Genomic DNA, 56,605 nt, shown 5'->3' on the forward strand with positions numbered 1-56,605 from the left:
CTGATCGCCTTCTTCTTCGAGTCCACCTTCATCGGCCTGTGGATCTTCGGCTGGGACAAGCTGCCGAAGCGGATCCACTGCGCCTGCATGTGGATGGTCGCCCTGGGCACCGTGCTCTCGGCCTACTTCATCCTCGCCGCCAACTCCTGGATGCAGCACCCCGTCGGCTACGCGATCGACCCGGTCAGCGGCAAGGCGCAGCTCACCGACATCGCCAAGGTGCTGTTCCAGAACACCACCCTCGTCGTGGTCTTCCACACCCTGACCGCCGCCTTCCTCACCGGCGCCGCGTTCATGGTCGGGATCTCCTCCTTCCACCTGTGGAAGGCCAAGCGCCGGCCCGAGGGCGCCGACCCGAAGAAGACCGCCGTGATGCGCACCTCGCTGCGCCTGGGCCTGGTGCTCGCCGTGGTCTTCGGCGCCGGTACGGCGCTCAGCGGCGACACCCTCGGCAAGGTCATGTTCGAGCAGCAGCCGATGAAGATGGCCGCCGCCGAGGCGCTCTGGGACACCCGGTCGCCCGCGCCGTTCTCGATCTTCGCGGTCGGCGACGTCAGCAAGGGCCACAACTCGGTGGAGCTGGAGATCCCCGGGATACTGTCCTTCCTCGCCCACAACGACTTCTCCTCCTCCGTCCCCGGGATCAACGACACCGCCGCCGCCGAGGCCGCGCAGCACGGCGGCTCGCCGAAGGACTACATCCCGAGCGTCTTCGTGACGTACTGGGGCTTCCGGTTCATGATCGGCTTCGGGATGACCTCCTTCCTGGCCGGTCTGGTGGGCCTGTGGACCACCCGGCGCAAGCTCCTCCTGAAGCCGGAGTTCCGCACCGGCGACACCGAGGTGCCCCGGCTGATGCTCACGCCCTCGCGGGAGCTGGGCCCGGTGCTCACCAAGTGGAGCTGGCGGATCGGCATCCTCACCATGGGATTCCCGCTGATCGCCAACAGCTTCGGCTGGATCTTCACCGAGATGGGCCGTCAGCCCTGGGCCGTCTTCGGCCTGATGACCACGGCCAGCGCCGTCTCCCCCAACGTGAGCGTCGGCACGCAGATCGGCGCCCTGGTCACCTTCACCACGCTGTACGCGATCCTCGCCGTCATCGAGGTGCGGCTGCTGGTCAAGTACGCCAAGGCCGGGCCGGTGGTCACCGAGAAGCCCCCGGCCAAGGACCCGACCCTGCGCGGCCCCTCCTCGGACGAGGACGCCGACAAGCCGCTCGCCTTCGCGTACTGACGCCACTGGTTCACGGAAAGGAGACCAAGGGTCATGCAACTCCACGACGTCTGGTTCGTGCTGATCGCGGTCCTGTGGATCGGCTACTTCTTCCTGGAGGGCTTCGACTTCGGGATCGGCATCCTCTCCAAGCCGCTCGCCCGCGACACCGCCGAACGCCGGGTGCTGATCAACACCATCGGCCCGGTCTGGGACGGCAACGAGGTCTGGCTGCTGACGGCCGGCGGTGCCACCTTCGCGGCCTTCCCCGACTGGTACGCGACGCTGTTCAGCGGCTTCTACATCCCGCTGCTGGTCATCCTGGTCTGCCTGATCGTGCGCGGCGTGGCGTTCGAGTACCGGGCCAAGCGCGACGGCGCCCGCTGGCAGCGCAACTGGGAGGAGGCCATCTTCTGGACCTCGCTGCTCCCGGCCTTCCTGTGGGGCGTGGCCTTCGCCAACATCGTGCGCGGCGTGGACATCGACGCGCAGAAGAACTTCGTCGGCTCCTTCTGGGACCTGCTCAACCCGTACGCCCTGCTCGGCGGACTGGTGACGCTCGCCCTGTTCACCTTCCACGGCGCGGTGTTCGCCGCGCTCAAGACGGTCGGCGAGATCCGCGACCGGGCCCGCACGGCCGCGCTGGGCGCGGGGCTGGCCACGGCCGCGCTCGCGCTGGTCTTCCAGATCTGGACCCAGGTGGACAGCGGCAACGGGCGCAGCCTGGTGGCCCTGACCGTGGCCGTGGTGGCGCTGCTCGGCGCCCTGGCGGCCAACCAACTGCGGCGCGAGGGCTGGGCGTTCGTCCTGTCCGGGGTGACCATCGTGGCCGCCGTCGCGATGCTCTTCCTGTCGCTCTTCCCGAACGTGATGCCCTCCAGCCTGAACGACGCCTGGAGCCTGACCGTCTCCAACGCGGCCTCCGCGCCGTACACGCTCAAGCTGATGACGATCGTCGCGGCCGTGTTCACCCCGCTGGTGCTGCTCTACCAGGGCTGGACGTACTGGGTGTTCCGCAAGCGGATCGGCGTCCAGCACATCCCCGGCGGCCACCAGAGCGCCGCCGCCACCGAGCAAGGCTGAGGCCGTGAAGCCCGTCGACCCCCGACTCCTCGGGTACGCCCGCACCACCCGCGCCTTCCTCGCCGGCAGCGTGCTGCTCGGCGCGGTGGGTGCGGGACTGGTCGTCGCCCAGGCGAGCCTGATCGCCGAGATCGTCGTCCGGGCCTTCCAACGCGGGGACGGTGTCGGGGAGTTGAGCGGGCCGCTGGTGCTGCTCGCGCTCACCGCCCTCGGGCGGGGGCTGGTCGGCTGGCTCACCGAACTCACCGCGCACCGGTCCGTCGCCCGGGTGAAGTCCACCCTGCGGAGCCGGCTGCTCGACCACGCCACCGCGCTCGGCCCCTCCTACCTGGCGGGCCGGCGCACCGGCGAACTCACCACCCTCGCCACCCGGGGCGTCGACGCCCTCGACGACTACTTCGCCCGGTACCTCCCGCAGTTGGCGCTGGCCGTCGTCGTCCCCGTGGTGGTGCTGCTGCGCATCGTCGGGGCCGACTTCACCTCGGCCGCCGTCATCGCCGGGACGCTGCCGCTGATCCCGCTGTTCATGGCGCTCATCGGCATGGCCACCCAGGCCCGGATGGACCGGCAGTGGGAGACGCTGGCCCGGCTCTCGCACCACTTCCTCGACGTGGTCGCCGGACTGCCCACCCTCAAGGTGTTCAACCGGGCCCGAGCCCAGGCCGCCACCATCGCCCGGATCACCGCCGACTACCGCCGCGCGACCCTGCGCACCCTGCGGATCGCCTTCATCTCCTCCTTCGCGCTGGAACTGCTCTCCACCCTGTCCGTCGCCCTGGTCGCCGTCACCATCGGCTTCCGGCTCGTCGACGGCACGCTGGACCTGGAGACCGGGCTCGTCGTGCTGATCCTCGCCCCCGAGGTGTACTTCCCGATCCGGCAGGTCGGCGCGCTCTACCACTCCAGCGTCGAGGGGCTGACCGCCGCCGACGAGATCTTCCAGGTGCTGGAGACCCCGCTGCCCGCGGCCGGGACGGTGCCGGCGCCCGCGCTGGTCGGGGCCGTCATCGCGGCACAGGGGGTCGTCGTACGGCACCCGGGCCGCGCCGAGCCCGCGCTGGACGAGGTCTCGCTGACGCTGCGTCCGGGCGGGACGACGGCGCTCACCGGGCCGAGCGGCGCCGGGAAGTCCACGCTGCTGGCCGTCCTGCTCGGGCTCACCGGGCCGGACGCGGGCACCGTACGGGTCACCGCGGCGGACGGGCGCGGCTACGACCTCGCCGAGCTGGAGCCGGAGAGCTGGCGGCGGCAGATCGCCTGGGTGCCGCAGCACCCGCACCTGTTCGCCGGGACGATCGCCGACAACCTGCGGCTGCACCGGCCGGAGGCCGAGGAGGCGGAGCTGTGGACGGCCCTGCGCGCCGCGCACGCGCTCGACTTCGTCACCGACCTCGACGCCGTGCTGGGGGAGGACGGCGCCGGGCTCTCCGCCGGGCAGCGCCAGCGCCTGGCCCTCGCCCGGGTGCTGCTCGCCGACGACCGGCCGCTGGTGCTGCTCGACGAGCCCACCGCCAACCTGGACGGCGCCTCGGAGGCGGCCGTGGTCGAGGCCGTACGGGCGCTCGCCGAGGACCCGGCGCGCACGGTGCTGGTGGTCGCGCACCGGCCGGCGCTGCTGGCGGTGGCGCAGGAGCGGGTGCGGTTGGCGGGGCCGTCGTTCGTACCGGCCGCTTCACTCGCTCCGCTCGCGCACAGCGGGCGGCCCACCGCAGCCGTCTCCCCGGAGGCGGAGGCGGAGGCCGAGGAGGCGGCGCCCGCCGCGCCCCGGCTGGCGCTGTCCGTCCTTCTCGGCGCGCTCGCCCTCGGCTGCGCCGTCGCGCTGATGGCGACCTCCGGCTACCTGATCTCCCGGGCCTCCCAGATGCCGCCCGTGCTCTACCTGATGATGGCCGTCACCTCGGTGCGGGCCTTCGGCATCGGCCGCAGCGTCTTCCGCTACGCCGAGCGGCTCGTCTCCCACGACGCCGTGCTGCGCACCCTCGGCACCCTGCGCGCCGCCGTCTACCGGCGTCTGACCGTGCTCGCCCCGGCCGGGCTGCCCGCCTTCCGGCGGGGGGACCTGCTCTCCCGGCTCGTCGCCGACGTCGACGCGATCCAGGACCGCTACCTGCGCTGGCGGCTGCCCGCCGCCGTGGCCGCCGTGGTGGCGCTGGCCTCCGCCGTGGCGATGGGTGCCTTCCTGCCCGCAGCCGGGGTGGTGCTCGGCCTCGGGCTGCTGCTCGCGGGCGTGCTGGTGCCCGCGCTGGCCGCCCGCTGGTCGGCCGGCGCCGAGCGGCGCCAGGCCCCCGCCCGGGGGCGGCTGGCCGCCGGCGTGGTCGACGTGTTCAGCGGCACCGCCGAGCTCACCGTGGCGGGCGCCCTGCCCCGGCGGCTCGCCGCCGTCCGCCGCGCCGACGAAGCGCTGACCCGGCTCGCCGCCCGCTCCGCCGCCACCACGGCGCTGGGCACCGGGCTGATCGCACTGCTCACCGGCCTCACCGTCGCCGCCGCGGCCGCCGTCGGCGTCCAGGGCGTACGGGACGGGGCGCTCGCGCCGGTCTGCCTGGCCGTGGTGGTGCTCACCCCGCTGGCCGCCTTCGAGGCCGTCACCGGGATGCCGCTCGCCGTCCAGGCCCGCCAGCGCGCCCGGGCGGCGCAGGCCCGGCTGGACGAGGTGCTCCTCGCCCCGGCGCCCGTCGCGGAGCCCGCCGCGCCCGCGGCCCTGCCCGAGCAGCCGCTGCCCGTCGCCGTGCGAGGCCTGACCGTGCGCCACCCCGGGCAGGAGCGGGACGCGCTCGCCGGGCTGGACCTCGACCTCGCGCCCGGCCGGCGGATCGCCGTCGTCGGCCCGTCCGGCTCGGGCAAGACCACTCTCGCCCAGGCGCTGCTGCGCCTCCTGGAGCCCGGCGGGGGGACGGTGGCCTTCGCCGCCGGTCGTCCACAGGCTGTGGACAGTCGCGCGCTCGCCGGGGAGGACGTGCGCCGGGTGATCGGCCTCTGCGCCCAGGACGCCCACGTCTTCGACAGCTCGCTGCGGGAGAACCTGCGCCTCGCCCGCCCCGACGCCTCGGCCGAGGACCTGCGCGCGGCGCTGGCCGCCGCCCGGCTGCTGGACTGGACGGACACCCTGCCGGACGGCCTGGACACCATGGTCGGCGAGCACGGCGCCCGGCTCTCCGGCGGGCAGCGCCAGCGGCTCGCCCTGGCCCGGGCGCTGCTCGCCGACTTCCCCGTCCTCGTCCTCGACGAGCCCGCCGAGCACCTCGACCTGCCCACCGCCGACGCCCTCACCGCCGACCTGCTGGCCGCCACCGAGGGCCGCAGCACCGTGCTCATCACCCACCGGCTGGCCGGGCTGGACGACCACACCGTGGACGAGGTGCTGGTGCTGGACGGCGGCCGGGTCGCCGAGCGGGGCGGCTGGTCGGAGCTGCTCGCCGACCCGGACGGGCGGCTGCACGCGATGTGGCGGCGGGAGCGGGAGGCCGACGGCCTGGTCGCGCCTGCCTTCAGCCGCGCCTGCTCCTAGCCGCGCCTGCCTTTAGCTGAAAACCGTACAAACTAGGCTTTCTCCATGGACCCCACGCCAGACCTCCCCGCCGACACCCCGGAGCCGGCACCCCACCGGGTGCCCGAGATCGCCTCGCTCGGGCTGGATACGCTGGTCACCGAGGTCTCCGAACGCCTCCAGTCCGCCGCCGCCGTCACCGACCGGATGCAGCGGCTGCTGGAGGCGGTGGTCTCCATCGGCGCCGGGCTCGACCTGCACGCCACCCTCCACCGCATCGCCACCGGCGCCGCCGAACTCGTCGACGCCCGCTACGCCGCCCTCGGCGTCATCGCCCCCGGCGGCACGGGCCTGGCCGACTTCGTCCACGTCGGCATCGACGACGAGACCGCCGCCGAGATCGGCGACCTGCCCAGCGGACGCGGCATCCTCGGCGCGCTCATCGACCGCCCCGAACCGCTGCGCCTGGCCGACCTCGGCGCCGACCCCCGCTCCTCCGGCTACCCGGCGCACCACCCCTGCATGAAGACCTTCCTCGGCGTGCCCATCCGGGTGCGCGCCGAGGTGTTCGGAAACCTTTACCTGACCGAGAAGAAGGGCGGCGGCGCCTTCACCCCCGAGGACGAACAGGTCGTCCACGCGCTCGCCGCCGCGGCCGGCGTCGCCATCGAGAACTCCCGCCTCTACGAGGAGGGCCGGCGCCGGGAACGCTGGATCGCCGGAGCCAACGCCGTCACCGGTGCGCTGCTCTCCACCGAGCAGGCCGAGGGCGCGCTCACCGTCGCCGCCGAACAGGTACGGGAGCTGGCGGACGCCGCGCTCGGCATGATCCTCCTGCCCACCGGGCCCGAGGGCGGGGGCGACGGGGACGGGCGGATGCGCGTCGCCCACGCCTCGGGGGAGGACGCCGAGTACGTGCGCGGCGAACTGCTGCCCAAGGACAGCTTCGCCAAGCAGCTCTTCGCCGGGGAGAGCGTCCACCTCGACGACATGTCCAGCGACCCGACCGTGGTGATCCGGCGCGCCCGCGCCTTCGGCCCGTCCATGGCCGTCCCGATGGTCGCCGCCGGGCGGGTGCTCGGAGGCCTGTGCGTCTGGCGCCCGCGCGGCGCCGTGCCCTTCACCGACAGCGAGAAGCAGCTCGCCGAGGCCTTCGCCTCGCAGGCCGCCCTCGCCCTGCGGCTCGCCGAGGGCCAGCGCGACCGGCAGCGCCTCGCCGTCTTCCAGGACCGCGACCGGATCGCCCGCGACCTGCACGACCTGGTGATCCAGCGGCTCTTCGCCACCGGGATGATGCTGGAGGGCGCGGCCCGGCAGGCCATGGTGCCGGGCGTGAAGGTCGGCATCGGCAAGGCCGTGGACGAGCTCGACGCCACCATCCAGGAGGTGCGCACCACCATCTACGCCCTGCAGCACGACGACCACGGCGACGCCCCCGACACCCTGCGCACGCGCGTGCTGCGGGAGGCCAGCCAGGCCGCGGCGGCGCTCGGGTTCAAGCCCTCGGTGAGCTTCGTCGGCCCGGTGGAGAGCCTGGTCGGCGAGAAGACCGGGCGTCAACTGCTGGCCGCACTACGGGAGATGCTCTCCAACACGGCGCGTCACGCGCGGGCCTCGCGGGTGGGCGTCGAGATCGACGCGACCGTCCACCTGGACGACGACGGACGGCCGATGGGCGGCGACCCGGAGGATCTGGAACGGGCCGGACGGCCCGGCGTCGCCCTCACCGTCACCGACGACGGGGTGGGCATCCCCGCGGGCGGGCGGCGCAGCGGCCTGCTCAACCTCACCCGGCGGGCTGAGGCCCTCGGCGGGGCCGCCTGGCACGAGCCCGGGCCGCACCGTAAGGGCACCCGGGTGAGGTGGACAGCCCGCCTCTGATGATTTTGGTGAAAGCTGAACAAGAGAGAACTTCGCGACCAACAGCGCAAGTTGTGAAGGCGCTGGGGTTCCAACAGCTCAGTGTGCACACATAGCTTTGCTCCGTCTCGGAGGGGAAACCGGACGGAGGGGCTGTGGACGCTTCCGGCCGCGGGAATGCCGCAGCAGGGGCAAGTCGAGGGGGGTTCCGGACCGAACGAGGCCCGGACGGGCGTTACCGCTGGCAGTTGAAAGCACCGAACGGAAGGGTGGTCGCCATCACGGCCGCCCAGTTCGAGACACCCGGCGAAGCCGAACGCGGCTTCGACGGTTTACGCGTCGCCGCTGCCGAGCTCACCGCGCGGATCACCCATGTGCGGGACGGGATCGGCTGGATCTGGGTCATTCCCGGAACGCGTTCCTTACCCGAAGTGCGGTCCAGCCGTGCGTACGAGAGGTACGCCACCTGTCAGAACGCGTTTCGGCGGTTCGTGGTGCTCCTGGCGAAACAAGCGCCACGGGAGCCGATTCCTCGCGAGGTCCCTCAGGTTCCTCAAGTCCCGCAAGCCCCACAAATCCCGCAAGTCCCGAAGAGAGCCGTGTCCTTGAGACGCCCCGATGGCCGCTGAGCGGCGGGGGCCGCGACTGCTGATCGTCCCCGCGGCCGACCGTTGCGTGAGCTGGGCGCTGCGGGCCGCCAACGGTCGGCCGCTCGGCGTGGGCGTGCGCACGTACCGCAGCGAGGACGAACTCGCGGAAGCTGTCAGGGAATTGATCATCGAACGGGCCGCGCTGCGCTGCTCGCTGGGCCAGTCCGAGGGGCGCCAGTGGGTGTGGGCCGCCTACATGCCCGTGCGGAGCACACGGCGGGGCACCGGGGACGCCGTTCCTGTTGCCCGCAGCGCCCGGGGGTACCTGCGCAGGGACCAGTGCCAGGCGGGGGTGGAGGGGTTCCTGGCCGGACTGCGGTTCGTGGGGCAGGAGTTGCGGCGCGGCGGGAGCTGGCTCCTGTAGTCCCTGTTGCCGAACGTGCAGTTCCGGTGAAGCGCAGGTTTCCGGCAACACCCTGAGCAGCCACCTGGAGAAGAACGTCGACCGCTTTCGGAAGGTCGTCCACGGGTATGTCACGTCCACGCTGACCAGTCGCTAAACCTCGTCGAACCGATGAGTCGACATTCTTCGGTCACACTCCACCACCCTTCCGGCGGAACCCCCGGGCCGGACAGGATCGGCATCGCCGGAGGGGCCGCAGCAGACACGGCCCCCGGCTCGGAGCCCCCAACCCGGGCTTCGGTAACGCGATGTACATCTCTCCCTTCGGAGGAAGAGGAACATGCGTAAGACCGCTGCCAAGCTGCTCACCGTCGCCGCCCTGGCGACCTCCCTCGCCACCGTCGTCAGCGGCACCGCCGTCGCCGACCCGTCGGTGACCCCGGCCTCCGTCGACATCGTGGGCGTCGGCTCGGACACGACCCAGGCGCTGCTGAACCAGCTCGCCACGGACTACAACTCCTCCCTGGGTGCGGGCTCCACCGCCCCGCACCTGTACAGCTGGGACGCGACCGGCACCTCGCCGATCACCCCGAAGACGGGCGCCTCCTCGATCGCCCGCCCGAACGGCTCCGGCGCCGGCATCAGCGCCCTCAACGCCAACACCTCCGCCACGGTCGACTTCGCCCGGTCCTCGCGCCCGGCCGGTGCCTCCGACCCGCACGGCCTGGCCTTCGTCCTGCTCGCCAAGGACGCGATCACCTGGTCCGCCAAGAGCGGTGGCAACGCCCCGGCGTCGCTGACCCAGGACCAGCTGACCAAGATCTACAACTGCACCTACACCAACTGGCAGCAGATCAGCTCCAGCCTGCCGAACGCCACCATCAAGCCGTACCTGCCGCAGGCCAACTCCGGCACGCGCCAGGTCTTCCTCGCCGCGATCAGCACCCCGACCCCGGGCACCTGCGTCACCACCGGCCCGCAGGAGAACGAGGGCACCGACGCGGCGCTGAACGACGCGGACGCGGTCTTCCCGTACTCGATCGGTCACTACATCGGCCAGACCAACGGTCACTCCTCCGGCTCGGACGCGGTCGGTGTCCTGACCCTGCGCAACGTCCAGGTCGGCACCACCGTCTACAACCCGGTCGTCAGCGGCCACATCAACACGAGCCTGGTCAACACGGTCTTCGGCCGCGGTCTGTTCGACGTGTTCCGCAACACCGAGTGGACCGCGACCGACACCCACGGCACTGCCCTCCAGGCGATCTTCGGCCCCGACGGCTGGATCTGCAACGACTCCGTCGCCGGCGCCGACATCACCAGCTACGGCTTCCTGACCTCCGTCGCTTGTGGTGTCTCCACCGTCAGCTGACCCACCCCGCACCATCCGACGGCCACGGGCTCCGCGCCCGTGGCCGTCGGCCCAACTGCCGGAGCGCCGAGGGGAACGGCCCGTGGACGTGCGGTAGCACCGTCATCACCTGAGTCCTTCGGCATCGTGCGAGCTTCGCCGATTCTCCCCTCGGACACCTGTCCTCCACTACGGTGCGGCAAGCTGACGCGAAGTCACGCACGGTCGAGCGGAACGTAGTTCGCATCCCATGCGCGATACCACTTCGCACTTCTGAACTTCGGTTCCCGCCCCCGGCCTGCACCGGGCGGGAACCGTCGGCCGGTCCTACGGGCCGGTGCTCCACCACCGAAGCGAAACCTTCCTCTCCCAAGGAGACTCGCATGTCCCGTATCACCGCCCGGTTCCTCGCCGGCGGCGTCGCGGTCGTTCTCGCCGCGACCGGCTTCAGCAGCGAGGCTGTGGCCGACACCGCTCCCGCCGCCCCCACCGGCAGCGCTGTGGTGACCGAGAACAACGCCTTCCTCCAGTCGGCTGCCGCGAACGGCGTGTTCATCGTTCCGCTGCCGAACGCCTCCGTCTCGTACGATTCCACCGCCGGTCTGGCGACGAGCCTTCCGGTGACCGGTGGCAGCATCAACCTCAAGCAGTACTACGGCAACGCCTCGCTCGACGGCAGCCTGCTCTTCGTCGACCTCCTGACCGGCAAGAGCGTGCTCTTCAAGCAGTTGGCGTTCAGCGCCGACGACTGGCGGGTCACCGGCGTGCCGGCCGGCGGCACCGAGCCGGTCCTGCTGCTCAAGCCGGGTGGCACCGTGGCCGCCTCCCAGAACGGCAACACCCAGAGCCTGACCTCCGACAACCTCACGGTGGACGCGACCGGCGCCAAGTACCTGGACGCCCAGCTCAACACGACCTTCTTCACCGGGGGCCAGAAGGTCGGCTCCTTCACCTTCTCCTTCACCGGCTGATCAGTCGGCTGAGAGGTGAGCGTCGGGCCCGCGCGATCAGGCGCGGGCCCGCAGGTCTGATGGTGCGCCAACTTCGCTACGGAGTCTCCGCGTTGGGGCGTCGTACATACGGGCGACCGGATCCGGCCACCTGCGGCTGGCCGAATGGCTGCGTACTGGAACCGTTGGCCGCTCGCTGCCCGATCCCCTTGCGCCGCGTGTCTCGGCGGCGCTTCGTAGCACGGAGGTACCCACCATGAGAATCCGACTGCCCGACCGGAGATCTCCGGGATGGTGGCGCAAGCGTCTGCCGGCCTTCGCCGTGGTGTGGGCGGTGGTGGTGGCGATCGGCGTGGCGCCGATCGGCCTGGGCGCCGTGACGCCTGCGGTGGCGGCCGGGTCCTCCGTCACTCAGCAGGGGCCCCTCGTCTGGCTCCCTGCGGAGAGCAGGTTCGGGGACACCAACGGGAGCGTCACCGTCGCGCAGACGAAGAACCTGGTCAACCAGATGGTGCACGTCAGCTGGACGGGGTTCACTCCGACCCTGAGCAAGGCCGGAGATTCCTGGACGGCCGGCCCGGACACCGGTTTCAACGCCTTCTACCAGGTGCGCGTGTACCAGTGCCGGGGCACCGACCCCAAGATCACCGACTGCTACGGGAGCACGCTGTACAACGCGGACGCGGCGAAGGGCTTCCAGCAGCCGAGGCCACAGCCCGGGACGACGTTCCCGGACTTCCCGGACAACCACACGCTGTCCGTGACGGGACCGGACGGTTCGGGCTTCGCCGACGTCCAGCTCCTCACCGCGGCGGAGAGCCCCTCGCTGAACTGTGACGACACGCATCCCTGTTCGATCGTCGTGGAGCCCAACTACGGGGGCAACGCGCTGGGCACCAAGACCAAGGGTGTCGTCAAGTGCGGGGACCACCGGTTCGACGCCACCGACTACAACGTGGGTTCCGATGGCGTCCTCCGGGAGGGTGTCAACCAGACGCTGCAGTTCCAGACCAGCGAGCAGTGCGCGTGGGACCTGAGGGTCGTGGTGCCCGTGGCGTTCTCGCCGACCCCGACGAACTGCCCGGCTTCCAAACCGGCGTTCTCGGCGGCGGGTCTGGAGCCCGCCAAGCGGGCGATGGACCAGTGGCAGACGGGCCTGTGCCAGGCCAGCGACCCGATGCTGGTCACCTACGGCTACGCGAACGGTGACCAGGCATCGCGGGCGGAGTTCCTCGCGGGGACGAAGGACCTGGTGCTGACCGCCCGGCCGGACGGGCAGTCGCCACCGTCCAAGCCGTACGTCTACGCTCCGGTCGTCTCGTCGGGCATCTCCGTGGCGTTCGTCGTGGACGCCGACAAGTCCGGACCGCAGATCAGGGACATGAAGCTCAACGCCCGGCTGGTGGCGAAGCTGCTGACCCAGTCCTACAACGCGAGGACCGACGTCCCCTCGGTCAAGGGAAACCCGAGCTGCATCTTCGACGACCCGGAGTTCCAGAAGCTGAACCCCGCGCCCTTCGACGGCAAGGGCGCGTGGCCGGGGGGGTGTGATTCGAGCCAGACCATCCCGACCGTGTACGGCGGGATCTCGGACCTGACGTACCAGCTGACCTCGTGGATCGCGTCCGACCCGGACGCGGTGCGGTTCCTGGACGGGGAGTACGACCCCTGGGGCATGCACGTGGACGGCTACTACCTGCGTCCGGCGTTCTCCGGCTACCCCGTCGACTCGTTCATCCGGCAGGACGGCTCCGGCTTCCCCGACAGTTCCAACCCGGCCTTTCAGACCTACAAGCAGTTCGAGTGGAACCCGCTCTCGACCGGGATCAAGGACGCGGTGCGGAAGATCGTGCAGAACCGGTCGAGTTGCGTGAGCACCGACGACAACGGGAAGGGCGGTCACGACCCGTGCGTGCCCCAGCCGGTCGGGCGCCGGACGCTGTTCGCCGTCATGGACTCGGCCCAGGCGAAGGCGTTCGCGCTGCCCGAGGCGCAGCTGCTGAACGCGGCGGGCGGCTTCGTCTCCCCCGACGTCCCGGGCTTCCAGTCGGCCGTGGCGGACATGACCGTGGACCCGGCGACGGGGATGCAGTCCCTGCCGTACGGCGCCCCGGACACGGCCTACTCGCGTGACCAGAAGGCGTACCCGCTGACCACCGTCGACTACGCGATGCTGCCGACCAAGGGCCTGTCCTCCGACAAGGTGACGGCGATGACGAGGTACATGCGGACGGTCACCACCGGCGGCCAGGTCTACGGCTTCGAGCCGGGTCATCTCCCGCCCGGTTTCCTCGCCCTGACGGGTGCTCAGCACACGCAGGCGAACGACGCCATCGGGCACCTGGAGGCCCAGGACAGCAAGCTGCCCGGCAACCAGGCCGCCCCGCCGAACCCGCCGGCCCCCGGCGACGGCGGTAGCTCGGGCTCGGGCGGCTCGTCCGGGGGCACCCCGGCCACGCAGGCGGGCGACAACACCGGGACCGCCTCCGGCGGGACCAGCGGGGACCTCTCCGCCGCCGGCGTCGCCGGTGGTACGGGCGGCGCGGCCGCTGCCGCCGGTGGCGCGGGCGCCGCGGCCGCGGGTGGCAAGGCGGCTGCCAGTCCGACCTCCTCCGGCAAGGCGATCGCGGCGGCTCCGGTCGCCGCCGGGACGCCTGCGGCGGACCGCTCGGGCTCGGCCCGGCTGCTGCTGCCGGTGGCGCTGATCGGTGGCCTGGTGCTGCTGGTCGGCGGTCCGGCGGCGCTCTTCCTCGGTGGTACGCCGGCCGGGGAGCGGGCGGTCTCCGGGGTGCGTCGGCTCTGGGCGAGGGTGGCCCGACGCCCGTAGCGCAGGACCGCACGCACCGACCCACCACCGCCTGACGACCCGGCGGGGCCGCCGTTCCGGCCCCGCCGGGTCGTCGTCGTGTCGTCGTCGTGTTGGGCAGTCAAGTTCGTTATGAGACAAGGCTGTTGGGTGGTTCGGCGGTGTGTTTGGACATGCCCGAGGCATGTCATGCCTGCTGCTGGAGTTCCCAACTCCGCTACGGAGTTTCCGCGTTGGGTTCTCGTACACACTCGCGACCCGATCCGGCCACCTCCGGCTGGCCGAATGGGTACGCACCCGCATCGCCGCTACGCGCGGAGCTCCACCCGTACGGCACCGAAGCGCACCCCCTGTATCGAACCCCCCGTGCCGCACGCACCCTGCACCCGCCCCCGAGCCCGGAGAGCAGACCATGACAGCCGCCGCGCAGCCAGCGGCACCGTACGGCGGGTCGGCGCCAGGCCGCCCCGGCGACGGGCCGGACCAGGACGTCCCCCGCACGATCATCGTCTCCGCCACGCCCGGGGACCGGGTGTTCCGCGGGGTGCTGCGCCTGGCCGGCCTGTCCGTGTTCGCGATCATGGGCCTGATCGCGTTCTTCCTGCTCCTGCGCGGCGCCGACGCCGTCCGCGCGACCGGCTGGTCGTTCCTGACCGAGCAGCGGTGGCAGGTCGCGGCCCACAACTTCGGCATCGCCGCCATCCTGCCGGACGGCGTGCTGATCGCCGTGATCGCGCTGGTGATCGCCGTCCCGGTGGCGCTCTGCACCGCGGTCTTCATCTCGGAGTACGCGCCCGTGCGGCTGCGGGGCGTGCTGATCTCGCTGGTCGACCTGATGGCGGCGATCCCCAGCATCATCTACGGCCTGTGGGGGCTGTTCTTCCTCCAGCCGCGGATCGTCGGTTTCAGCCGCTGGCTCTCCGATCACCTCGGCGGGGTGCTCCCCTTCCTGAAGGTGCGCACCGGCGGTGTCGCCTCGTCCTACACCTCGTCCACGTTCATCGCCGGCGTGGTCGTCTCGCTGATGATCATCCCGATCATCGCCTCGCTCAGCCGGGAGGTGTTCTCCCAGGCCCCGCAGGGCGAGCGGGAGGGCGCGTACGCGCTGGGCTCGACCCGCTGGGGGATGGTGCGCTCGGTGGTGCTGCCCTTCGGCAAGGGCGGCGTGATCGGCGCGGTGATGCTGGGCTTCGGCCGCGCGATGGGCGAGACCATCGCCGTCGCGCTGATCATCTCGCCGCACTTCGAGGTCATGACGCACGTCCTCGAGAACGGCGCCAACTCGATCTCCTCGCTCATCGCGCTGCGGTTCGGTGAGTCGGACGCGCTCTCGCTCTCCGCGCTGATGGCGGCCGGTCTGGTGCTGTTCGCGCTGACCCTGCTGGTCAACCTGGCGGCCGGATTCGTGATCAACCGGTCGCGGTCCGGGGCCTCCACCGCGGACTGAGCGGAGCACCGACATGACCAACTCTCCGGAAGGGACGACCCGATGACCACGCTCGACCTGCCCCCGGTCGCCGCGGCCGAGCCCCCCGGCCCGGTCGCCGCGGCCGGTGCGGACGCCGCCGAGGCGCCGCCGAGGCCCGAGACCAAGGTGCGGCTCGGCGGTGTCACCCGCGAGGACGTGTTCACCGTGGCCGGCGCGGCGGTCGGCTCGCTGGCACTGGACTGGACGCTCTTCGAGCGGGTACTGCCGTTCAGCGGCGTGTTCGGCTTCCTGGTCTGCTGGTACCTGCTGTTCCTGGCGGGCTACTTCATGCTGGGCCGCCTCCAGTGGGGCCCGCTCATGGTGCGCGACCGGCTGGTGTCGGTGGTGGCGTGGAGCTCCGGCCTCCTGGTGGTCGGGCTGATCGCCGACCAGGTCGGCTACGTGGCGGTCCGCGGCTGGGAGGCCGCCCAGCACCTCAACTTCTTCACGGAGTCGATGGAGCACACCGCCTCGCTCTCCCCGATCACCTCCGGCGGTGCGCTCAACGCCGTCGTCGGGACGCTGGAGCAGATCGGCCTGGCCACCCTGTTCTCCGTCCCGCTGGGCATCGCGGCGGCGGTCTTCATGTCCGAGGTCGGCGGCCGGGCCGCGCGGCCCGTGCGGACCCTGGTCGAGGCGATGACCGCGCTGCCGTCCATCGTGGCCGGCCTGTTCGTCCTCGGTGTCTTCATCCTCACCTTCGGCGGGGAGAAGAGCGGCTTCGCCGCCTCGCTCGCGCTCACCGTGATGATGATGCCGATCGTCACCAGGGCGGCCGAGGTGGTCATCCGGCTGGTGCCGGGGACGCTGCGCGAAGCCTCGTACGCGCTGGGCGGCAGCCAGTGGCGCACGGTGTGGAACGTGGTGCTGCCGACCGCCAGGCCGGGTCTGGTGACGGCCGTGGTGCTCGGCATGGCGCGCGGCATCGGTGAGACCTCGCCCGTCCTGCTGACCTCGGGCTTCAGCCCGCTGATGAACGCCGACCCGTTCAACGACCAGCAGGTGTCGCTGCCGCTCTACATCTGGAACTACGTCAAGTCGCCGCACGAGCCGATGGTGGCGCGCGCCTTCGCGGCGGCGCTGACCCTGATGGTCATGGTGTTGATCCTCTTCGTCACGGCCCGCGCGCTCGGCGGCCGCAAGCCGGGGGAGCTGACCCGGGGCCAGAAGCGGCGGATCGCCCGGGAGGCCCGGCGGGCCGAGGCCTCGGTGCGCTCCCGGCCGGCCGCCACCGCTCGCCCTGCGGCCGCCAGGACCGCTTCCGCTCCCGGTGCGTCCGTCCCCGGTGCATCCGGCCGTGGCGCGTCCGTCCCCGGTGCGTCCGGCCGTGGCGCGTCCGTCCCCGGTGCGTCCGTCCCGTTGCCCGGGAGCAGCTGATGAACCAGCCAACCACCCTCCGGACTCAAGGAGTTCCCATGTCGCGGGAGGCCGCAAGCCGCCCCCTGGCCCGCGGGCTCGCCCTGCTGATGTCGCTGTTCCTGCTCGCGGCGGCGCCGATGCTCGGGCCCGGCTCCCGGGCGTTCGCGGCGTCCGTCGCGCTGACCGCGGACGGCTCCAGCTGGGCGCAGCCGGCCATCGACCAGTGGCGCCAGGACATCAGCCCGCAGGGCATCCAGATCAGCTTCACCGGGAACGGCTCGGCGACCGGCCGCCAGTCCTGGGCGAACGGGGCGGACGACTTCACCGCCTCCGACGTGCCGTTCCGCTCCGAGCAGGACCAGGGCGTGGGCAAGGCCGGCCAGTCCAACGACCAGGGCGGCAAGGAGAACCCGAAGTACGGGTACTCCTACGTCCCGATCACCGCCGGTGGCACCACGTTCATGTACAACCTGACGGTCGGCGGCAAGCAGGTCCGTGACCTGCGGCTCTCCACGCAGACCGTCGTGGACATCTTCACCAACAAGATCACGAACTGGAACGACCAGCGGATCACCAACGACTACGGCAAGCAGCTGCCCAGCAAGGCGATCACCCCGGTGGTCCGCTCGGACGGCTCCGGCGCCACCGCCCAGTTCACCCGCTGGATGGAGCACACCCACAAGGACCAGTGGGACGCGTACTGCAGCGCCGTCAACGGCGTGCCCTGCGGTGACTACACCGAGTTCTACCCCCGCAGCGGCGCCAAGATGACCGCACTGAACGGCTCGGACGTCGTCGCCGGCTACATCAAGGCGCCGACCGGCGACGGCACCATCGGCTACGACGAGTACGCCTTCGCCAAGCTGAGCAACTGGCCGGTCGTGAAGGTGCTCAACCCGGCCGGCTACTACTCGCTGCCGACCGCCTCCAACGTGGCCATCGCGCTCACCGCCGCCAAGATCCGCGGCGTCGACGACGCGACCCCGTCGAACGACCCGAACTACCTGCAGCAGAACCTCGACGGCGTCTACACCAACAACGACCCGCGCTCCTACCCGATCTCCAGCTACAGCTACCTGATCGTGCCGCGCGCCGGAGCGGCGCTGCCGCCGCCGGGCCGCTTCAACAACGAGAAGGGCGCGGCGCTCACCAAGTTCATCTCGTACGTGCTGTGCGAGGGGCAGGCGGAGGCGGACGGCCTCGGGTACTCCCCGATCCCGCGCAACCTCGTCAAGGGCGGCCTGCTGCAGACCAAGTCGATCCCGGGCAACGCCAGCCCGGTCGACCCGAACACGCTGTCCAACTGCAACAACCCGACCTTCAACTCGGCCGGTGAGCTGACCATCCTCAAGAACGCGGCGCAGCCGAGCCCGTGCGACCAGGCGGGCCAGCCGCTGGACTGCGTCGTCGGCTCGGACGGCAAGCCGCAGCCGAAGGGCGGCTCCGGCAACGCCGGCGGCGCGGCCGGCGGCGCCGGCGGCAAGGGCGACGGCGCCGGCGGCACGGGTGGTGCCGGGGGTGCCGGTGGCGCGGGTGGCGCGGCGGGTGACCCGAACGCGCCCGCCGCCGCAGGGGCCGCCGACCCCAACGCCCCCGCCGACGACACCCAGGAGATCGACCCGCAGACCGGCCAGGTCGTGGCCCGCGGCCGGGGCGGTGCGACGGAGGTCGCGGCCAACGTGGTCGAGGTGTCCGGGCGGCCCGAGGACTGGACGCTGTCCACGCTGACGGCGCTGGAACTGCTCGCCGTCGTCCTGGTGCCGCCGCTGCTCGGGCGCCGGCTGCTGCGCAAGCGGCGCGGCTCCGGCGGTGCCTCGTGACCGCCCCCGTGCTGGAGAAGCCGACCGCTCCGGCGGCGGCCCCCGCTCCCGCTCCGGCGCCCGTGGTGGAGGCGGCCCGTCCGGCCGTCTCCGCCGGGCGGCGGCGGTTCCTGCAGGGCGCCTGGGCGGTGAGCCTGGCGGCCGCGCTGGTCATGGGCTTCCTCGGGTTCCTGTTCACGCTCTCGCACGTTCAGGAGCGGCACTACCAGTCCACCGCGTACAAGACCTTCCAGGACCGGCTGGGCCGGGCCGTCGCACCCACCGGCTCGGCCCCGGACGGGGACCCGGTGGCGCTGATCGACATCCCGGCGATCGGGCTGCACCAGACCGTCGTCGTCGAGGGCACCACCGGCCGGGACCTGATGCGCGGGCCCGGCCACCGGCGGGACACCGCGCTGCCCGGGCAGGCCGGGGTGGCCGTGGTGTTCGGCCGGGGCGCCACCTTCGGGGCGCCGTTCGCGCAGCTGTCCAAGCTGCGGGTCGGCGACAAGATCGAGGCCGTCACCGCGCAGGGCAAGTACACCTACACCGTCAACGTGTACGGCGACGGCGACCACCCGATCGTCGACCCGGCCCGCAACCGGCTCGTGCTCGTCACCGGTGACTCCGACTGGATCCCCGGCTCCACCGTCCTGATCGGAGCCCGCCTCGACGGGGCCGCCGATCAGAACCCCGGCGGCCGGCCCGCGACCGTCCCGTACGACAAGGCGCTGGCCGCCGACAAGGGCGCGCTGGCCACGCTGCAGCTCTGGTCGCTCGCCCTGCTCGGCGCGGTGCTCGGCGGGCTGCTGCTGGCCCGGTACTGGCGGCGCTCGGCCGTCTACCTGACCGCGGCGCCGGTCGTCGGCGCCCTGCTCTGGGCGGTCTACGAGAACGCCGCCGCCCTGCTGCCCAACCTCTACTGACGCGCGCCCGGAGGACCGTACCGATGACCGACACCACGCAGCAGCAGCCGCAGGACGCGGCCGTGGCTGACACCCTCACGCTCCCGAAGGCGCCCGCCGTGCCCGCCGCTCCGCCCGTACCGCCCGCGGGCCCGCCCGCCGGGCCGCTGGCCGGGCTGGAGACCCGGGACCTCTCCGCCTGGTTCGGCTCCCACAAGGTGCTGGAGCGGGTCTCGCTGGCGATGCCCGCCGGGGAGGTCACCGCGCTGATCGGGCCCTCCGGCTGCGGCAAGTCCACCTACCTGCGCACCCTCAACCGGATGCACGAGATGGTGCGCGGCGCCGCCCTCGCCGGGGAGGTGCTGCTCGACGGCGACGACGTGTACCGGGCCGGGCGCCGCCCCGCCGAGGTGCGGCGCCGGATCGGCATGGTGTTCCAGCGGCCCAACCCGTTCCCCGCGATGTCCATCGAGGACAACGTGGCGAGCGGGCTCAAGCTCGCCGGGATCAAGGTGTCCAAGGACGAGCGCCGGCACCTCGTGGAGACCAGCCTGCGCCGGGCCGGCCTCTGGGACGAGGTCGCCACCCGGCTGCAGACCCCCGGCGGCTCGCTCTCCGGTGGTCAGCAGCAACGCCTGTGCATCGCACGGTCGTTGGCCGTCTCGCCCGACATCCTGCTGATGGACGAGCCCTGTTCGGCGCTCGACCCGACCTCCACCCGGCGCGTCGAGGAGACGATCGAGGAGCTGCGCGGGCGGCTCACCATCGTCATCGTCACGCACAACATGCAGCAGGCGCAGCGCGTTTCGCAGTCCTGCGCGTTCTTCCTCGCGACCCACGACACCCCCGGGCGGATCGTCGAGGCCGGGCCGACCGAGCAGGTCTTCGGCAGCCCGCGCGACCAGCGGACGTCGGACTACGTCAACGGGCGGTTCGGCTGATCCGGTCGAGGAGCTCCTCCAGGACGGCGGCGACGCCGTCCTGCTCGTTGCTCACGGTGTGCAGCTCCACCGCCGCCAGGACCTGGGGGTGCGCGTTGGCCACGGCGTAGGCGGTGCCCGCCCAGGCCAGCATCTCCAGGTCGTTCGGCATGTCGCCGAAGGCCACCACCTCGCTCCGGTCGATCCCGTGCCCGGCGCACCAAGCCGCCAGCGTGCTGGCCTTGGTGACGCCGGGCGCGCTGATCTCCAGCAGCGGGATCGGCGCGGAGCGGGTGATCTCGGCGAGGTGGCCGGCGGCGGCGCGGGCCTCGGTCAGGAGGGTGTCCGGGTCCAGGTCGGGGTGCTTGGCGAGCAGCTTGAACAGGCCGCGGACCGGGCCGCCGTCTCCCAGGAGCTCCTCGGCCGGGCCGATGGGGTGGTCCGTCTGCTCGCCCCACATCGGCACCGCGTACTCGGGCTCCCGGGCGAAGCCCTCCGGGTACTCGAAGGCGAAGGCCGTACCCGGCAGCTTGGCCCGCAGGATGTCCACCACGGCCAGCGCCGCGTCGGCCGCGAGCGGGAACGACTCCAGCAGCTCCCCGCGCCGCACGTCCACGATCGCACCGCCGTTGGAACAGATCGCCACCCCGTGACCGCCGATGTGCGCGCTCAGCTGCTCCATCCACCGGGGAGGACGGCCGGTCACGAACACCACCTGCACCCCCGCCGCCTCGGCCGCCGCGAGGGCGGCGGCGGTGCGGTCGGTGACGGTGCCGCCTGAGCAGAGCAGGGTGCCGTCCAGATCGGTGGCGACGAGGCGGAGGGCGGGGCGAGGTTCGGTCACCGCTCCATCTTCGCCCATGGGCGGGGGGAGGCCCTCCCCGGGCCTTTTCGGGGCCTTCTTCGGCCGGGAAGGTGCTGATTCCGGCCGATCTGCGCGAGTAGACGTCCTTCGGCGTGTCGCGGTCGGTTTCCCGGGCAGAAGATCACCGTGGCCACCACGTCGGCAGGAAGAGCGATGCCCACTCGCCAGCTCCGCGAAGAGTGCTCCCCGACCACCACCCCCACCGACCCGAGCGACCCCTCCGACTCCTCGGCCCGGGACACCTCCCGCGACCCGGTCCTCCTCGGCGACGTCATCTTCCACACCCTCGCCGAAATCGCCCGCCGAGCCCCTGCTCCCGCTCTGCCTACGCAGCGGTCCCGGCCGCACCCGTGAGCGGGCGGTCGGGGGCGTCGAGCCAGGGCCGCTGGGCGGCTTCCGTGACGGTGAGGCCGAGGCGCTCTGGGCCGGGGCTGCCCTGGTCCTGCTACCAGCCGTAGGCGCTCTCGATCTCGTCCCAGAGCCGGCAGGGGCCGTGGTGGCGGACGGTGAAGCGGTCGTGCTCGCGGTCTACGGCCGCCCAGGAGCGGGTGTCGGTGGTGGCGACCCAGAGGCGGTCGGCGTCGGTGTCCCAGGCGGTCCAGACGTCCGCCCTTTTGGCTGGGCGCCAAGCGGTGATCCCGTTGATTGGTGCGAACTCCACTCGGTATCTGTGGTTAGGGTGGCGTCGCCCGTTCGTCGGTGGGGCGACCATCCTCACAAGGCAGGTGAATCAGTGATCGAATACCACCTTGCAAAGGCGGTGTTCTCCGCCATCTTCCTGCTGGACCATTCATCGGCCGACGAGATCGATCGCGATGTTGCCTCTCAAGGGCTTGAGAACATCGCATCGGACCTGAACGCGATGAACGAAGAGGAACGCCAGAGGTTCAGGATCGTCCTCGGCCGCATTGCCGAGGACGATCCCGACTATGCGCCATATGTCGATGCACTGCCTCGTCAGCTGGGGTGGTGAGATCGGGCATCGCCACTCACGTGTAGTAGAGCGCAGGAAGTCGGCCTGGCCGACTTCCTGCGCACTGGGAACTGCCTGGGTGTCCTTCTTGATCGACGCGGGTGCGTCGATCGAGCTGGACCGAGTTCGAGGTCGAGTGCGGCTACGCGGAGCTCGAGCTGGTTCCGTTCGATCCTGTGGTGTTCAGCGGGTTCGTTGATCCGGATCGGATCGATGAACTACTGGGTGCGCTGGGCGAGATTGGCTTGTCGTTCATTGTCGAGTTCAAGGACCGCGAAGGATGCGAGCATGTCTGCACGGAACGGCGTTCTCGTCGTGGTCGACCTGCAGAACGGGTTCATCCGTGATTCCTCCAGGCCGCTGATCCCGGTCGTCGCCGCGCTGGTCGATCAGTGGCAACGGCACGGCAAGGATGTGGTGTTCACCCGGTACGTCAACTATCCGGGGAGCCCGTTCGAGCGCGACCTCACCCCCTGGCTGATCGAGGATGCCTCGGCCAGCCACGCAGGCCAGGAAGCCCATGAGGCGGGCCTCCTGGTCGCGAGCCGGTTCATCGGGCGCGGTCAGATCATCACGACGGCCGACGCAGCGCGTGTTGGCGTCAGGGCTGGAGGTTCTCCAGGTCGGTGAGCAGGCTCGGGTGGGTCGGTTGCCAGCCGAGGGTGGTGCGGGTGTGGGTGCTGGAGGCGGGCTGGTCGGTGGCGAAGATCGGGCCGAGGGGGCCGAAGTTCTCCTGCGGGACCGATTGGACGGGCAGGCCCAGGCGGCGGCCGATCACGGCGGCGATGTCGCGGACCCGGTCGCCCTCGTCGGCGACGGCGTGCCAGGCGGTTCCGGCCGGGGCCTTCTCCAGGGCGAGGCGGAACAGGGCGGCGGCGTCGCGCGCGTGGACCGCCGGCCAGCGCTGTGCGCCGTCGCCCGGGTAGCCGGCGACGCCGGTGCGGCGGGCGATGTCGGTCAGCAGTCCGGCGAAGCCGCCCCGGCCCTGGTTGTGGACGGTGCGCGGAAGCCTGACCGCTGAGCTGCGCACTCCTTGCGAGGCGAGTGCGAGTGCGCGGTTGACCGAGAGGCCGCGGCCGCCGACGGGGCCGACGGTCAGGGAGGGGTCCTCCTCGGTGGAGGCGCGCCCCGCGACCTGGGGCGTGCCCGAGACGGTGACGAGCGGGCGGTCCGTACCGAGGAGGGCGTCGCCCAGAGCCTCGAGGGCGGCCGCCTCCTCGGCGATGCCCCGGGCCAGGGCCTCGGGTGAGCTGAAGTCGTTGCTGAAGGCGAGGTGGATGACGCCCTCCGCCTGCTCGGCGGCGGCCCGCAGGACGGCGAGCTCGGTGAGCGCCCCGCGGACGGCGGTGGCGCCGGCGGCCTCGGCGTGTGCCGCGGAGGCGTCGGAGCGGGCGAGGGCGGTGACCGCGTGGCCTGCGGAGAGTAGTTCGGTGACGACGGCCGAGCCGACGAGGCCGGTGCCGCCGGTGATGAAGACGCGCATGACGAGCTCCCAGACGTGATGCGACTGTTGTCCCATCACTGTACCCGTGATGCGACGCATGTCGCATCACCTAGAATGTCGGCATGCCGAGATGGAAGCCGGATGCGAGACAGCGCCTGGTCGTGGCGGCGCTCGGTCTGTTCGCCGAGCAGGGCTACGACGAAACGACGGTCGCCCAGATCGCCGAGCGTGCGGGGCTCACGCGCAGCACGTTCTTTCGCCACTTCACGGACAAGCGGGAGATCCTCACCGCAGGACAGAGCGCGCTGAGTCGACTGCTGGTCGAGGGCATCGACGCCGCCCCGGCGGACGCGACCCCGCTGGCGGCCGTCGCGGCCGGCCTGGAGCGCGCCTCCGGCGAGATGACGACGTTCAACCGCTCCATCGGCCCGCTGCTGCATGCGGCCATCGAGGCGAACGAGGAACTGCGCAACCGGCAGGCGATGAAGAGCGTCGGCATGGCGGCGGCCATGGTCGAGGCGCTGAGGCGACGGGACGTCGCGGAACCCACGGCCCAGGTCGCCGCCGAGCTCGGCGTGCTCGCCTTCAAGGCTGGCTACGCCCGGTGGGCGGACCCCGCCCGGGACGAGGACCCCGGCGAACTGGCGGACCTCACCCGGGTGGCCTTCGAGGAGCTCCGCACGGCGCTCGCGGACCTGCGGTAGCCGTCGAACGGGCGCTGCCTCAGCCCGGTGTCCCGGCTCGAGTCCGCGCCAAGGGCGTGACTGCCGTCAGCAGGGCCGGGATGGCCATGAGGGCGAAGCACACGGGCAGCGGCAGGTGCGCCACGAGCATGCCCGCTGCGGCGGTGCCGGTGGCGCTTCCGGCGTTCAGGGCCGTGTTGACCCAGGCACCGGCCTGGGTGGCGGTGCCGGGTGGGGCGGAGTGGTCCGCGAGCAGGTAGGCGGTGGTGATGGTGGGGGCGACGAACAGCCCGGTGAGTGCGGCTGCCGCCGTCAGTGCGTACAGGTTCGGGGCCAGGCCGGCGGCGGCGAGGGCCAGGCCGAGAGCTGCGGCGAGCAGGGACAGGCGGCGCTGCGCAGATATGCGCCAGGGGACGGAGCCGTAGGTCAGGCCGCCGATGGCGCTGCCGGCGGAGAGGGCGGCCAGGACCCAGGCCACGGACTCGACCTGGTGCAGCCGGTCGGTGAAGGCGATGGCGAGCAGGTCCACCGCGCCCAGGCCCACGCCCACGGCGAAGGCCACGGCCGCCGCGTGCAGCAGTCCTCCGCCGCTCGGCAGCCAGCTGCGGGGCGGGGTCGAGCGCTGCTGCTGCCGTGGGGTGTGACCGGTCGCGGGTGAGGACACGAGGGCCAGGGTTCCGGAGAGCATCAGCGCGGCGCTGACGGCCAGGGCGGTCGCCGGGGTGGTGAGCTTCACCAGGGCGGCCACGAGCAGGGGGCCGGTGACGAACAGCAGCTCCTCGGCGACGGAGTCGAGGCTGTACGCGCGCTGGAGCAGGGACGGTTCAGGGGCCAGGCGGCTCCACAGGGAGCGCATCACGGGCCCGAGAGGCGGCGTACAGGTGGCGGCCGCGACGGCCAGGACGACCAGCGCCGGACCAGGGGCGCCCGGCTGCGAGGACACTCCGGCCAGCACCGCCAGGAACAGCGCGCAGGCGGCGGCCATCGGCGGCAGGGCGCGGCGCGGGCCGTAGCGGTCGACCAGGGCGGCGCGGGCCGGGGAGAGAAGGACGCTGGCGAGGCCGAAGGCGGCCATCACGGTGCCTGCGGTGGCGTAGGAGCCGGTGGATTCCTTGACGGTCAGGACCATCGCCAGGGAGACCATGCCGTACGAGAGACGGCCCAGTAGCGCGGAGCCGAACGTGCGGCAGGCATGGCGGGTCCGCAGGACAGCGGTGTAGGAGGACACGAGGGTGTTCCTTGAAAGGGCAGCCCGGTGCTCCGGGGCTGCGAATGTGCGGGGACGCCGAAGGCCGCACCCGGGGGTGCGGTCCAGGAGGGGTCCTACGCACGGAGAAGGAACATGCCCGTCACCGTAACAAGCTCTCCGTGACAGAGACCAGGGAAATTCCGTGCTTGCCGTTGCACCGGGCCCATACCGTGGCCTCCGCGGTGAGGAGTCCGTGCGTGAGAGCATCGGGTGGTGCGCGGGGTGACGGTGTTGGGGACGTGTGGGGCCTGGCCCGAGGCTGGGCGGGGGGCCAGTGGGTTGCTGGTGGAGTACGACGGGTTCCGGGTGGTGGTGGATCTCGGGTACGGCACGTTCGCGCGGTTGTTGGAGCACTGTGGCGGTGCGCCGCGGGTGGATGCGGTGGTGATCACGCATGAGCATCCGGATCACTGTGCGGATCTGAGTGCGTTGGGGCGGGCGCTGTACTTCGCGGAGGAGCGGGGGGAGCGGGTGCCGTTGTACTGCACGCCGGGGGTGGTGGAGCGGGTGCAGGGGATGGAGCCGACGGAGGACCTGGGGGAGGTCTTCGAGGTGTACGGGCTTCCGGGGAGGTATCAGGTGGGGCCGCTGAGACTGGATGCGGAGTTGTTGCCGCATCATGTGCCGCATGCCGGGGTGCGGTTGAGTGCGCCGGGGATGGTTGTGGCGTACAGCGGGGACGCGGGGGCGGCGCCCGTGCTCGGTGAACTGGCGGCGGGGGCGGATGTGTTCGTGGCCGGGGCCACGTTGCAGGGGGAGGGCAGGGACCCGCTGCTGATGAGTGCGGTGGAGGCGGGGGAGTGGGCGGCGAGGGCCGGGGCGAAGCGGTTGGTGGTGTCGCACTTCTGGCCGGGGAGTGACCGTGACCGGTCGGTCGCGGAGGCCCGGAGCCGGTTCGAGGGGGAGGTGATCGCGGCGGAGGAGGGCATGGTGGTCGCGTTGGGCCCCGGGGGGCCCGACGCCGGTGGGTCAGGCGGCGAGTAGGGCCGTGCGGTCCAGCTTGCCGTGGGGGGTGAGGGGCAGGTGGCGGAGGTGGTGGATGGACTGGGGGAGCATGTGGGCCGGCAGGTGGTCGGCGAGGTGGGTGCGTATCGACCGGGCCGGGGTGGTGGCCGGGTCGGCGACGACGTAGGCGGTGAGGGACTGGGCGTCGGGGGTGACGGTGCAGGCGGCGCTGGTGACGCCGGGGACGGCGCGTAGGGCGGCCTCGATCTCGCCCAACTCGATGCGGAAGCCGCGGAGTTTGACCTGGCCGTCCTGGCGGCCGAGGTAGCTGAGGGTGCCGTCGGGCTCTTCGACGGCCCAGTCGCCGCTGCGGTAGTGGCCGTCGACGAAGCGGGCGGCGTTCAGTTCGGGGCGGTCGAGGTAGCCGTGGCTGACCGAGGCGCCGGAGACCCAGAGTTCGCCGGGCTGGCCGGACGGGACCGGGGTGCCTTCGGCGTCGCGGAGGGAGAAGCCGAGGTGGGGGAGGGGGCGGCCGATGGGGGTGCGGCCGGGGCGGGCGGCGTCCAGCAGCTCCGGGGTGAGGGGGCAGTGGGTGACGTGCACGGTGGTTTCGGTGATGCCGTACATGTTGACGATCTCGGCGGCGGGGCCGAGGCCGGCGCTCCAGAAGCGGCGGACGTCGTCGGGGACGAGCGCCTCGCCGCCGAAGACGACGTGGCGGAGGGCGGGGAAGGTGAGGCCGGAGGCGATGGCCTCGGTGACCAGGTTGCCGAAGGCGGAGGGGACTTGGTTGAGGAAGGTGATGTTCCGGGAGGACAGGAGTTGGGCGAATGCCTCGGGGTCGGCGGCGGTCTCGCGGTCGACGACGACGGCGTGGCCGCCGTAGAGGAGCGGGCCCCACAGCTCCCAGACGCTGAAGTCGAAGCTCCAGGAGTGGAAGATCGTCCAGACCTCGTCCGGGCCGAGGTCGAACAGCGGCGCGGCGGCGTCCATCAGGGCGAGCACGTGGGCGTGGCCGACCAGGCAGCCCTTGGGCAGGCCCGTGGAGCCGGAGGTGTAGATGGCGTAGGCGGTGTCGGCGGGGACGACCTTGGAGACGCCGGAGGGCCGGGAGGCGAGGGTGAAGGGGCCGACGGTGGCGATCGGGGACTCGCCGGGGAGCAACGGGGCGTCGGTGAGGACGAGTTGGGCGCCGGAGTCGTCGAGGAGGTGCTTCTGGCGGGCCTCGGGGTAGCCGGGGTCGACGGGGAGGTAGGCGGCGCCGGAGCGGAGGATGCCGAGGATGGCGCCGGGGGCGTGCCGGGTGCGGCCCGCGCGCAGGGCGACCAGCTGTCCGGGGGCGGTCAGGCCGGAGAGCGCGGAGGACACGGAGTCGGCGAGGGCGTCGAGTTGACGGTACGTCAGCGAGCCCGAGGGGTCGGAGACGGCGGTGCGCGAGGGGTGCCGGAGGGCGGTGGCGGCGAAGCGGGTTTCGAGGCGGTCGGCGGGCATCGGGGGCTCCGGGTGGAGGAGGAAGGGGTCGGCGAGGTAGATCAGCAGGTGGGGGTCGGAGAGGAAGGCGGCGGGGCGGAAGCTCATGCCGGTGCCCCCACGAGGGCGTGGACCAGGTAGCTGGCGACGTCGGCGGGGGTGGTGCCCCGGCCGAAGACGCGGTCGACGCCGAGTTCGGTGGCCGCGTCGGGGTCGAACCGGGGGCCGCCGACGACGAGCAGCGGGCGTTCGGTGTCGCCGAACTCGGCGCGCAGTTCGGCGGCGAGCTCCTTGACGTTGGTGAGGTGGGCATCCCGCTGGGTGACGACCTGGGAGACGAGGACGGCGTCGGCGCCCTCCTCGCGGGCGCGGCGGACGAGGTCGGGGACGCTGACCTGGGCGCCCAGGTTGAGGACCTTCAGTTCGCGGTAGTACTCGAGGCCCTTCTCGCCGGCGAAGCCCTTGATATTGAGGATGGCGTCGATGCCGACGGTGTGGGCGTCGGTGCCGATGCAGGCGCCGAGCACGACGAGTTTGCGGCCGAGCCGCTCGCCGATGGCGGTGTTGACCTCCTTGGCGCTGAGCAGCGGGTACTCGCGCTCGATGACCGAGACGGTGTCGAGGTCGACCTCGTGCAGCACCGGGCCGTAGACGACGAAGAAGGTGAAGGACGGGCCGATGGGCTTGGAGTGCACCAGCATCGGGCGGTCGATGCCCATCCGGCGGGCGAGTTGCAGCGCGGCGCCGTCGGCGCGGGGGCCGTGGGGGACGGGCAGGGTGAAGGAGAGCTGCACCATGCCGTCGTCGGTGGTGTCGCCGTACGGGCGCACGGTGGTGGCGGTGCGCGGGAGGGCGGGGGCGTCGGGAACGGCCGAGGGAACAGCTGAGGGCAGGGTGAGGTCCGGGCTCACGTGGTCTCCAGGAGGTCGATGGCGGGGTTGCGGTAGCCGTCGGCCCGGGCCACCACGCCGTCGGCGCCGCGTCCGCCCGCGGGGGGACGGCGCATGCCGCCGAAGGTGCCCGCGGCGATGGCGTCCAGCAGGCCCCGGCCGCGGATGTCGCCGAGCAGGTCGACGGCCTCGCCGAGCACGTGGGCGGCGCGGCGGGCGATGAGGCCGTCGGGGGCGGGGTGGAAGTCCTCCGCGAGGCCGCCGGCGGCGTCGAGGACGTAGCGGATGTTGCGCAGCGCGAGGTCGCGGTCGGAGAGGAAGGGGGTGACGACGGCCTCGGTCATCATGCCGACGAGCAGGATGCTCTGCTGGGTGAGCGCTCCGGCGAGGTTGAAGAAGCCGTTGAGCAGGTAGCCGTGGAAGACGTCGCCGGTCATGTGCCGGGTGGGCGGCATCCACTTGAGCGGGGCGTCGGGGAAGAGTTCGCGGGCGAGCAGCGCGTGGGCGAGTTCGAGGCGGAAGGACTCGGGCACGGCCGGGTCGATCTCGAAGGCGTGGCCGAGGCCGAGCTGGCCGTCGGCGAGGCCGGCCTCCTTGGCGAAGTACTCGTTGAGGAGCTGACTGGCGGTGACGGTGTGGGCGGCGTCGACGGCGTCGGCGGTGGTCAGGTAGTTGTCCTCGCCGGTGTTGATGACGATGCCGGCGCGGGCGTGGAGCTGGCGGGAGAAGCGCTGGTCGACGAAGGTGCGCACCGGGTTGATGTCGCGGAACAGGATGCCGTACATGGAGTCGTTGAGCATCATGTCGAGGCGTTCGAGGCCGGCGAGGGCGGCGATCTCGGGCATGCAGAGCCCGGAGGCGTAGTTGGTGAGCCGGACGTAGCGGCCGAGTTCGGCGGAGGTCTCGTCCAGCGCGGCGCGCATCAGGCGGAAGTTCTCCTGGGTGGCGTACGTGCCGGCGTAGCCCTCGCGGGTGGCGCCGTCGGGGACGTAGTCGAGGAGGGACTGCCCGGTGGAGCGGATGACGGCGATGACGTCGGCGCCGCCCTGGGCGGCGGCCTGCGCCTGGCGGATGTCCTCGTGGATGTCCCCGGTGGCGACGATCAGGTAGATCCAGGGGCCGGTCGGGTTGCCCCAGCGGGCGACCAGCTCCTCGCGCTCGCGGCGGCGTTCGTCGATGCGGGCGATGCCCCGGGCGACGGCCGTACGGGCGGACGCCTCGGCCTCGACGGAGGCCGCGCCCGAGGGGACGCGGAAGGGGACGGTACGGGTGGCCGCGTGGGCGGCGAGGTCGGTGAGGTCGCGGTAGCCGCCGCCGCGCAGGGCCTCCCAGACGGGCAGGCAGACGCCGTGCTCCAGGCCGACCTGGTCGCGGACGGCGTCGACGAGCCGGTTGGCCCAGGGGATGCCCTCGGCGTCGGCGCCGTTGAGGCCGGCCAGGCGCAGGGTGGCGCGCTCGACGGCGACGGTGGTGTGGGAGCGGGCGAGGTCGACGACGGGGCGGCCGACCTCGGCGGCCAGCTCGCGGGCGCGGCGCACCTGGGCGGGGTCGAGGCCGAGCTTGCCGGTGCGGCTGCCGGGGACCGGGACGGCAGTGGTGGTCATGCGGTGCTCCCCGCGAGCACGTGCCCCAGCCGGTGGTCGAAGAGGGCGCGCACGCCCGGCTCCTGGCGGACGAGGTCCAGGGCGAGGGCGGCGTGCCCGGGGGTGTACCCGTTGCCGATCAGCATGGTGACGTCGCGGGCCATGCCCTCGGCGCCGAGCGCGGCGGCCGGGAAGGAGGTGGCCATGGAGAAGTAGACGACGGTGCCGCCGTCGCGGGTGGCGAGGATCGCCGGGTGCTCGCAGCCGGGCACGTCGGTGCAGACCACGGTGATGTCGGCGGGACCACCATGGGCGTCGAGCAGCGAGGCCAGGCCCAGCGGGTCGCGGGCGTCGCCGAGGAGGGCGAGGTCGGCGAGGCCGGACGCCTCCAGGGCGCGCAGCTCCGCCTCGGTGGGCACGAGGCCGATGACGCGCCCGGCGCCGGCCCGGCGGGCGGCGGCCATGGACAGCGAGCCGGACTTGCCGGCCGCGCCGAGCACCAGCACGGTGGGCGCGGGCAGCGGCGAGGAGCGGACGACGCGTTCGGTCAGCGCCGGGGCGCCGCACACGTCCAGGACGGACAGGGCGAGCTCGTCCGGCAGGTCCTCGGGCAGGACGGCGGCGATGGAGCGGCCGAACAGCACGGCGTGGCCGGAGGTGGGGATGCGCTCGCTGAGGCCGTCCCAGCCGAGCAGTCCGTCGTAGACGGCCAGCGGGGTGAGGCTGAGGGAGACGAGGGTGGCGATGCGGTCGCCGGGGCGCAGCCCGAGCGGGGAGTCGGCGCCGACGGCCTGGACGCGGCCGATCAGCATGCCGCCGGAGCCGGTGACGGGGTTGTGCATCTTGCCGCGCTCGTCGATGATCGCGCAGACCTGGTCGCGGATGGCGTCCCCGTCGCCGTGATGGGCCTCGTTCAGCTGGCGGTAGGAGGCGGCGTCGAGGTTGAGCACCTCCAGGCAGACGAGCACCTCGTCGTCGGCGATGGCCGGGTCGGGGTCGAGCCGCCAGGCGGCCTGGGGCAGGACCCCGGCGGGTTCGAGGACGCGGTGGGTTCCGAGAGAGCTCATGCCGCACCCCCGGTGAGGGCGAGCGCCTCGGGGGTGCTCCACCAGCGGCGGCCGGCCTCGGGCAGGGTGTGGACCGGGTCGTAGTAGTGGTGGGTGCGGTCCAGCGCCTCCGGGTCGTCGTGCTCGACGGAGGTGCGGTAGTTCTTGCGCCAGGAGGAGATGCCGCGCTCGCGGTCGTAGGAGTCGACCTGGTGCACCCAGCGCTTGCCGACGTACGGGACGTCGCAGACCACGCGCGGGGTGGCGAAGCCGGGCAGGTAGCCCATGATCGCGTGCTGGAGGCGCTGCGCCTCGGCGAGCGGCAGGCGCCAGTGCTCGGCGCCGGGGATCATGTCGCAGAGGTAGAAGTAGTAGGGCATGATGCCGGCGTTGTCGAGCAGGCCGAAGCAGAGGTCGAGCAGCGCCTCGGGGCTGGCGTTGACGCCGTCGAGGAGCACGCCCTGGTTGCGGACGTCGCGCAGGCCCGCGTCGAGCAGGGCACGGGAGGCCTCGGCGACCAGCGGGGTGACCTGCTGGGCGGCGTTGGCGTGGGTGTGCATGGCCAGGGAGACGCCGCGGCTGCGCGCCTTGGCGGCCAACTCGGCCATGCCGTCGAGGAGTTCGGGGGCCATCCAGTGCTGGGGCAGGCCGATGAGGCCCTTGCTGGCGAGGCGGATGTCCCGGACGGACTCGATGTCGAGCAGCCGGTCGACGAAGGAACGCAGGCGCGGCCAGGGCACGTTGGCGACGTCGCCGCCGGAGACGACCACGTCGCGCACGGTCGGGGTGGCGCGCAGGTAGTCGATCATGCGGTCGAGGCGGTCGACGGGGCGCAGCACGAAGCGGTACTTGGCGATCTGCGGGGTGTTGTTGCCGACGAGGTCCATGCGGGTGCAGTGCCCGCAGTACTGGGGGCAGGTGGTGACCAGCTCGGCGAGCACCTTGGTGGGGTACCGGTGGGTGAGGCCCTCGACGGCCCACATCTCGGCCTCGTGCAGGGAGTCGCGGGAGGCGAGGGGGTGGCTGGGCAGGGTCGGCTGACGGTCGGAGGCGACGGGCAGCATGTAGCGGCGCACCGGGTCGCGGTACCAGGCGCCGGTCTCCGGCGGTCCGTCCGGGCCGATGGTGTTGAGCACCTGGGGGGTGAGCAGCAGCGACATGGTCGCGTGCTCCCGCTGGTCGGCCTCCAGGTCGGCGTAGAACGCCTCGTCCAGGCCGGGGCCGACGACCTCGCGCAGCTGACGCACGCTCTTGACGCAGTGGGCGCGCTGCCACTGCGCGTCGCGCCACTGGGCGGCGGTGACCTCGCGCCAGCCGGGGAAGCGGGTCCAGTCGGGTTCGACGGCCTCGCGCCGCCGGTACTCGTAGGGCTGCGGGAGCGGGTCGAGGGCGGTGGGGGCCAGGGTGGGGGCGGCGTACGCCATGATGCCTCGGTTTCCTTACGGGCCACCGGCGGTCGGACGTCCGTCGGGCGGTGGTGGGGTGGTCAGTGGGTGAGCTGGTAGACGAACAGGCCGTCGGCGTCGGGCATGCGGGTGAAGGAGGCCCGCTCCATGACGCGCTGGGAGGCGGTGTTCTCCGGGTCGGTGGTGGCGATCACGGTCTCGACGCCGTCCTGGGCGAGGGCCCAGCAGGCGAGTTCGCTGAGCGCGAGGGTCGCGTAGCCGTGGCCGCGGGCCTCCTCGACGAGGTCGAAGCCGATCTCGACCCGGCCGCCGTCCGGCGAGCCGTGGAAGCCCATGCCGCCGACGGCGACGGCGTCCTCGCTGCGGACCAGCACGTACATGCCCCAGCCGGGCTGCAGCAGACCGGCGTCGGCGGCGCGGGTGAGCATCTTCGCCGCCACCCGGGTGCCGTCGCCGGGGGCGCCGCCGAGCCAGTCGAGGCCCGCGGTGGCGCCCTCGCGCAGCTGCTCGGCCTCGGAGGGGAGCACCTCGCGCAGCTGGACGGGGCCGGCGGTGAGCAGCTGGACGGCCGGGCGGGCGGCGTCCTCGGCGACGGCGGCGCGCACCGACGCGGGGCGCAGGTCCGTCCAGCCCTCGGCGACGCGCTCCAGGCAGGCGCGCTCGTCGCCCGTCCAGTCGGTGGCCAGCCAGCCGGACGGCGTCTCGGCGCGGCGCGGCCAGACGGCGTACTGCTCCTGCTGGTTGACGATCACGACATGGGTCATCGGGGGGGTTCTCCTACAAGAGGCGGGAAAGCGGGGTCAGCGGACGGGAGCGAGCTCGTCGAGCACGTCGAGGAGGCGTTCCAGCTGCGCGGTCGGGCCGAGCGAGACGCGCAGGTAGCCGGGCAGGCCGAAGCGGCCGGCGTCGCGCACGAGGATGTCGTGGCGTTCGGCGAGCAGCCGCTCGGCCGAGGCCGAGTCGGGCACGGCGACGGCGACGAAGTTGGTGGCCGAGGGCAGCGAGCGGCGGCCCCGGGCGGCGAGCTCGGCCCGGAACCAGGCGCGCCGCTCGGCGGTGAGCGCCACGGCGCGGGCCAGGGTGGCCCGGTCGGCGAGCGAGGCGACGGCCGCGGCCTGGGCGGCCCGGTTGACGCTGAACGGCATGGTGCCCTGGGCCTCGCGCAGCTTCGCGATCAGGTCGGCGCGGCCGACGGCGTAGCCGATCCGCAGTGCGGCCAGCCCGTACGCCTTGGAGAAGGTGCGCAGCGAGATCAGCGGGGCGCCGGAGGCGAGGTGGTCCAGGAGCTGCGGGGAGCCGGCGGGGGCGAACTCGGCGTACGCCTCGTCGACGACCAGCGGGGTGCCGGTGCGCGCGGCGGCGGCCACCAGCAGGTCGAAGCGGCGGCGGTCGAGGAGGGCACCGGTGGGGTTGTGCGGGTTGCACAGGTAGCCGATGCCGGCGCCGGCGAGGGCCTCGGCGAAGCGTTCGGCGTCGGTGTCCGCGCCGTCGGGGCCGGTCAGGGGGATCTCGGTGCAGCCGCGTCGGACGGTCTCCAGGCAGATCCGGTAGCCGGGGAAGGTGCCGGCGGTGGTGACGCCGGGGAGGCCGGTGTCCCCGAGGGCGAGGGCGGTGAGCAGCACGAGTTCGTCGCTGCCGTTGGCGACGGCGATCTGGTCCTCGGCCACGCCCAGGTGGGCGGCGAGGGCGGCGATCGGGCTCAGCCGGGCCGGGTCGGGGTAGACCTCGGTGAGGTCGATGGCCTCGCGGGCGGCGGCGAGGGCGAGCGGGCTGGCCCCGTACGGGTTCTCGCTCAGGTGCAGCCGGGCCGGGCCCGTGAGGGCGGGGGCGGTGGTCATGCCGCGTCGCCCAGCAGGATGCCGAAGCAGTAGCTGCCCGGCTCGGCCTCCCTGGTCAGGAACTGGTGCTCGGCCCCGGCCGGGACGTGCAGCATCGCCGGGGAGCTCAGCTCGTGCAGCTCGCCGTTCACGGTGACGTCGATGCGGGCGCCGCCCTTGTTCGGCGAGACCAGGAAGTAGATCTCGGCGACCTCGTGCTTGTGCGGGTCGGCGACCGGCTTGCCGACCAGGTGGTCGATCGAGCCGCCGGCCAGCTGGAACGGCAGGCCCCCGAACATGTCGGCGGTCAGGTAGAACGGGGCCGGCACGTGGTGGCCGGCCACCGGCAGGAACTGGGGGATGTCCGTGCGGACTTCGACGGTTTCCATGGCTCCACTCCGGGGCGTCTGGCTGGGGATGTGATCAGCCTTGCCGACGCGGGGCCCCGGATCGATGTCCGTGCGCTGTCATAAACTTGCGTGGCAGCAAGTGACCGGCGGGGGGAGAACCATGACCGACCCGGAGGCCGGCCTCGGCACCGAACTGACACCCGACGCGACGATCCTGTACGAACAGGCGTTGCGGGACGGGGTGTTGATGGCCGCCGACCGGCCCGCCGCGCTGCCGCCCGAGCGCTTCGAGGCGGCCCTCGCGGCCCTGCTGGAGCTGCGGCTGCTGCACGGCACCGGCCCGGGCCGGTGGGTGCCGGCGAGCCCGGAGGCGGCGGTGGCCGAGCTGGTCGGGCCGCTGGAGCAGGAGATCCACGAGCGGCGGATGCGGGCCGAGCGCACCCGGGCGATGCTGCTGCCGCTGCAGTCCACCTACTTCGAGGCGCGGCGCGACCGCGGCCGGGGTGTGGCGATCGAGCTGCTGCACGACGTGGAGCAGGTGCGCAGCATGCTGGGCGAGGTCTCCCGGGCCTGCTCGGAGGAGGTCTTCGTCAGCCAGCCGACCGCGCTGAGCGAGGAGACGCTGGTCGACAGCCGCCCGCGCGACCTGCAGCTGCTGGACCGGGGCGTGCGGATGCGCGCCCTGTACCCGCACGTGGTGCTGGCCAGCCCGGTGGTGCAGATGCACTTCACCCGCATGTCGGAGGCGGGCTCGGAGATCCGGACGGTCGGCGAGGTGATCGACCGGCTGATCATCTTCGACCGCCGGATCGCCTTCCTCCCCGACCGCAGCCAGGACGGCGAGCCGGGCGCGATGGTGATCCGCGAGCCGGTGGTCATCGAGTACCTGTACCGGACGCTGGAACGGGAGTGGAGCCAGGCCCGCCCGTTCGCGCACACCGGCTTCGGCTACGGGGACAGCGGCGAGGAGGTCAAGCGCGGCATCGTGCGGCTGCTCGCGGCCGGGCACAAGGACGAGGCGATCGCGCACCGGATGAACATGTCGGTGCGCACCTGCCGGCGGCACATCGCCGAGCTGATGCGGGACTGGGGCGTGGAGAGCCGCTTCCAGGCGGGGGTGTTCGCCTCCCGGTTCGCGCTGATCGACCGCTGATCGACGGATAGGCGGGGAAGGGCGGCGGCCGCGGGGGTCGGCCGCCGCCCGGCTCGGGGGATCGGGGCCGTCAGAGTTCGCACTGCGCGGAGGTCAGGACGCGCTCGCCCTCCGGCCCGTCCACGGTGAAGGTCAGCCGGGCGAGTGCCTCCTCCACCGCGGCCAGCATCGCGGCGTGGTCCTCGGTGATCCCGGTGACGGAGACCAGCTCGGCGGTCTGCACGGTGGGCGGGAGCGGCTCGCCGGGGCGGCTCATCACCGTCGCGCCCTGGACGCCCGGCACCTCCAGCACGGCCCGTACGCCGTGGACGGCCTTGAGCAGGCCCCCTTCGCGCGGGGTCTGGACGGAGCGGACGAAGTACACCCGGTCGGTGGGGGCGTGGACGACCTCCACCTCCTCGCCGAGGGCGATCCGGGCGGCCAGCTGCATCGGGTCCAGGCCCCCGGCCAGCTCGGACAGCCAGGACTGGAAGCCGCCGAGGCGCCCGTTGACCTCGATCAGCCGGGGGCCCTCGGCGGTGAGCTTGAGCTCGGTGTGGGTGATGCCGGTCTCGATGCCCAGCGCCTCGATCACCCGCGTGGTCAGGGCGAGGGCGGTTGCGCGCTCCTGCTCGTCGACCGGGGCGGGCCAGTACTGGCCGGGCTCGCGGAAGGGCGGCAGCAGCGGGTACTTGCCGGTGACCTGCCAGTGGGTGACGACGCCGCCGACCACGGCGCTCTCCACCGAGACGTAGTCCCCGAAGGGCCCGCAGTCGCGGCCGCGCAGGTACTCCTCCAGCACCATCGGGCCCGCCTCCGGGCCGGTCAGCAGTTCCTCGGCGAGGCGGCGGCCCTCGGACTCCTCCGTGATCAGGTGGGTGTCCCGGCTGCCCTGCCCGGTGGCCGGCTTGAGCACGGCGGGCAGGCCGACCTCGGCGAGCGCGGCCGGCCAGTCGCCGGGCCCCTCCAGCCGGGCGGAGCGGACGGCGTCCACGCCGTGCTCGCGCAGCCGGGCGCGCATCGCGTACTTGTCGCGCAGCAGGCCGACCGTCTCCACCGAGTGGTACGGCAGGCCGAGCCGCTCGGCGAGGTCGGCGGTGTCGGCGAGGCAGACCTCGCTGAAGGTGAGCAGCGCGTCGGGGCGGTGGCGGCGCAGCGCCTCGGCGGCGACGTCCGGGTCCGGGTCGAGGTCCACGACCGTGGCGAGCTCCTCGATCAGCGCGTGGTTGAGCTCGGTGTGCTCGGACCGGCGCAGGGCCAGGAGCACGTCGCCGAGCGGTTCCAGGTGGTCGACGATGGCGAGCGGGCTCACCGCGCCCAGGTCGTAGACGACGGCGATGACGGGTCGGTCTGCCACGGTGGTGGGTCCTTAGGAGTGGGTGGGTGGGCCGGCTCAGGCCGCGGCCTGGTCGCTCTCGGGGGCGTAGCGGATGCCGGAGAGGGCGGAGGCCAGAGCGTTGGCTGTCTGCGCGTCGGCTGTCTGCGCGGGGGCCTTCGAGGTGGTGGTGGCGGTGGCGTCGAAGAGGTGGCGGGACGCCTCGACGCCCCGCACCTCGGCGTCGACGGCGCGGTGCTCCGCCCAGCGCTCGCGGCTGAGGCGGTAGCGGTCGCTGAGGGCCTTCTCGCCGCGCACCGCGTTGGTCTGGACGCCGTCGTGGACGAAGCCGAACTTGCGGCAGACGGCCTGGGAGGCGTCGTTGCCCTGCCGGACCACGGACAGCGCGTGGTCGGCGCCGAGCCCGGTGAAGGCCAGCTCCAGACTGGCGGCGCGGGCGTGGCCGCCGAGGCCCGTGCCCTGGTGGCGCAGCCCGAGCCAGGAGGTGAGCAGCACCTCGCGGGTGGTGCCGAAGTCGATGGCGCCGATGCTCTGGGAGCCGACGACCTCGCCCTCGTGCACCACGACCAGGTAGAGCGTCCAGTCCTGCGGGGTCCACTCGGCCATGGCCTTCCAGTGCCGCTGCAGCACCCGGCGGGTGACGGTCTCGCGGTCGCCGTCCGTCCACTGGGAGAAGAACGGCATGAAGCCGGGGGCGTGGACGCCGGCCACGGCCTGGTCGGCGAGCTGGTCGAGGTCCTCGGGGGTGGGGTGGCGCAGTTCGATCCGGGAGGTGCGGACGGACAGGTCGTACAGCGGCCAGTTGCGCATGGCGGGGCTCCGGAGGTTCAGCTGGCGGTTACGAGAAGGGCGGGGTCGGCGGCTTCGGCAGTGTCGGCGGCGGGCTCCTCGACGGCGGGCCGGTCCAGGGCCGGGCGCAGGGTGGCGCGCAGCCGTACGGAGACCACCGCGACGGCCAGGCAGCCCGCGATCAGCACGGCCATCAGCGGCAGCCCCCGCGCCCAGGGCAGGGTGGCGCCGGCCAGGGCCGGGCCCGCCACCGAGCCGGTGGAGACGGCGACGGACAGCAGGGCGTTGACCCGGCCGCGGACGGCGTCGGTGGCGAGGTCGTTGAGCAGGGCGGTCAGCACCGGGAAGACCAGCGCCTCGCCGAGGGAGAGCAGCACCACCCCGGCCAGCGCGGCGGTCAGCGCGCCGCCGCCGTGCCCGAGCCCGGCCACCGCGACCAGCGCCCAGGCCACGGCCCAGCAGGCGCCGCTCAGGGCCACCACGGTGCTGCGCCGCAGCCGCTGGACCTGCTCGCCGAGCAGCACCTGGGCGAGGACGGCGACGACGATGTTCAGCGCGAAGGCGCCGGACAGGCCCTCGGGCCCGATCGCGCCGTGCCCGGTGAGGTACCCGGGCAGGCCCGAGCGGAACTGGCCGTAGCTGACCAGGGAGCACATCGTCAGGGTGGCCAGCAGCACGCCGAGGTGGCGGGCGCGGAACACCTCGCGGTACCCGCCGGAGGGCTTGGCCTCCCCGTCGCCCTCCTCGGAGCCCGCCTTGGGCAGCAGTAGCCGCAGGGCTCCGGCGGCGACGAGGAAGGTCAGGCCGTCGAGGAGGTACAGGGCGGTGAAGCGCCCGGCGCCGCCGCCGGCCGCGACCAGGCCGCCGACCAGCACGCCGAGGCCCGTCATCGCGTTGAAGACGGCGTAGTCGGCGGAGAAGGCCAGCCCGCGCTCGCGGGCCGAGGCCGCGCCGGCGTACAGGAAGCGCAGCACGGTGCCGACGCCGCTGATGCCGAGGCCGTAGACCACGGCGGCGGCCAGGGCGCTGACGGCGCCGGTGGCGAAGGCGTACAGGGCGGTGCCCAGGCCCGCGATCACCATCACCAGGAAGACCACGGTGCGCTGGACGAGCCGGTCGAGCAGCGCGCCCCAGGCCAGGCCCCCGACCACGGCGGTGGCGGCCTGGACGGCGAGGGTGACGGCCGGGACCCAGGCGGGCAGGCCGCGGACCTGCTGGAGGTAGATCCACAGGAAGGGCAGGACCAGCCCGCCGCCGAAGGAGTTCACGGCGTTGACGGCGAGCACGGCCCGGGTGCGGGGGGAGAACTCCCGGTAGGTGGCGAAGGGGTTGGACATCACACCGCCTCCAGCACGTACAGCCACGAGTGGGGGGTGCCGAACGGGACGATCTTGCGCGGGCGCAGGTCGGCGGCGGCGAACAGCTCCTCGTACGTCTCCTTGGTGTGCAGCGGGACGCCCATCAGGGCGTGCGCCAGCTCGAAGCCCAGGGAGAAGACGGGCAGCGTGGTGGAGTGCTCGGCGTCCGGGCGCAGCATGGTGTCGCCGAGGACGAAGGTGCGGGCGGAGGGGAACGCCTCGCGCAGGCGGGTGAAGATCTGCGGGCGGGTGGTCTCGTCGGCCAGCAGGTCGTGCAGGAGGAAGAAGCTCATCACGGTGTCGACCTCGGCGAGGGCCTCGCGGTGCGCCTCGCGGTGGCAGACGTCCAGCACGTCGGTGCGGACGGCCTGGACGCGGTCGGTCAGGCCCGCGTCGGCGATGGTGCGCTGGGCGAGGTCGGTGGCCGGGCCGCTGATGTCCAGGCCCAGGCCCCGGGTGCCCGGGCGCTGGCCGACGACGCGGCTGACGCGGGCGGAGATGCCGGAGCCCAGGTCGGCGATGGTGCCGAAGTCGACCTCGGCGAGGACGTCGTCGAGGGTGCCGGCCATGAAGTTGCGGTCGTTCTGGCCGGAGCCGAGGGCGACCATCGCCTCGTCGCGCAGCACGTCGACGCCGAAGGTGCCCTCGCCGTTGGCCAGCAGGTGGGCGCGGCCGATGATGTCGTGGTAGCCGCCGACGCCCCAGGTGAAGTAGCCGCGCATCCGGGCGATCTCCTCACCGGCCGGGGTGAGGACGACGGTGTCGCCGCCGTTCAGCAGCCGCACCCAGCCGCAGGTGGCGGCGGCGCGCAGCACCTCGCGGATGACCCGCTCGCGGGCGCCCGGGCCGGCGGCGCGGACGAAGGCGGGGACGTCCAGGGCGGTGTCGGCGAGGAGGCGGTCGAAGGCGCCGAGGCGGTCGAGGGCGTTGACGATGCCCGCGGCGACGAAGCCGTTGAACGCCTGGTCGACGCCGATCGGGGCGGGGGCGGCGCCGTGCCAGTCGGCGGGGATCTCGGCGGTGGTCAGGTGGTCCTGGATGGCGGTCATGTCTGTTTCGCTCTCGCTTTCGGTGAGTTGTGGTCTCAGGCGGCGACGGGGGTGTGGCACAGGTCGAGCAGTTCGGTGAGCAGCGCCTCGACGGTCTCCGGGCCGGCGACCGGCTCGTACGCGGCGAGCGCGAGCGTCCAGGAGCCGTCCGGGGCGGGGTCGAGCACGCAGCGCACCAGCGGGGCGTCGCGCAGCTCGAACGGCGCGGCGGCCACCGCCTCGGCGGGGCGGGCCGGGTCCGGCGCGGTGACGGCGGCCGGGGTGGGGGCGGTGCGGGCGAACCAGCGGCCGCCCTGCTGGGTGAAGGCGGTGCGCAGCTCCGGGTGGCGCTGCTGGAGGGTGGTGAACGCTTCGGTGACGGTGAGCAGTTGGGGCGCCGGGCCCGGGCGTACGGCGCTGGCGCGGGAGTTGTGCTCGGCGGAGCTGGAGGAGCGGACCAGGTCGTGGAAGAGCCAGCGCTGCTCGTGCGGGGTGAGCGGGCGCAGGCCCCGGGCGGCGGAGCTCGTGGGCTCGTCGGCGCAGCGGCGGAACGGGTAGCCGGGCAGGCGCACCCGGCGGCCGGGGCGGCCGAGGGTGGTGTCGACGTCCAGTCCGCCGCGCCACAGGTGGGCGAGCAGGTGGGCGCCGTCTGCGAGGGGCAGGCGTTCGGTGGCTCCGGTGACGGGGTCGGTGAGTTCGACGGTCAGGGGGGTGTGGTCCTGTGCGCCGGCCGGGGGCTGGGCGCGCAGGGCGTCGGCGAGGGCGGTGCGGCCGAGCAGGGCGTCGGCGGCGAGTGCTCCCGTACCGGTGCCGTGGATCTCGCGGGGCACCACGCCCCGGGCGATCAGCCAGGCCGCCAGGCCGTACTGCGTCGCCACGGCCCGTCCGGTGGGCCCGGCGCCGAGTGCGTCGGCGAGGGCCAGCGCCTCGGTGACCTGGGGAAGTCGGGCGGTCTCGGGGGCATCGGTGAGCGAGCCGAGGTGCAGCTCGACGGACGGAGCCGTGTCGGGGGTGTCCGCCTGGGGCTCGGCGCGCAGGGCGGCGGCGAGTTCGGCGGTGGTGCGCCCGACGGCGGCGTGCCGGGCGGCGAAGCGCTCCCGGCCCAGGTGCAGGGTGGCGGCCACGTCGTCCGGGTCGAGGGAGCCGTTGCGCTCCAGGTGGTCGGCGAGGCGGTGGCGGGCCTCGGCGAGGGCGTGGCCGTCGCGGGCGGAGAGGGCGAGCACGCGGGGTGCGTCGGTCACGGGGGTGGCCAGGAGGGTGGTCACGGGGGTCGTCATGAGGGTGGTCACACCCTTTCCGGTGCGGGCTGGTGGCGGCTGACGACCACGTGGGCGTTGGTGCCGCCGACGCCGAAGGAGCTGACCCCGGCCGTGCGCGGCAGGCCGTCGGGCCAGGGGCGGCCCTCGGTGAGCAGGGAGAAGCGGTCGCCGTGGCGGCTGAGCTCCTCGATCGGCTCGGTCACGCCCGGGGTGGCGGGCAGGTACCCGTGGTGCACGGCGAGGACGGCCTTGATCAGGCCGGCGATCCCGGCGGCGGTGTTGCAGTGCCCGATGGACGCCTTGACGGAGCCGATCGCGACCTGCGGCCCGGTGGTGCCGAGGGCCTCGCCGAGGGCGGTGGCCTCGATGGCGTCGCCCAGGCGGGTGCCGGTGCCGTGCGCCTCCAGGTACCCGAGGTCGGTGCCGGTGAGCCCGGCGGCGGTGAGGGCCTCGCGGATCACCCGGGCCTGGCCCTCCACCCCGGGGGCGGAGTAACCGACCCTGGCCACACCGTCGTTGTTGACGGCGCTGCCGGGGATCACCGCGTACACCGGGTCCCCGTCGCGCTCGGCGTCGGCGAGGCGGCGCAGCAGGACGGCGCCGGCGCCGAAGCCGCCGACGGTGCCGGTGGCCCGGCGGTCGAAGGGCCGGCAGTGGCCGTCCTCGGCGTACAGGAAGCCCGGGCGGTAGCGGTAGGTGCCGTCCGACTCGGCGAGGGAGACGGCACCGGCCAGGGCGTAGTCGCTCTCGCCGCGCAGCAGGGAGCGGGCGGCGAGGTGCACGGCGTACAGGCCCGTGGAGCAGGCGGTGTCCAGCAGCAGGGCCTCGCCCCACAGGTCGTGCAGGTAGGCGAAGCGGGAGGCGACGAACGTCGGGTCGGAGTTGACCACGTCGTCGACGCGGGCCTCGCCGTCGTTCTGGACGAAGCGCGGGCAGCCGACGTACAGGCTGGTGCCGTGGGCGATGTCGCTCAGCCGCAGCGAGGCGTCCTCGACGGCGGACCAGAGCACCTCGTGCAGCACGCCCTGCTGGGGGTCGCCGTGGGCGACGTCCTCGGGGGCGAAGCCGAGCAGTCCGGCGTCGAAGCCGAGGCCGCCGGCCATCAGGCCCAGCCGGGCCACCGTGCGGGTGCCGTCGGGGAGTTCGGTGACGACGGGGCCCTCGCCCTGGGTGAAGCAGTCGCGGCCGGCGCGCAGGTTCTCCCAGTAGGCGGCGAGGTCGGGGGCTCCGGCGAAGCGGGCGCCCATGCCGATGACGGCGATGGCGTCCTCGTCCGTCGCCCTGCGGCGTGCCCGGGTGGGGGCCGACTGCGTGGTGGTCTCGCCGCCGAGGAGGCGGGCCTGGGCGCGGGGGGTGGTGTGGCGCAGCAGGTCGGCGACGCCGGGCCTGGTGCCGGTGGCGCGGTACAGCCCGTCGCGCAGCTTGACCAGGATCAGGGAGTGGCCGCCGACGTCGAAGAAGTTGCTGTCGGGGCCGAACGGGCGGCCGTCCAGCAGCTCCTGCCAGACGCGGGTGACGGCGGCGAGGGTGTCGCCGTCCTGCGCCGCTTCCCGGATGACCGGGGCAGGGGCGGGTGCCGGGGTGCTCGTCTGCGGGACGGGCAGGCGGCGGCGGTCGATCTTGCCGTTCGGGGTGAGCGGCAGCTCGTCCAGCAGCAGCAGGTGGGAGGGGACGGCGAAGCGGGGCAGCACGGCGGCGAGCCGGCCGAGCAACTCCTCGACGGTGGAGTGGCGTTCGAGCACCGCGTAGCCGACGATCTCCTTCTCGCCGCGCCCGTTGATCCGGGCCGTGACGAACCCGGCGCGCACCTCGGGCTGGGCGCGCAGCGCGGCCTCGACCTCGCCGAGCTCGACCCGCTGGCTACGGATCTTCACCTGGTTGTCGGCGCGGCCGATGAACTCCAGCTGGCCGTCGGCCGCCCAGCGCACCCGGTCGCCGGTGCGGTACAGCCGGCCGCCCGGCTCGCCGCCGAACGGGTCCGGGACGAAGCGCTCGGCGGTGCGCAGCGGGTCTCCCAGGTAGCCGCGGGCCACCCCCGCGCCGCCGAGCAGCAGCTCGCCCGGCACGTACGGCGGAGCGGGGGTGAGGGTGCCCTCCAGCACGACGTGCAGCCGGGTGTGCGGGACCGGGCCGCCGATGGGCAGGGTGCGGGCGCCCTCGGGGACCTCCTCGATCGGGTACCAGGAGGAGGTGAAGGAGTTCTCGGTGGGCCCGTAGCTGTGCAGCAGGGTGCCGGGGCGGCACCAGCGCAGCGCCTTGCGGATGTGGGGGACGGAGATCAGCTCGCCGCCGAAGTACACCCGGCGCAGGGACTGCAGCAGGTCCGGCGCGTCCTCGATGATCCGGTTGAGCAGCGGGGTGGTGACCAGCAGCGTGGTGACGGAGAACTCCCGTACCGCCGCGCGCAGTTCGGTCGGGGCGAGGACGAGTTCCTTGTCCAGGACGACGAGCCGGGCGCCGTGGGTGAGCGCGCCCCAGATCTCGTAGGTGGCGCCGTCGAAGTTGAGCGGGGACAGGTGCGAGACGGTGTCGTCCGGGCCCATCGGCACGAACTCGGGCCGGTGCATCATCCGCAGCACGCCGCCGTGGTGCAGCAGCACGCCCTTGGGCTTGCCGGTGGAGCCGGAGGTGTACAGGACGTTGAACAGGGTGTCCGGTCCGGCCGAGGTGACGGGCGGCGCGGCGGGCAGGCAGCGGGCGGCGCGGAGGGCCTGCGGCAGGGCGTGCACGGGGCGTCCGGCGGTGCGCACCCGCTCCTGCTCGCCGGGCTCGGTGAGCACCAGCGCCGGGCGGGCGTCGTCGAGGACGAGGGCGAGCTGGGCGTCCGGGTAGGCCGGGTCCAGTGGCAGGTAGGCGGCGCCGGCCATGGCGACGGCGAGCATCGCGGTGACGGTGGGGATGCCGGGGCGCAGCAGCAGGGCGACGAGGTCGTCGGTGCGCACGCCCTGGACGCGCAGCCAGTGCGCCAACCTGGCGGCGTTCTGCGTTAGTTGGCGGTAGGTGAGCTGCTCCCCGTTGTGCAGGACGGCGAGGGCCTCGGGGGCGCGCTCGGCCTGGGCGAGGACGAGGGCGGGGACGGTGGTCTCCGCCTGGTCGAGGGACCGGGCCTCCTCGGGCTGCGCTTCGGCCAGGCCCGCGAGCAGGTCGAGGCAGGGCGCGTCGGCGCGGCAGGCGGCGGCGAGCAGCGCGTCCAGCTGGTCGAGCATCAGGGCGGCGGTGGCCGGGGTGTACAGCGCGCAGTCGTGGTCGATGCGCAGCATCAGCTCCTCGCCCGCGCCCTCGTCCAGCTCGACGGCGGCGAGGCCGAGGTCGTACTTGGCGGAGCCGCCCTCCAGGTCGAACTGACGGACCGTCACATCGTCGAGGCGCCACTCGCGGCGGCCCGCCGGGTGGTGCAGGAAGACGGTGGCGTAGCCGGGCCCGCCGGCGGGGGCGCCGTGGTCGGCCAGGGCCTCCATCGAGCCGAGCACCTGCTCGCGCAGCAGCGCCGCCTGGGCGTCGAAGCCGCGCTCGGGCCGGTAGTCGCTGCGTACGGGAAGGACGCGGGTGAACAGGCCCACGGCGTGCTCGGCGCCGGGCTCGTCGCGCCCGGCGAAGGGCATGCCGAGCACGCCCTCGGACTCGCCGGACCAGGCGTGCAGCAGCAGGCTCCAGGCGGTGAGCAGCACCGTCGCGCTGGAGGTGCCGGTGCGTACGGCGAGTTCGCGCACGGCGGCGAGGCGCTCGGCGGGCAGCCTGCGCTCGATCCAGCCGGGTGCGCCGGCCGTGCCGCCGTCCGGGCGGACGAGGTCGGGCAGCGGCGCGAGGACGACCGGGTCGTCGCCGATCAGCGCGTCCCAGTGCGGGCAGGGCCCGTCGGCGGGGGCCGTCGGGGCGGTGAGGGCCGGCTCGGGCGGCAGGGCGGTGCCGGCCAGGTGGGCGCGGTAGGAGGCGAGCAGGTCCTCGGTGAGGACGCCGATCGAGTCGCCGTCCGCGACGATGTGGTGGACGGTCAGCACCAGCAGGGCGCCGTCCGGGTGGGCGAGCAGGTCGGCGCGCAGCAGCGGGGCGGTGCCCGGGTCCAGCGGACGGGCGGCCGAGGCGGCGCCCTCCCGTAGCGCCGCCTCACGCTCGTACGGGCCGGGGCGGGCGATGACGCCCAGCGGCACGGCGGCGCCCGGCTCGGGCACCTGGCACAGCTCGCCGCCGAGGGCCTCGAAGCGGGTGGCCAGGGCCGGGTGGCGGCGCAGCAGGTCGGCCAGGGCGCCGCGCAGGGCGGCGGGGTCGGCCGGGCCGTCGAACTCCAGGGCCAGGGGGATGTTGTACCGGCCGGAGTCCGGCTCGACCTGATCGGCGAGCCAGATCTCCAGCTGGGCGACGGAGGCGGTCATGCCCGGGCCGTCTCGGTCGTCGGGGCGGCCTCTGCGGCCTGGGTGTTCCCGGCGATCGCCTCGGCCTGGCCGCGCACGGTCGGGTGGGCGAAGAGCAGCTTGATCGGGACGGGCCGGCCGAGCTCCGTGCGCAGGATCTTGCTGATCCGCAGCGCGGCGCCGGAATGGCCGCCGACGCGGTTGAAGTTCTCGTCGTCGCCGAAGTCCCGGTGGCCGAGGACGGTGGCCCAGGCGTCGCGGACGGCGCCGAGCGGGGCGGTGGTCGGGGTCGTGAGCGGGTGGGGCATGAGCGGGTGGGTTCCTTCCGCGCGGATCAGGTCGAGGGGGAGCGGTCGCCAGGGGTTCACCAGGAGGTCCCTCCCACCGGCACGGTCCTGCGGTACGTGGCGTCGACGGAGTCCCACAGGGCGGGGAAGAGCGTGCGCTCGGCCATGGCGCGCAGGGCGGTGATGGACTGGCCGCGCAGGCTGGTCGGCATGCCGGGGCACTCGGCCTCGTCGATGCCGTGGCGGGACTCGGGGTGGCCGCCGAGCTGGCTCCACACCATCCGCAGGTGGCGCTGCTTCCAGTACACGACGGCGCCGTCCAGGCGGAGCATCGCCTTGCGGACCAGGGCGAGTTCGGCCGCCGGGCGCTCCTTCTCGGCGGGGGTCCCGAGGCGGCCCTGGGCTTCGACGAGGTCCTCGGCGGTGAGGCCGAGCCGGTGCAGGGCGTCCATGAACTCCTGCCACAGCGGCACGGCGGCGCGGCGCAGGTTGCGGGCGCCGGGGGAGTCCAGGCCCGTGGTGTTCTCCGGGAACGTCGCCCGCATCATCAGCAGGCTGCGCTGCGGGAGGTGCTCGACCAGCACGGTGAGCACGGTCAGCGGGATGTCGCCGACGTCGGCGGCCCGCTCCAGCACCTGGGCGGCCATCAGGTGGTCGCCGGAGCGCAGCAGGTCGATGGCGCGGCGCATCTCGAAGTGCATCTCGCACCAGGCGTACTCGGTGATCAGGTGCACGGTCTGGAAGAGCCGCTGGTCGGGGTGGACGAGCTGGTCCTCGGGCAGCAGGGCGGACAGGGCGGTGGTAAGCCGGGTGTCCTCCTCGTAGTTGCTGCCGCGGTCGTACTCGTAGACGAGCAGCCGCTCGTCCTCCTCCGGGTTCATGGACTGTCGGGCGGCTCCGGGCCGTCCCGTCGCTGATCGCTTGCTCATCGGTTCGGGGTCTCCGTCGTGGTGGGTTGGCTTGCCTGGTGCTCGGGCGGCGGTGCTCAGGCGGCGCTGCTCGGGCGGCGGTGCTCAGGCGGCGGTGGTCTCGCGGACCAGCGAGGGGAACAGCCGGTTGGCGATGACCGCCTCCAGGTACGGCACGCCGTCCGTGGAGCCCGTGCCGGTGCGCTCGCCGATCATGCGGACGGCCAGCCGGTAGTGGGTCTGCTTCCAGCGCTGGTGCACCGACTCCAGCTGGGTGGCGGCCGCCCGTACGGCGGTGGCGTCGGCCTCCTTGAGCCAGCCCGAGGCGGCCACGTCCTGCCAGGTGCCCTGCACCGTCTCCCGTCCGTCCAGCACGGCGGCGCGCACCCGGGGCACGGAGGTGAAGGCGGCCGAGTCCAGGCGGGCCCGCAGCGGGGTGGAGCAGAGCGACTCGAAGGTCTTGTAGCCCTCGGACTGGATGGCGCTGGCGCCGTCCGTGAACTGGCGGAAGATCCGGAAGGACTCCGGCTGCATCGTGGCCAGCAGCGAGAACAGCGGCAGCGACTCCTTGAGCACGTCCGCCACCGCCGCGACGGCCGGGGCCGCCTCGCCGGGCTCCTCGCCGTGCAACTGCCGGACGGCGAAGGCGAGCGCGCCGGACATGAAGGTGAACGTCGCCTCGAAGGACTGCAGCACCCGCAGGAACAGGTACTCGTCGTGCAGCACGTACACCGGCTGGATGCTGGCGCTCAGCAGCAGCCGCTCGTCCCCGGTCAGCGTGGAGCGGACGGCGTCGGCGAGTGCGTCCGGGCAGGTGCGTCCGGGGGTGGCGGCCACGGCGCCGGGGTCGACGGTGCCCGGGGCGAGCACCCGCAGCGCCGGCGGTTCCATGACGCGGACGGCCAGGCGGCGGCGCTTGTCCAGCACCCTGGCGTCCGGGAGCATCTCGGCCGGGTCCTCGGGGTGGCCCTCCAGGGCCTTGCGCTCGAAGTCGACGAGGTCGCCGAGGAGCAGCAGGACGAGCCGGTCGCGGCGGTGGCGCAGCTTGCGCCAGTCGCCGCTGGGCGGGCGGCGCAGCAGTTCGAGGGCGGTGTAGCTGGGGTAGTCGTAGCGGTCGTCGTACTTGTCGAGGACGACGTCCAGGAAGCGGCTCAGGAAGCCGGTGCCGTCCTCGGCCGTGAGGCGGACGGTGCGGGTGCGGGCGCGGCAGGCGGCGAGCCGCTCCAGCAGGGCGGGGTCGAGGAAGTGCTTGCCCACGGTGCGCAGGTGGGCGAGCAGGGCGGGGTACGGGAAGGTCCGCTCGGTGCCGTTGCGGCACCACTGCGCGAGTTCGTCGTCGAGCGTGGCCTCCCGGGTGGGGGTGCTCACTGCCAGCCGGTGTCGCCGGACACCACGGGACGGGTCGGGCAACTCGGGTTCGGGGCGATCGGTCGGGCTGCGATGGGCATGGGCAACTCGGCTTTCGGGTTCGGGGCATGGTCGGGGCACGCTCGGGGCATGGCGACGTACCGGCGGTCGCGGGGGTGGGTGCCGATCGGCTGATGCCTGGAACTCTGCTGGTCCGGACGAACCCGGGGCCATCGGTGACCGTTGTCAGCAAACTGCACGGCAGCAAGTGCCCGTCCGGAGCGTGCCGGTTCGCCTGCCCGGCCGGCCCCGTGGCCTCGGGGTCTCGCCCAGCGTCACCGGACGGTCACGGTCCGGATGGCCGGTGCCGGAAGTCGGCGAATTCGTAAACCCCCCACCCGTACTCGCCAGTTGTGATGCAGATCACAAATGCACGACGCCTTACCGGAGAGTGACGAGGTCATGCGGATAATGGCCGTCGGGTTGTTGCGGCGCAACTTTCGATGTGACGGGGGAATAGCATGGAAATTCGGCTGCTCGGGCCGCTGGAGATCGTCGACGGCGATCAGCAGCTGTCCATCGGCGGGCCGCGCCAGCAGGTGGTTCTCGCGATGCTGGCGCTGAATGCCAACCGGGTCACGCCGAATGACCAACTCGTCGACGCCGTCTGGGGCGAGCTGCCGCCCGCCACCGCCCGCTCGCAGATCCAGATCTGCATCTCCGCGCTGCGCCGCGTCCTCGCCGACGCCGGCCGCGCCGACCTCATCGTCACCCGCCCCTCCGGCTACCTGCTGGCCACCGCCGCGGGTGAGCTGGACCTCGACCGCTTCGCCAGACTCGGCGAGGCCGCCCGGATGCACGCCGACCAGGGCCGCACCGCCGAAGCCGCCCGCGGCTTCGCCGAGGCGCTCGGCCTGTGGCGCGGCCCCGCCCTCATGGGCATCCCCAGCGACCTCGCCCAGCGCGCGGCCACCGTGCTCAACGAGCAGCGGCTCGCCCTCACCGAGGAGTCCTACCGGCTCGAGCTGGAGCTCGGCCGGCACGACAAGATCATCGGCCCGCTGTTCGAACTGGTCGCCCAGGAGCCGCTGCGCGAGCGGCTGTACGGCTCGCTGATGCTCGCCCTCTTCCGCGCGGGCCGGCAGGCGGACGCCCTCGACGTCTTCCGTCGCATGCGAGCCGTCCTGGTCAGCGAGCTGGGCATCGAGCCCGGCCGCGAACTCCAGGAACTCGAAATGGCGATTCTCAACGGAGATCCCCGGCTGGAGGCGCCCGCCACCGCCTCATCCGCCGCGGTGGCCGTACGGCCCGCCGAGGAGAGGCAGGCAGGGGAGGAGGCAGAACTGCCGCCGGCCGAGGCGGCGGTTCCGCCGCCCCATCAATTGCCCACCGACACAGCCGATTTCACGGGTCGTGAGGAACACGTCGAGGAGATCCGCGACTACCTCCAGGCGCCCGCCGCGGAGAACTCCGGTGCCTGCCCGGTACGCGTCGTCGGCATTACCGGCAAGGGGGGGATCGGAAAGTCCAGCCTGGCCATTCGGGTCGCCCACGAATTGCACGCGGTATTTCCCGACGGACAGCTCTACGCCGACCTCCACGGCGCCGGCGGCGACGGTGCCGCCCACGTCCTCGCCCGCTTCCTGCGGGCCCTCGGCGTCGCCAGCCACTCCGTCCCCGACGACCTCGAGGAGCGCAAGGCCCTCTACCGCAGCCGGCTCGCCGGACAGCGGGTGCTCGTCGTGCTCGACGACGTCCCGGACGAGCCGCTGCTGCGCGACCTCATGCCCGGCAGCGGCAGCTGCGCCGTGATCGTCACCAGCCGCTCCCGGCTCAGCGGCCTGCCCGGCATCCGCCGCGTCAACCTCGACCTCTTCACCGAGGACCTGTCCGTCGAACTGCTCTCGCGCATCGCCGGACGCGAACGCGTCGCCCGGGAACTGCCCGCCGCCGTCGAACTCGCCAACTTCTGCGCGGGCCTGCCCCTCGCCCTGCGCATCGCCGGCGCCCGCCTCGCCTGCCGCCCCCACTGGCGGATCAACCGGCTCGTCCAGCGCTTGCGCTCCGAAGCCGGACGCCTCGACGAACTCGCCCACGGCGGCCTGGAGTTGCGCTCCAACATCGCCCTCGCCTACCGCGCCCTCGGCCCCGACGCCCAGCGCCTCTTCCGGCTCTTCGCCCTGCCCCGCGCCAGCGACTTCGCGGGCTGGACCGCCGCCGCCCTCCTCGACGTCGACCTGCCCACCGCCGAGGACATCGTCGAGGAACTCGTCGACGCCCAACTCCTCGACGTCCTCACCTTCCCCGGCGAGGATGCCCCGCGCTACCGCTTCCACGACCTCATCAAGATCTACGCCCGCGAACGCCTCGCCGAGGCCGACAGCTCCGCCGACCACGCCGCCGGCAGCTCTGCCGACCACTCCGCCGTCGGCTCCGTCGTCGGCTCCCCGGAGGGCGATGCCGCGCTGCGCCGGGTCCTCGCCGCCTGGATGACCCTCGCCGAGGAGTGCCACCGGCGCGAGTACGGCGGCGACTACACCGTCCTGCACGGCACCGGCGAACGCTGGCACCTGCCCGAGGACGAACTCGCCGACCTGCTCAAGAACCCCATGGCCTGGTGGGAGACCGAACGCCGCGCCCTCGTCGCCGCCGTCCACCAGGCCGCCGACCTCGGCCTCGACGAACTCTCCTGGGATCTCGCCCTCACCTCCGTCACCCTCTTCGAGACCAAGGGCTACTTCGACGACTGGCGCGAAACCTCCGAGACCGCCCTCGCCCTCGCCGAACGCACCGGCAACACCCGTGGCCAGGCCGCCATGCGCTACTCCCTCGGCACCCTGCACATGTTCCAGAAGCGCCTCCCCGAAGCCGACGGCTGCTTCCTGCCCGCCCTCGACACCTTCACCCGCGACGGCGAACGCCACGGCGCCGCCCTCGTCCTGCGCAACATGGCCTTCGTCGACCGGCTGCGCGGCGACCACGACGCCATGATGGACAAGTACACCGCCGTCCTCGCCGACCTGCGCGAACTCGGCGACAAGATCGGCGAAGCACACGTCCTGTGCAGCATCGCCAAGGTCCGCATGGACGCCGCCGAACACGACACCGCCCGCGAGATGCTCAACTCCGCCCTCGCCATCTGCCGCGAGACCGGCTGCCTGCGCGTCGAGGCCCAGGTCATCTACCGCCTCGGCGAGCTCTACCTCAAGACCGACACCCTCGAACTCGCCAACCAGGCCTTCAACTGGGTCCTGCGCCTCGTCCGCAAGTCCAACGACCGCATCGGCGAATCCCACGCCCTCTACGGCCTCGGCCTCGTCCACTGGGGCGAAGGCCGCACCACCCAGGCCGAAGCCGTCTTCCTCCAGGCCGTCACCCTCGCCAAGCAGGTGGGCGAACGCACCGTCGAAGCCCAGTCCCTCTACTCCCTCGGCTCCATCGCCCTCGCCGCCGGCACCCACCCCGCCGCCCGCACCCAACTCGAAGCCGCCGCCGCCATCTTCGCCGACCTCGGCTCCGCCCTCTGGCACGGCAAGACCCGCTTCGCCCTCGCCGACCTCCACGGCGCCACCGGCAACCCCACCGCCGCCCTCGCCGAACTCGCCGTCGCCCAGCACCTCCTGGCCGACGTCACCACCCCCGAAGCCGACCGCCTCAAGGACGAACTCTTCGGCCGCCGCATCATGCTCCACGGCGAACCCGCCTGATCCGGTGGGGTGTAGTGTCCTGAGACGGGCTCGTGCGGACCTCGTCGGGGGTGGGACGCACTGCAGGGCGCAATCGACTTCGGGGGGTCACGTGCCGGCGGTTCGGCGGATCATGTCGCGTAACGCGCGCTTCCAGCAGTGGGAATCACTGCTCGGCAACCGCAACAAGCGGACGCGGGCGGCGGAGTTCCTGGTGCAGGGAGTGCGTCCGATCTCGTTGGCGGTCCAACACGGCTGGCCCGTACGGGCGTTGATATTCGACGCCGAGCGGAGGCTGTCGCGGTGGGCGCAGGAACTGCTGCGGACGGTCGACGCCGAGCAGATCGCCATGGCACCCGAGATGCTGGCGGATCTGGGGGAGAAGAACGAGAGCGCGCCGGAACTGGTCGCCGTGGTGGGGATGCCGGCCGACGATCTGGACCGGCTGCAAGGTGCCGGGAGCAACTTCCTGGGTGTCCTGTTCGACCGGCCGACCAGCCCTGGCAACATCGGCAGCATCATCCGGTCCGCGGACGCCTTCGGTGCGCACGGGCTGATCGTCTCGGGCCACGCCGCAGACGTTTACGACCCCAGGTCGGTGAGGGCCAGTACGGGCTCGCTGTTCGCCCTGCCCGCCGTGCGCGTGCCGTCGCCCGAGGACGTGATGGCCTGGGTCGGAGGGCAGCGGGCCGCCGGGCAGCCGATCGCCCTGGTCGGCACCGACGAGAAGGGTGACTGCGACGTCTTCGACTTCGACTTCACCCAGCCGGTGCTGCTGCTGATCGGCAACGAGACGTCAGGACTGAGCAACGCCTGGCGGGAGTTGTGCGACCACACGGTCAGCATCCCGATGAGCGGCTCGGCGAGCTCCCTGAACGCGGCGAACGCCGCGACCGCCGTGCTGTACGAGGCTTCGCGGCAGCGGCTCGCCGCCATGAGGCGCCCGGCCTGACATATAACCCGTCCCTTCCCCTTCGACCCGACCGAAGCCGGCCCCGAAAGGTCGGGTCGACCCACGGCCACTCCTTCTAGCGTCGCTCCTGCGACCTGCCTCGCCCCGGTGCGTCCGGGCGCGCGGGTTCGGTCGGGCCGGCTGCGATGGACAGCCGGCCGGCCCCAGGGCTCGACTCCGTTGACGGCGACCGAAGGTAGCAGCATGCGACACGTATTGACGCCGGATCAGATCGACCGGTTCGTCTCCGACGGCTTCGTCCACCTCGAAGGGGCGTTCCCCCGGTCGCTGGCCGACGAGTGCCGGGCCTTCCTGTGGCGCGAGACCGGTTGCGATCCGGACGACCCCGCCACCTGGACCGAGCCGGTGGTCAGGCTGTGGGGATACGCGGAGGAGCCGTTCCAGCGCGCCGCCACCACCGAGCGGCTGCACGGCGCGTTCGACCAACTGGTCGGCCCGGGCCGCTGGTTGCCGCGCATCGGCCTGGGAACGTTCCCCATTCGCTTTCCGCACGCCGACGATCCCGGCGACACCGGATGGCACATGGACGCCAGCTACACGCCGGAGGGCGAGACCGGCTACTGGCTCAACCTCCACTCCCGTGAACGGGCGTTGCTGATGCTCTTCCTGTTCTCGGACGTCGACGCCGACCACGGCCCGACCCGGATCAAGGTCGGCTCGCACCTGGACGTCCCCGCCTTCCTGGAGCCGGCCGGCGAACGCGGCATCGACGGCATGGAGCTCTGCCGGACCATGGACACCGCGGGCAAGCTCGACGCCCCTGCCCGCCCGCTGGCCCTCGCCACCGGCCGGGCCGGAGACGTCTACCTCTGCCACCCGTTCCTGATCCACGCCGCCCAGCCCAACCACGGCACCCACCCCAGATTCCTCGCCCAGCCCCCGCTCCACCTGGCCGCCCCCCTCGACCTCGACCGCCCCGACGGCGCCCACACCCCGGTCGAACGCGCAATCCGCCTCGGCCTGACCCAGCCCGCCGGCCCAACCGCTCGCTAAGCACCCAGCCGACGCCAGCCGCCCCCCCCGGGGCCCCAGTAGAGTCTCCAGCGTGCAGCGACTGGCGTTCTTCGACCTGGACGACACGCTCGTTGATCGCGCGCGGGGGTTCCGCACATCCATCCGTGGGCTCTGCGCCGATCTCGGGCTCTCCGAGGACGTCGAGCTGTGGCTGCTGGAGGCGATGTACGAACGCGCCTGTCGCGGTGACTTCGAGAGGCTGCGGGAGCGGTTCAACGTCTCGGCGTCGGTCGATGAGCTGTGGCAGCGGTACTGCCGCGGTATCGCGGATGCGGTGACGTGCAGCCCAGCAGTGCTGTCGGGACTTGAGCGTCTTCGCTCGGTCGGGTGGTCGGTCGCGGTGGTGACCAACGGTTCCGGCGACATCCAACGGGCGAAGCTCGCGCGGACGGGAATCGACAGGCGGGTCGACGCGGTCTGCATCTCGGGGGAGGTCGGCTTCCGGGCTGTGCGGTGATCAACCTCAACACCAGTAGTGAAGCCGAGCGCCTCTACCGGGGCCTCGGCTTCCTTCCCAACACCCGGGCGATGTTCGCTGCGGAGTACTGAGTTCGTCGGCCATGTCCGGGCCCGCCGCGAAGCTTCGCGGCGGGCCCGGAGGTTACGTGGTCAGGTTGTGGAACTCGCCTGCCCTGGCGCTACGGGTCTCTGGGAGTCGGGATACTCAGATCGACCTGAGTCACCCGCGTCTTGGCAGTGCCTCCGTCCGGACGGACGCTGGAAGCGGAGGTACACATGAGCGTCTTCGTCAGGTTCGCCAGGGTGGTACTCGCTCCCCTGCGGGTTGTCGTCGCCATCCTGTCCATCCTCACTCTCGGGGCACCGCCCGACATGGCGAGGCAGCGCCTGCGCGGGGCACGGCAGTTGCGCCGCGCCGCGAAGCTCTGCGGCGCGTACCGGGGGCACGTCGTCGCACGCAGGACGGGAGCCGGCGTCTTCGGCCGAGACCCGTGCTGGGAGAGGGATACGGCGCTGCGGCCAGGAGGCGTCACCGAGGTGACGGCCGAGATCGCCCGCGCACTGCAGGGCGCCGGTTACGACTGGCACCGCGGCGTCGCCCAGGACTCGACCCGGAGGTGGCAGGGTACGCCGACACGCCCGGCCCTGCAGGTTTCGATCATGCCGGAGGGTAGTGCCCTCGCTGAGGCGGGCCACCTCGCCGTCCCGCGACGAGCACGGCGGGGGCTGGTTCTGGTCTGGTGGCACGACGGTCCTCCGGATGCTCCGGGCCGTGCCTACCACGGAGACCGGGGAGATCTGCGCTACCGCCGGCTCCTGCCCCCGATCGTTCCGGCCGGCAGCACCGGCGTGCTGATGAGCTTCCAAGAGTGCCGGGCCACAGAGTAGATCTGAGGACGTCAGCCGTCCGAGCTATCGTCTCGGTGTCGGCTCGGATCGGTGGGGCCTTGCAGGCCCAGGTGGTAGTGGGGTGTCTGGATCATGCGGTAGCTTGATCTGCCGTCAGCGGTCCATGATCAAGGATCAGCGACCGGCTGACGGGCATTCGTTCTGATTTCGGGGGATTTCGGACCATGCGTTCCATGCACGCTACCCTGCGAGCTGCTGCCGTCGCGCCGCTCGCCCTGACGCTCATCTCCTGTGAGCCCGACGAATCGAGCCCGCCGGGCTCCGCGTCAACCTCGGCCGCCGCCGAGTCGGCCCTCGCATCCTGTACTAACGTCGAGATCGACAAGGCGGGCACGGCCAAGGCCAACTCGGCGCTGGCCGACACCTCGATGCCCGAGCAGAAGGTGGTCAAGCAGCAGCTCGACAAGCTCAAGACCGCCCAGCAGGGCTGATCGACTTCCCAGCGATCAGCTGGAAGACCTGACGGTGCACGAGGCGATCTCGACCGTCAACTCAGCATTGGCACATGGTCCACACGGCACTGCCATGTGATGTTGCCGATCACCTTCACCAGAACTTAGAGGAAAGGCGTCCGTCCCATGCTCAAGCGCACGTTCACCAAGGCCGGTCTGGTCGCGGCATCTGCCGTGCTCCTTGCCACAGGCACGACCGGCACGGCTCACGCCAGCCCGAACGCCGGCTACATCGGCTACGGCTACGCGAACGACCGCAACGGTGTCTGGTGTGTGCAGCACCTGCTCAACCTGTATGCGAATTGGATCGGTGACCCCGATCGGATCTCCGAGGACGCCGCATGGGGCCCTCAGACCTATGCCCGGGTCGTTTGGTTCCAGAAGAAGAGGGACATCCAGCCG

The 56,605-nt window shown here is 72.8% G+C and carries 48 protein-coding genes (2 of these 48 running past the window's edge); 26 read left to right on the top strand and 22 right to left on the bottom strand.

Going from position 1 to position 56,605, the window contains the following annotated elements:
- The 4 genes in view from ACIBCA_RS13605 to ACIBCA_RS13620 are tightly spaced (at most 45 nt apart) and all read left to right on the top strand, a layout consistent with a single transcriptional unit that may run on beyond the window.
- Positions 1 to 1,236 carry the 3' portion of a cytochrome ubiquinol oxidase subunit I gene (locus ACIBCA_RS13605; protein WP_396283035.1) on the top strand. Its footprint begins 309 nt before the window's first position, so 1,236 of the gene's 1,545 nt are visible here — the last part of the coding sequence; the start codon falls outside the window, past its left edge; it ends in the stop codon at positions 1,234 to 1,236.
- Positions 1,237 to 1,269: 33 nt separating this feature from the next.
- On the top strand, positions 1,270 to 2,298 hold the full coding sequence (gene cydB, locus ACIBCA_RS13610) for a cytochrome d ubiquinol oxidase subunit II (RefSeq protein ID WP_396283036.1): 1,029 nt from the start codon (positions 1,270 to 1,272) through the stop codon (positions 2,296 to 2,298).
- A 4-nt stretch (positions 2,299 to 2,302) separates the two neighbouring features.
- Positions 2,303 to 5,806, top strand: a complete 3,504-nt coding sequence (gene cydD / locus ACIBCA_RS13615; protein ID WP_396283037.1) for a thiol reductant ABC exporter subunit CydD — start codon at positions 2,303 to 2,305, stop codon at positions 5,804 to 5,806.
- A gap of 45 nt (positions 5,807 to 5,851) precedes the next feature.
- Entirely contained in the window at positions 5,852 to 7,666 is a 1,815-nt protein-coding gene (locus ACIBCA_RS13620; protein ID WP_396283038.1) for a GAF domain-containing sensor histidine kinase, read from the top strand.
- Positions 7,667 to 7,880: 214 nt separating this feature from the next.
- Here the strand turns inward: ACIBCA_RS13620 and ACIBCA_RS13625 are convergent, their stop codons facing one another.
- A complete protein-coding gene (locus ACIBCA_RS13625) occupies positions 7,881 to 8,051 on the bottom strand; it encodes a hypothetical protein (RefSeq protein ID WP_396283039.1) in 171 nt (56 codons plus the stop codon).
- Positions 8,052 to 8,263: 212 nt separating this feature from the next.
- On the opposite strand from ACIBCA_RS13625, the gene ACIBCA_RS13630 reads away from it, so the two are divergent.
- From ACIBCA_RS13630 to ACIBCA_RS13670, 9 genes are all read left to right on the top strand, one after another.
- On the top strand, positions 8,264 to 8,659 hold the full coding sequence (locus ACIBCA_RS13630; protein ID WP_396283040.1) for a hypothetical protein: 396 nt from the start codon (positions 8,264 to 8,266) through the stop codon (positions 8,657 to 8,659).
- 319 nt (positions 8,660 to 8,978) lie between these two features.
- Entirely contained in the window at positions 8,979 to 10,010 is a 1,032-nt protein-coding gene (locus ACIBCA_RS13635; RefSeq protein ID WP_396283041.1) for a PstS family phosphate ABC transporter substrate-binding protein, read from the top strand.
- A gap of 362 nt (positions 10,011 to 10,372) precedes the next feature.
- Positions 10,373 to 10,960: a hypothetical protein gene (locus ACIBCA_RS13640; RefSeq protein WP_396283042.1), complete on the top strand. Its 588-nt coding sequence runs from the start codon at positions 10,373 to 10,375 to the stop codon at positions 10,958 to 10,960.
- Positions 10,961 to 11,195: 235 nt separating this feature from the next.
- Positions 11,196 to 13,766 (top strand): hypothetical protein, encoded by a 2,571-nt coding sequence (locus ACIBCA_RS13645; protein WP_396283043.1) that lies wholly within the window; start codon positions 11,196 to 11,198, stop codon positions 13,764 to 13,766.
- 391 nt (positions 13,767 to 14,157) lie between these two features.
- Complete coding sequence (pstC, locus tag ACIBCA_RS13650; RefSeq protein ID WP_396283044.1) at positions 14,158 to 15,192, top strand: phosphate ABC transporter permease subunit PstC; 1,035 nt, start codon at positions 14,158 to 14,160, stop codon at positions 15,190 to 15,192.
- A 42-nt stretch (positions 15,193 to 15,234) separates the two neighbouring features.
- Complete coding sequence (gene pstA, locus ACIBCA_RS13655; RefSeq protein ID WP_396283045.1) at positions 15,235 to 16,590, top strand: phosphate ABC transporter permease PstA; 1,356 nt, start codon at positions 15,235 to 15,237, stop codon at positions 16,588 to 16,590.
- Positions 16,591 to 16,628: 38 nt separating this feature from the next.
- Positions 16,629 to 18,392, top strand: a complete 1,764-nt coding sequence (locus ACIBCA_RS13660) for a substrate-binding domain-containing protein (RefSeq protein WP_396283046.1) — start codon at positions 16,629 to 16,631, stop codon at positions 18,390 to 18,392.
- Positions 18,389 to 19,297: a sortase gene (locus tag ACIBCA_RS13665; protein WP_396283047.1), complete on the top strand. Its 909-nt coding sequence runs from the start codon at positions 18,389 to 18,391 to the stop codon at positions 19,295 to 19,297. The genes ACIBCA_RS13660 and ACIBCA_RS13665 overlap by 4 nt, the downstream gene beginning before the upstream one ends.
- Positions 19,298 to 19,320: 23 nt before the next feature.
- Positions 19,321 to 20,217, top strand: a complete 897-nt coding sequence (locus ACIBCA_RS13670; protein WP_396283048.1) for a phosphate ABC transporter ATP-binding protein — start codon at positions 19,321 to 19,323, stop codon at positions 20,215 to 20,217.
- Here the strand turns inward: ACIBCA_RS13670 and ACIBCA_RS13675 are convergent.
- The gene (locus ACIBCA_RS13675) at positions 20,198 to 21,058 is read right to left on the bottom strand and encodes an HAD family hydrolase (RefSeq protein WP_396283049.1); all 861 of its coding nucleotides are present in this window, start codon (positions 21,056 to 21,058) and stop codon (positions 20,198 to 20,200) included. The genes ACIBCA_RS13670 and ACIBCA_RS13675 overlap by 20 nt on opposite strands.
- 156 nt (positions 21,059 to 21,214) lie before the next feature.
- Here ACIBCA_RS13675 and ACIBCA_RS13680 point away from each other — a divergent pair, with 156 nt between their 5' ends.
- A complete protein-coding gene (locus ACIBCA_RS13680) occupies positions 21,215 to 21,415 on the top strand; it encodes a hypothetical protein (RefSeq protein WP_396283050.1) in 201 nt (66 codons plus the stop codon).
- 91 nt (positions 21,416 to 21,506) lie between these two features.
- On the opposite strand, the gene ACIBCA_RS13685 is transcribed toward ACIBCA_RS13680, so the two are convergent.
- Positions 21,507 to 21,722, bottom strand: a complete 216-nt coding sequence (locus ACIBCA_RS13685) for a hypothetical protein (protein WP_396283051.1) — start codon at positions 21,720 to 21,722, stop codon at positions 21,507 to 21,509.
- Positions 21,723 to 21,794: 72 nt separating this feature from the next.
- Between ACIBCA_RS13685 and ACIBCA_RS13690 the strand changes: the two genes are divergently transcribed.
- Entirely contained in the window at positions 21,795 to 22,034 is a 240-nt protein-coding gene (locus ACIBCA_RS13690; protein ID WP_396283052.1) for a hypothetical protein, read from the top strand.
- A 288-nt stretch (positions 22,035 to 22,322) separates the two neighbouring features.
- The gene (locus ACIBCA_RS13695) at positions 22,323 to 22,664 is read left to right on the top strand and encodes a hypothetical protein (RefSeq protein ID WP_396283053.1); all 342 of its coding nucleotides are present in this window, start codon (positions 22,323 to 22,325) and stop codon (positions 22,662 to 22,664) included.
- Here the strand turns inward: ACIBCA_RS13695 and ACIBCA_RS13700 are convergent.
- Positions 22,636 to 23,517: an SDR family oxidoreductase gene (locus tag ACIBCA_RS13700; protein WP_396283054.1), complete on the bottom strand. Its 882-nt coding sequence runs from the start codon at positions 23,515 to 23,517 to the stop codon at positions 22,636 to 22,638. The two genes, ACIBCA_RS13695 and ACIBCA_RS13700, sit on opposite strands and share 29 nt — an antisense overlap.
- Positions 23,518 to 23,600: 83 nt before the next feature.
- Here ACIBCA_RS13700 and ACIBCA_RS13705 point away from each other — a divergent pair, with 83 nt between their 5' ends.
- Positions 23,601 to 24,182, top strand: coding sequence for a TetR/AcrR family transcriptional regulator (locus ACIBCA_RS13705; protein WP_396283055.1), 582 nt, complete (start codon positions 23,601 to 23,603; stop codon positions 24,180 to 24,182).
- A 19-nt stretch (positions 24,183 to 24,201) separates the two neighbouring features.
- Here ACIBCA_RS13705 and ACIBCA_RS13710 read toward each other — a convergent pair whose 3' ends face one another.
- Positions 24,202 to 25,389 (bottom strand): MFS transporter, encoded by a 1,188-nt coding sequence (locus tag ACIBCA_RS13710; RefSeq protein ID WP_396283056.1) that lies wholly within the window; start codon positions 25,387 to 25,389, stop codon positions 24,202 to 24,204.
- A gap of 306 nt (positions 25,390 to 25,695) precedes the next feature.
- On the opposite strand from ACIBCA_RS13710, the gene ACIBCA_RS13715 reads away from it, so the two are divergent.
- Positions 25,696 to 26,394 carry an MBL fold metallo-hydrolase gene (locus tag ACIBCA_RS13715; RefSeq protein ID WP_396283057.1) on the top strand — a complete coding sequence of 233 codons (699 nt, stop codon included), beginning with the start codon at positions 25,696 to 25,698 and terminating at the stop codon, positions 26,392 to 26,394.
- Here the strand turns inward: ACIBCA_RS13715 and ACIBCA_RS13720 are convergent.
- The 8 genes from ACIBCA_RS13720 to ACIBCA_RS13755 form a co-directional block, all read right to left on the bottom strand.
- Positions 26,380 to 27,933: an amino acid adenylation domain-containing protein gene (locus tag ACIBCA_RS13720; protein WP_396283058.1), complete on the bottom strand. Its 1,554-nt coding sequence runs from the start codon at positions 27,931 to 27,933 to the stop codon at positions 26,380 to 26,382. The genes ACIBCA_RS13715 and ACIBCA_RS13720 overlap by 15 nt on opposite strands.
- A complete protein-coding gene (locus tag ACIBCA_RS13725; protein ID WP_396283059.1) occupies positions 27,930 to 28,736 on the bottom strand; it encodes an OAM dimerization domain-containing protein in 807 nt (268 codons plus the stop codon). Before ACIBCA_RS13725 ends, ACIBCA_RS13720 begins: the two co-directional genes overlap by 4 nt.
- Complete coding sequence (locus ACIBCA_RS13730; RefSeq protein ID WP_396283060.1) at positions 28,733 to 30,319, bottom strand: lysine 5,6-aminomutase subunit alpha TIM-barrel domain-containing protein; 1,587 nt, start codon at positions 30,317 to 30,319, stop codon at positions 28,733 to 28,735. The genes ACIBCA_RS13725 and ACIBCA_RS13730 overlap by 4 nt, the downstream gene beginning before the upstream one ends.
- Positions 30,316 to 31,365: an L-erythro-3,5-diaminohexanoate dehydrogenase gene (locus ACIBCA_RS13735; RefSeq protein WP_396283061.1), complete on the bottom strand. Its 1,050-nt coding sequence runs from the start codon at positions 31,363 to 31,365 to the stop codon at positions 30,316 to 30,318. The genes ACIBCA_RS13730 and ACIBCA_RS13735 overlap by 4 nt, the downstream gene beginning before the upstream one ends.
- The gene (locus ACIBCA_RS13740; RefSeq protein WP_396283062.1) at positions 31,362 to 32,768 is read right to left on the bottom strand and encodes a KamA family radical SAM protein; all 1,407 of its coding nucleotides are present in this window, start codon (positions 32,766 to 32,768) and stop codon (positions 31,362 to 31,364) included. The genes ACIBCA_RS13735 and ACIBCA_RS13740 overlap by 4 nt, the downstream gene beginning before the upstream one ends.
- A gap of 62 nt (positions 32,769 to 32,830) precedes the next feature.
- Positions 32,831 to 33,514, bottom strand: coding sequence for a GNAT family N-acetyltransferase (locus ACIBCA_RS13745; protein WP_396283063.1), 684 nt, complete (start codon positions 33,512 to 33,514; stop codon positions 32,831 to 32,833).
- A gap of 36 nt (positions 33,515 to 33,550) precedes the next feature.
- Positions 33,551 to 34,588 carry a pyridoxal phosphate-dependent aminotransferase gene (locus ACIBCA_RS13750; protein ID WP_396283064.1) on the bottom strand — a complete coding sequence of 346 codons (1,038 nt, stop codon included), beginning with the start codon at positions 34,586 to 34,588 and terminating at the stop codon, positions 33,551 to 33,553.
- Positions 34,585 to 34,956: a cupin domain-containing protein gene (locus ACIBCA_RS13755; RefSeq protein WP_396283065.1), complete on the bottom strand. Its 372-nt coding sequence runs from the start codon at positions 34,954 to 34,956 to the stop codon at positions 34,585 to 34,587. The genes ACIBCA_RS13750 and ACIBCA_RS13755 overlap by 4 nt, the downstream gene beginning before the upstream one ends.
- Positions 34,957 to 35,077: 121 nt before the next feature.
- Between ACIBCA_RS13755 and ACIBCA_RS13760 the strand changes: the two genes are divergently transcribed.
- On the top strand, positions 35,078 to 36,070 hold the full coding sequence (locus tag ACIBCA_RS13760; protein WP_396283066.1) for a hypothetical protein: 993 nt from the start codon (positions 35,078 to 35,080) through the stop codon (positions 36,068 to 36,070).
- Positions 36,071 to 36,140: 70 nt separating this feature from the next.
- Here ACIBCA_RS13760 and ACIBCA_RS13765 read toward each other — a convergent pair whose 3' ends face one another.
- The 9 genes from ACIBCA_RS13765 to ACIBCA_RS13805 all read right to left on the bottom strand — a co-directional run bounded on the left by ACIBCA_RS13765 (position 36,141) and on the right by ACIBCA_RS13805 (position 48,731).
- A complete protein-coding gene (locus ACIBCA_RS13765; protein ID WP_396283067.1) occupies positions 36,141 to 37,406 on the bottom strand; it encodes a hypothetical protein in 1,266 nt (421 codons plus the stop codon).
- 36 nt (positions 37,407 to 37,442) lie between these two features.
- Positions 37,443 to 38,195, bottom strand: coding sequence for a GNAT family N-acetyltransferase (locus ACIBCA_RS13770; protein WP_396283068.1), 753 nt, complete (start codon positions 38,193 to 38,195; stop codon positions 37,443 to 37,445).
- Positions 38,196 to 38,212: 17 nt separating this feature from the next.
- The gene (locus ACIBCA_RS13775) at positions 38,213 to 39,511 is read right to left on the bottom strand and encodes an MFS transporter (RefSeq protein ID WP_396283069.1); all 1,299 of its coding nucleotides are present in this window, start codon (positions 39,509 to 39,511) and stop codon (positions 38,213 to 38,215) included.
- Positions 39,511 to 40,581, bottom strand: coding sequence for an SAM-dependent methyltransferase (locus tag ACIBCA_RS13780; protein WP_396283070.1), 1,071 nt, complete (start codon positions 40,579 to 40,581; stop codon positions 39,511 to 39,513). Before ACIBCA_RS13780 ends, ACIBCA_RS13775 begins: the two co-directional genes overlap by 1 nt.
- A gap of 35 nt (positions 40,582 to 40,616) precedes the next feature.
- Positions 40,617 to 41,837 (bottom strand): hypothetical protein, encoded by a 1,221-nt coding sequence (locus tag ACIBCA_RS13785; RefSeq protein WP_396283071.1) that lies wholly within the window; start codon positions 41,835 to 41,837, stop codon positions 40,617 to 40,619.
- A gap of 8 nt (positions 41,838 to 41,845) precedes the next feature.
- Entirely contained in the window at positions 41,846 to 46,189 is a 4,344-nt protein-coding gene (locus tag ACIBCA_RS13790; RefSeq protein WP_396283072.1) for an amino acid adenylation domain-containing protein, read from the bottom strand.
- Entirely contained in the window at positions 46,186 to 46,476 is a 291-nt protein-coding gene (locus ACIBCA_RS13795; protein WP_396283073.1) for an acyl carrier protein, read from the bottom strand. Before ACIBCA_RS13795 ends, ACIBCA_RS13790 begins: the two co-directional genes overlap by 4 nt.
- A gap of 56 nt (positions 46,477 to 46,532) precedes the next feature.
- Positions 46,533 to 47,384 (bottom strand): hypothetical protein, encoded by an 852-nt coding sequence (locus tag ACIBCA_RS13800; RefSeq protein ID WP_396283074.1) that lies wholly within the window; start codon positions 47,382 to 47,384, stop codon positions 46,533 to 46,535.
- 84 nt (positions 47,385 to 47,468) lie between these two features.
- On the bottom strand, positions 47,469 to 48,731 hold the full coding sequence (locus ACIBCA_RS13805) for a tryptophan 2,3-dioxygenase (RefSeq protein ID WP_396283075.1): 1,263 nt from the start codon (positions 48,729 to 48,731) through the stop codon (positions 47,469 to 47,471).
- Positions 48,732 to 49,231: 500 nt separating this feature from the next.
- On the opposite strand from ACIBCA_RS13805, the gene ACIBCA_RS13810 reads away from it, so the two are divergent.
- From ACIBCA_RS13810 to ACIBCA_RS13840, 7 genes are all read left to right on the top strand, one after another.
- Positions 49,232 to 52,417, top strand: coding sequence for a BTAD domain-containing putative transcriptional regulator (locus tag ACIBCA_RS13810; protein ID WP_396283076.1), 3,186 nt, complete (start codon positions 49,232 to 49,234; stop codon positions 52,415 to 52,417).
- 91 nt (positions 52,418 to 52,508) lie between these two features.
- Positions 52,509 to 53,348 carry an RNA methyltransferase gene (locus ACIBCA_RS13815; protein WP_396283077.1) on the top strand — a complete coding sequence of 280 codons (840 nt, stop codon included), beginning with the start codon at positions 52,509 to 52,511 and terminating at the stop codon, positions 53,346 to 53,348.
- Positions 53,349 to 53,552: 204 nt separating this feature from the next.
- Complete coding sequence (locus ACIBCA_RS13820) at positions 53,553 to 54,362, top strand: phytanoyl-CoA dioxygenase family protein (protein WP_396283078.1); 810 nt, start codon at positions 53,553 to 53,555, stop codon at positions 54,360 to 54,362.
- A 52-nt stretch (positions 54,363 to 54,414) separates the two neighbouring features.
- A complete protein-coding gene (locus ACIBCA_RS13825; protein ID WP_396283079.1) occupies positions 54,415 to 54,840 on the top strand; it encodes an HAD family hydrolase in 426 nt (141 codons plus the stop codon).
- 278 nt (positions 54,841 to 55,118) lie between these two features.
- Complete coding sequence (locus ACIBCA_RS13830) at positions 55,119 to 55,730, top strand: hypothetical protein (protein WP_396283080.1); 612 nt, start codon at positions 55,119 to 55,121, stop codon at positions 55,728 to 55,730.
- A 194-nt stretch (positions 55,731 to 55,924) separates the two neighbouring features.
- Entirely contained in the window at positions 55,925 to 56,182 is a 258-nt protein-coding gene (locus ACIBCA_RS13835; RefSeq protein WP_396283081.1) for a hypothetical protein, read from the top strand.
- 147 nt (positions 56,183 to 56,329) lie between these two features.
- On the top strand, positions 56,330 to 56,605 hold the 5' portion of the coding sequence (locus ACIBCA_RS13840) for a peptidoglycan-binding protein (RefSeq protein ID WP_396283082.1). Its footprint extends 111 nt past the window's final position; only the first 276 of its 387 coding nucleotides appear in the window; its start codon is at positions 56,330 to 56,332; its stop codon lies off the right edge, out of view.

Source organism: Kitasatospora sp. NPDC051170, from assembly GCF_044455705.1.
Classification (GTDB): Bacteria; Actinomycetota; Actinomycetes; order Streptomycetales; family Streptomycetaceae; genus Kitasatospora.

Excerpts from the sequence above, each read along its gene's own strand:
- cydB (WP_396283036.1), top strand. The coding sequence starts at position 1,270 with ATGCAACTCCACGACGTCTGGTTCGTGCTGATCGCGGTCCTGTGGATC.
- ACIBCA_RS13620 (WP_396283038.1), top strand. The coding sequence starts at position 5,852 with ATGGACCCCACGCCAGACCTCCCCGCCGACACCCCGGAGCCGGCACCC.
- ACIBCA_RS13625 (WP_396283039.1), bottom strand. The coding sequence starts at position 8,051 with ATGACCCAGATCCAGCCGATCCCGTCCCGCACATGGGTGATCCGCGCG.
- ACIBCA_RS13630 (WP_396283040.1), top strand. The coding sequence starts at position 8,264 with ATGGCCGCTGAGCGGCGGGGGCCGCGACTGCTGATCGTCCCCGCGGCC.
- ACIBCA_RS13635 (WP_396283041.1), top strand. The coding sequence starts at position 8,979 with ATGCGTAAGACCGCTGCCAAGCTGCTCACCGTCGCCGCCCTGGCGACC.
- ACIBCA_RS13640 (WP_396283042.1), top strand. The coding sequence starts at position 10,373 with ATGTCCCGTATCACCGCCCGGTTCCTCGCCGGCGGCGTCGCGGTCGTT.
- ACIBCA_RS13645 (WP_396283043.1), top strand. The coding sequence starts at position 11,196 with ATGAGAATCCGACTGCCCGACCGGAGATCTCCGGGATGGTGGCGCAAG.
- pstC (WP_396283044.1), top strand. The coding sequence starts at position 14,158 with ATGACAGCCGCCGCGCAGCCAGCGGCACCGTACGGCGGGTCGGCGCCA.
- pstA (WP_396283045.1), top strand. The coding sequence starts at position 15,235 with ATGACCACGCTCGACCTGCCCCCGGTCGCCGCGGCCGAGCCCCCCGGC.
- ACIBCA_RS13660 (WP_396283046.1), top strand. The coding sequence starts at position 16,629 with ATGTCGCGGGAGGCCGCAAGCCGCCCCCTGGCCCGCGGGCTCGCCCTG.
- ACIBCA_RS13670 (WP_396283048.1), top strand. The coding sequence starts at position 19,321 with ATGACCGACACCACGCAGCAGCAGCCGCAGGACGCGGCCGTGGCTGAC.
- ACIBCA_RS13675 (WP_396283049.1), bottom strand. The coding sequence starts at position 21,058 with ATGGGCGAAGATGGAGCGGTGACCGAACCTCGCCCCGCCCTCCGCCTC.
- ACIBCA_RS13680 (WP_396283050.1), top strand. The coding sequence starts at position 21,215 with ATGCCCACTCGCCAGCTCCGCGAAGAGTGCTCCCCGACCACCACCCCC.
- ACIBCA_RS13695 (WP_396283053.1), top strand. The coding sequence starts at position 22,323 with ATGTCTGCACGGAACGGCGTTCTCGTCGTGGTCGACCTGCAGAACGGG.
- ACIBCA_RS13700 (WP_396283054.1), bottom strand. The coding sequence starts at position 23,517 with ATGCGCGTCTTCATCACCGGCGGCACCGGCCTCGTCGGCTCGGCCGTC.
- ACIBCA_RS13705 (WP_396283055.1), top strand. The coding sequence starts at position 23,601 with ATGCCGAGATGGAAGCCGGATGCGAGACAGCGCCTGGTCGTGGCGGCG.
- ACIBCA_RS13720 (WP_396283058.1), bottom strand. The coding sequence starts at position 27,933 with ATGAGCTTCCGCCCCGCCGCCTTCCTCTCCGACCCCCACCTGCTGATC.
- ACIBCA_RS13730 (WP_396283060.1), bottom strand. The coding sequence starts at position 30,319 with ATGACCACCACTGCCGTCCCGGTCCCCGGCAGCCGCACCGGCAAGCTC.
- ACIBCA_RS13735 (WP_396283061.1), bottom strand. The coding sequence starts at position 31,365 with ATGAGCTCTCTCGGAACCCACCGCGTCCTCGAACCCGCCGGGGTCCTG.
- ACIBCA_RS13740 (WP_396283062.1), bottom strand. The coding sequence starts at position 32,768 with ATGGCGTACGCCGCCCCCACCCTGGCCCCCACCGCCCTCGACCCGCTC.
- ACIBCA_RS13745 (WP_396283063.1), bottom strand. The coding sequence starts at position 33,514 with ATGACCCATGTCGTGATCGTCAACCAGCAGGAGCAGTACGCCGTCTGG.
- ACIBCA_RS13750 (WP_396283064.1), bottom strand. The coding sequence starts at position 34,588 with ATGACCACCGCCCCCGCCCTCACGGGCCCGGCCCGGCTGCACCTGAGC.
- ACIBCA_RS13755 (WP_396283065.1), bottom strand. The coding sequence starts at position 34,956 with ATGGAAACCGTCGAAGTCCGCACGGACATCCCCCAGTTCCTGCCGGTG.
- ACIBCA_RS13760 (WP_396283066.1), top strand. The coding sequence starts at position 35,078 with ATGACCGACCCGGAGGCCGGCCTCGGCACCGAACTGACACCCGACGCG.
- ACIBCA_RS13770 (WP_396283068.1), bottom strand. The coding sequence starts at position 38,195 with ATGCGCAACTGGCCGCTGTACGACCTGTCCGTCCGCACCTCCCGGATC.
- ACIBCA_RS13775 (WP_396283069.1), bottom strand. The coding sequence starts at position 39,511 with ATGTCCAACCCCTTCGCCACCTACCGGGAGTTCTCCCCCCGCACCCGG.
- ACIBCA_RS13780 (WP_396283070.1), bottom strand. The coding sequence starts at position 40,581 with ATGACCGCCATCCAGGACCACCTGACCACCGCCGAGATCCCCGCCGAC.
- ACIBCA_RS13785 (WP_396283071.1), bottom strand. The coding sequence starts at position 41,837 with ATGACGACCCCCGTGACCACCCTCCTGGCCACCCCCGTGACCGACGCA.
- ACIBCA_RS13790 (WP_396283072.1), bottom strand. The coding sequence starts at position 46,189 with ATGACCGCCTCCGTCGCCCAGCTGGAGATCTGGCTCGCCGATCAGGTC.
- ACIBCA_RS13795 (WP_396283073.1), bottom strand. The coding sequence starts at position 46,476 with ATGCCCCACCCGCTCACGACCCCGACCACCGCCCCGCTCGGCGCCGTC.
- ACIBCA_RS13800 (WP_396283074.1), bottom strand. The coding sequence starts at position 47,384 with ATGAGCAAGCGATCAGCGACGGGACGGCCCGGAGCCGCCCGACAGTCC.
- ACIBCA_RS13810 (WP_396283076.1), top strand. The coding sequence starts at position 49,232 with ATGGAAATTCGGCTGCTCGGGCCGCTGGAGATCGTCGACGGCGATCAG.
- ACIBCA_RS13820 (WP_396283078.1), top strand. The coding sequence starts at position 53,553 with ATGCGACACGTATTGACGCCGGATCAGATCGACCGGTTCGTCTCCGAC.
- ACIBCA_RS13830 (WP_396283080.1), top strand. The coding sequence starts at position 55,119 with ATGAGCGTCTTCGTCAGGTTCGCCAGGGTGGTACTCGCTCCCCTGCGG.
- ACIBCA_RS13835 (WP_396283081.1), top strand. The coding sequence starts at position 55,925 with ATGCACGCTACCCTGCGAGCTGCTGCCGTCGCGCCGCTCGCCCTGACG.